The 56,810-nt window shown below is 61.7% G+C and carries 51 protein-coding genes and 2 pseudogenes (1 of these 53 running past the window's edge); 14 read left to right on the top strand and 39 right to left on the bottom strand.

Features of this window, described 5'->3' with window-relative positions; genetic code table 11:
* A protein-coding gene (locus tag CWE01_RS29565) for a DUF998 domain-containing protein (protein ID WP_100944115.1) crosses the window boundary here: on the bottom strand, window positions 1-321 show its 5' portion. Its footprint begins 324 nt before the window's first position; the window shows 321 of its 645 coding nt (coding positions 1-321); the start codon lies at window positions 319-321; its stop codon lies beyond the left edge, outside the window.
* A 169-nt stretch (window positions 322-490) separates the two neighbouring features.
* On the opposite strand from CWE01_RS29565, the gene CWE01_RS29560 reads away from it, so the two are divergent.
* Together CWE01_RS29560 and CWE01_RS29555 are read left to right on the top strand one after the other, a co-directional pair.
* Complete coding sequence (locus tag CWE01_RS29560; protein ID WP_100944114.1) at window positions 491-1,225, top strand: NAD(P)-dependent oxidoreductase; 735 nt, start codon at window positions 491-493, stop codon at window positions 1,223-1,225.
* A gap of 170 nt (window positions 1,226-1,395) precedes the next feature.
* Entirely contained in the window at window positions 1,396-1,953 is a 558-nt protein-coding gene (locus tag CWE01_RS29555; protein WP_100944113.1) for a hypothetical protein, read from the top strand.
* A 135-nt stretch (window positions 1,954-2,088) separates the two neighbouring features.
* On the opposite strand, the pseudogene CWE01_RS34435 reads toward CWE01_RS29555, so the two are convergent.
* From CWE01_RS34435 to CWE01_RS29540, 3 genes and pseudogenes are all read right to left on the bottom strand, one after another.
* Window positions 2,089-2,520 (bottom strand): annotated as a pseudogene (locus CWE01_RS34435) (methyl-accepting chemotaxis protein); the annotation flags it as partial.
* Between the two features lie 114 nt (window positions 2,521-2,634).
* Window positions 2,635-3,408 (bottom strand): annotated as a pseudogene (locus tag CWE01_RS34430) (PAS domain-containing protein); the annotation flags it as partial.
* Between the two features lie 176 nt (window positions 3,409-3,584).
* Entirely contained in the window at window positions 3,585-4,451 is an 867-nt protein-coding gene (locus tag CWE01_RS29540) for a LysR family transcriptional regulator (RefSeq protein ID WP_100944110.1), read from the bottom strand.
* A gap of 128 nt (window positions 4,452-4,579) precedes the next feature.
* Here CWE01_RS29540 and gstA point away from each other — a divergent pair, with 128 nt between their 5' ends.
* Entirely contained in the window at window positions 4,580-5,185 is a 606-nt protein-coding gene (gene gstA / locus CWE01_RS29535) for a glutathione transferase GstA (protein ID WP_100944109.1), read from the top strand.
* A gap of 4 nt (window positions 5,186-5,189) precedes the next feature.
* Here the strand turns inward: gstA and hutH are convergent, their stop codons facing one another.
* The 9 genes from hutH to CWE01_RS29490 all read right to left on the bottom strand — a co-directional run bounded on the left by hutH (window position 5,190) and on the right by CWE01_RS29490 (window position 15,834).
* Window positions 5,190-6,674 carry a histidine ammonia-lyase gene (hutH, locus tag CWE01_RS29530; RefSeq protein WP_100944108.1) on the bottom strand — a complete coding sequence of 495 codons (1,485 nt, stop codon included), beginning with the start codon at window positions 6,672-6,674 and terminating at the stop codon, window positions 5,190-5,192.
* The gene (locus tag CWE01_RS29525; RefSeq protein WP_100944107.1) at window positions 6,671-7,675 is read right to left on the bottom strand and encodes an ornithine cyclodeaminase family protein; all 1,005 of its coding nucleotides are present in this window, start codon (window positions 7,673-7,675) and stop codon (window positions 6,671-6,673) included. Before CWE01_RS29525 ends, hutH begins: the two co-directional genes overlap by 4 nt.
* Before the next feature lie 22 nt (window positions 7,676-7,697).
* Entirely contained in the window at window positions 7,698-8,630 is a 933-nt protein-coding gene (locus tag CWE01_RS29520; protein ID WP_100944106.1) for an aliphatic sulfonate ABC transporter substrate-binding protein, read from the bottom strand.
* Window positions 8,630-9,643, bottom strand: coding sequence for an ABC transporter substrate-binding protein (locus tag CWE01_RS29515; RefSeq protein ID WP_100944105.1), 1,014 nt, complete (start codon window positions 9,641-9,643; stop codon window positions 8,630-8,632). The genes CWE01_RS29520 and CWE01_RS29515 overlap by 1 nt, the downstream gene beginning before the upstream one ends.
* 82 nt (window positions 9,644-9,725) lie before the next feature.
* Window positions 9,726-12,401 (bottom strand): TonB-dependent siderophore receptor, encoded by a 2,676-nt coding sequence (locus CWE01_RS29510; protein ID WP_100944104.1) that lies wholly within the window; start codon window positions 12,399-12,401, stop codon window positions 9,726-9,728.
* A gap of 103 nt (window positions 12,402-12,504) precedes the next feature.
* Window positions 12,505-13,461, bottom strand: coding sequence for a FecR family protein (locus CWE01_RS29505; protein ID WP_100944103.1), 957 nt, complete (start codon window positions 13,459-13,461; stop codon window positions 12,505-12,507).
* A gap of 1 nt (window position 13,462) precedes the next feature.
* Window positions 13,463-13,972 (bottom strand): sigma-70 family RNA polymerase sigma factor, encoded by a 510-nt coding sequence (locus CWE01_RS29500; protein ID WP_100944102.1) that lies wholly within the window; start codon window positions 13,970-13,972, stop codon window positions 13,463-13,465.
* A gap of 119 nt (window positions 13,973-14,091) precedes the next feature.
* Window positions 14,092-14,883 (bottom strand): phosphate/phosphite/phosphonate ABC transporter substrate-binding protein, encoded by a 792-nt coding sequence (locus CWE01_RS29495; protein ID WP_100944101.1) that lies wholly within the window; start codon window positions 14,881-14,883, stop codon window positions 14,092-14,094.
* Window positions 14,884-14,892: 9 nt separating this feature from the next.
* The gene (locus CWE01_RS29490) at window positions 14,893-15,834 is read right to left on the bottom strand and encodes a fatty acid desaturase (RefSeq protein ID WP_100944100.1); all 942 of its coding nucleotides are present in this window, start codon (window positions 15,832-15,834) and stop codon (window positions 14,893-14,895) included.
* Window positions 15,835-16,151: 317 nt separating this feature from the next.
* Between CWE01_RS29490 and CWE01_RS29485 the strand changes: the two genes are divergently transcribed.
* Both CWE01_RS29485 and CWE01_RS29480 read left to right on the top strand, forming a co-directional pair.
* Window positions 16,152-16,589 (top strand): GNAT family N-acetyltransferase, encoded by a 438-nt coding sequence (locus CWE01_RS29485; protein WP_100944099.1) that lies wholly within the window; start codon window positions 16,152-16,154, stop codon window positions 16,587-16,589.
* 59 nt (window positions 16,590-16,648) lie between these two features.
* Window positions 16,649-17,485: a class I SAM-dependent methyltransferase gene (locus CWE01_RS29480; RefSeq protein WP_100944098.1), complete on the top strand. Its 837-nt coding sequence runs from the start codon at window positions 16,649-16,651 to the stop codon at window positions 17,483-17,485.
* Between the two features lie 22 nt (window positions 17,486-17,507).
* On the opposite strand, the gene def is transcribed toward CWE01_RS29480, so the two are convergent.
* From def to CWE01_RS29465, 3 genes are all read right to left on the bottom strand, one after another.
* Complete coding sequence (gene def / locus CWE01_RS29475; protein ID WP_100944097.1) at window positions 17,508-18,047, bottom strand: peptide deformylase; 540 nt, start codon at window positions 18,045-18,047, stop codon at window positions 17,508-17,510.
* Between the two features lie 2 nt (window positions 18,048-18,049).
* On the bottom strand, window positions 18,050-18,994 hold the full coding sequence (locus CWE01_RS29470; protein WP_100944096.1) for a YihY/virulence factor BrkB family protein: 945 nt from the start codon (window positions 18,992-18,994) through the stop codon (window positions 18,050-18,052).
* Window positions 18,995-19,181: 187 nt separating this feature from the next.
* On the bottom strand, window positions 19,182-19,373 hold the full coding sequence (locus CWE01_RS29465; protein ID WP_100944095.1) for a CsbD family protein: 192 nt from the start codon (window positions 19,371-19,373) through the stop codon (window positions 19,182-19,184).
* Window positions 19,374-19,583: 210 nt separating this feature from the next.
* Between CWE01_RS29465 and CWE01_RS29460 the strand changes: the two genes are divergently transcribed.
* Window positions 19,584-19,964, top strand: a complete 381-nt coding sequence (locus CWE01_RS29460) for a hypothetical protein (RefSeq protein WP_100944094.1) — start codon at window positions 19,584-19,586, stop codon at window positions 19,962-19,964.
* Between the two features lie 58 nt (window positions 19,965-20,022).
* Here the strand turns inward: CWE01_RS29460 and fadD1 are convergent, their stop codons facing one another.
* Window positions 20,023-21,720 (bottom strand): long-chain-fatty-acid--CoA ligase FadD1, encoded by a 1,698-nt coding sequence (gene fadD1, locus CWE01_RS29455; protein WP_100944093.1) that lies wholly within the window; start codon window positions 21,718-21,720, stop codon window positions 20,023-20,025.
* 391 nt (window positions 21,721-22,111) lie between these two features.
* Window positions 22,112-23,800: a long-chain-fatty-acid--CoA ligase FadD2 gene (gene fadD2 / locus CWE01_RS29450; protein WP_100944092.1), complete on the bottom strand. Its 1,689-nt coding sequence runs from the start codon at window positions 23,798-23,800 to the stop codon at window positions 22,112-22,114.
* Between the two features lie 242 nt (window positions 23,801-24,042).
* Between fadD2 and CWE01_RS29445 the strand changes: the two genes are divergently transcribed.
* Complete coding sequence (locus tag CWE01_RS29445) at window positions 24,043-24,987, top strand: alpha/beta hydrolase (protein WP_100944091.1); 945 nt, start codon at window positions 24,043-24,045, stop codon at window positions 24,985-24,987.
* Between the two features lie 72 nt (window positions 24,988-25,059).
* Window positions 25,060-25,530, top strand: coding sequence for a MaoC family dehydratase (locus CWE01_RS29440; protein ID WP_017126221.1), 471 nt, complete (start codon window positions 25,060-25,062; stop codon window positions 25,528-25,530).
* A gap of 49 nt (window positions 25,531-25,579) precedes the next feature.
* Here CWE01_RS29440 and CWE01_RS29435 read toward each other — a convergent pair whose 3' ends face one another.
* Window positions 25,580-26,044, bottom strand: coding sequence for a PA2169 family four-helix-bundle protein (locus CWE01_RS29435; protein ID WP_100944090.1), 465 nt, complete (start codon window positions 26,042-26,044; stop codon window positions 25,580-25,582).
* A 208-nt stretch (window positions 26,045-26,252) separates the two neighbouring features.
* Between CWE01_RS29435 and CWE01_RS29430 the strand changes: the two genes are divergently transcribed.
* Together CWE01_RS29430 and CWE01_RS29425 are read left to right on the top strand one after the other, a co-directional pair.
* On the top strand, window positions 26,253-26,489 hold the full coding sequence (locus tag CWE01_RS29430) for a DUF3820 family protein (RefSeq protein WP_027619874.1): 237 nt from the start codon (window positions 26,253-26,255) through the stop codon (window positions 26,487-26,489).
* Window positions 26,490-26,514: 25 nt separating this feature from the next.
* Window positions 26,515-27,699: an aminotransferase class V-fold PLP-dependent enzyme gene (locus tag CWE01_RS29425; RefSeq protein WP_100944089.1), complete on the top strand. Its 1,185-nt coding sequence runs from the start codon at window positions 26,515-26,517 to the stop codon at window positions 27,697-27,699.
* Between the two features lie 80 nt (window positions 27,700-27,779).
* Here the strand turns inward: CWE01_RS29425 and CWE01_RS29420 are convergent, their stop codons facing one another.
* The 3 genes from CWE01_RS29420 to zwf are packed head-to-tail and all read right to left on the bottom strand — an operon-like array spanning window position 27,780 to window position 30,632.
* Window positions 27,780-28,445, bottom strand: a complete 666-nt coding sequence (locus tag CWE01_RS29420; protein WP_100944088.1) for a bifunctional 4-hydroxy-2-oxoglutarate aldolase/2-dehydro-3-deoxy-phosphogluconate aldolase — start codon at window positions 28,443-28,445, stop codon at window positions 27,780-27,782.
* A 17-nt stretch (window positions 28,446-28,462) separates the two neighbouring features.
* A complete protein-coding gene (gene pgl / locus CWE01_RS29415; protein ID WP_100944087.1) occupies window positions 28,463-29,176 on the bottom strand; it encodes a 6-phosphogluconolactonase in 714 nt (237 codons plus the stop codon).
* On the bottom strand, window positions 29,163-30,632 hold the full coding sequence (zwf, locus tag CWE01_RS29410) for a glucose-6-phosphate dehydrogenase (protein WP_100944086.1): 1,470 nt from the start codon (window positions 30,630-30,632) through the stop codon (window positions 29,163-29,165). Before zwf ends, pgl begins: the two co-directional genes overlap by 14 nt.
* Before the next feature lie 226 nt (window positions 30,633-30,858).
* Here zwf and CWE01_RS29405 point away from each other — a divergent pair, with 226 nt between their 5' ends.
* Window positions 30,859-31,719: a MurR/RpiR family transcriptional regulator gene (locus CWE01_RS29405; RefSeq protein ID WP_177096979.1), complete on the top strand. Its 861-nt coding sequence runs from the start codon at window positions 30,859-30,861 to the stop codon at window positions 31,717-31,719.
* A gap of 1 nt (window position 31,720) precedes the next feature.
* Here the strand turns inward: CWE01_RS29405 and CWE01_RS29400 are convergent, their stop codons facing one another.
* From CWE01_RS29400 to CWE01_RS29370, 7 genes are all read right to left on the bottom strand, one after another.
* Window positions 31,721-32,572, bottom strand: a complete 852-nt coding sequence (locus CWE01_RS29400) for a D-hexose-6-phosphate mutarotase (protein ID WP_100944085.1) — start codon at window positions 32,570-32,572, stop codon at window positions 31,721-31,723.
* A 161-nt stretch (window positions 32,573-32,733) separates the two neighbouring features.
* Window positions 32,734-34,080, bottom strand: coding sequence for a carbohydrate porin (locus CWE01_RS29395; protein WP_100944084.1), 1,347 nt, complete (start codon window positions 34,078-34,080; stop codon window positions 32,734-32,736).
* Between the two features lie 161 nt (window positions 34,081-34,241).
* Window positions 34,242-35,402 (bottom strand): ABC transporter ATP-binding protein, encoded by a 1,161-nt coding sequence (locus tag CWE01_RS29390; RefSeq protein WP_100944083.1) that lies wholly within the window; start codon window positions 35,400-35,402, stop codon window positions 34,242-34,244.
* Between the two features lie 2 nt (window positions 35,403-35,404).
* On the bottom strand, window positions 35,405-36,250 hold the full coding sequence (locus tag CWE01_RS29385; RefSeq protein WP_100944082.1) for a carbohydrate ABC transporter permease: 846 nt from the start codon (window positions 36,248-36,250) through the stop codon (window positions 35,405-35,407).
* Window positions 36,243-37,151, bottom strand: a complete 909-nt coding sequence (locus tag CWE01_RS29380) for a carbohydrate ABC transporter permease (protein WP_100944081.1) — start codon at window positions 37,149-37,151, stop codon at window positions 36,243-36,245. The genes CWE01_RS29385 and CWE01_RS29380 overlap by 8 nt, the downstream gene beginning before the upstream one ends.
* Before the next feature lie 149 nt (window positions 37,152-37,300).
* Window positions 37,301-38,587 (bottom strand): ABC transporter substrate-binding protein, encoded by a 1,287-nt coding sequence (locus CWE01_RS29375; RefSeq protein WP_100944080.1) that lies wholly within the window; start codon window positions 38,585-38,587, stop codon window positions 37,301-37,303.
* Between the two features lie 150 nt (window positions 38,588-38,737).
* Complete coding sequence (locus CWE01_RS29370) at window positions 38,738-39,976, bottom strand: AGE family epimerase/isomerase (protein ID WP_100944079.1); 1,239 nt, start codon at window positions 39,974-39,976, stop codon at window positions 38,738-38,740.
* Between the two features lie 302 nt (window positions 39,977-40,278).
* Here CWE01_RS29370 and CWE01_RS29360 point away from each other — a divergent pair, with 302 nt between their 5' ends.
* Window positions 40,279-40,923 (top strand): AP2/ERF family transcription factor, encoded by a 645-nt coding sequence (locus CWE01_RS29360; RefSeq protein WP_100944077.1) that lies wholly within the window; start codon window positions 40,279-40,281, stop codon window positions 40,921-40,923.
* Here CWE01_RS29360 and CWE01_RS29355 read toward each other — a convergent pair.
* The 4 genes from CWE01_RS29355 to edd form a co-directional block, all read right to left on the bottom strand.
* Window positions 40,892-42,352 (bottom strand): HAMP domain-containing sensor histidine kinase, encoded by a 1,461-nt coding sequence (locus CWE01_RS29355; protein ID WP_100944076.1) that lies wholly within the window; start codon window positions 42,350-42,352, stop codon window positions 40,892-40,894. The genes CWE01_RS29360 and CWE01_RS29355 overlap by 32 nt on opposite strands.
* Window positions 42,342-43,073 carry a response regulator gene (locus CWE01_RS29350; protein WP_100944075.1) on the bottom strand — a complete coding sequence of 244 codons (732 nt, stop codon included), beginning with the start codon at window positions 43,071-43,073 and terminating at the stop codon, window positions 42,342-42,344. Before CWE01_RS29350 ends, CWE01_RS29355 begins: the two co-directional genes overlap by 11 nt.
* 132 nt (window positions 43,074-43,205) lie before the next feature.
* Entirely contained in the window at window positions 43,206-44,165 is a 960-nt protein-coding gene (locus tag CWE01_RS29345; protein WP_100944074.1) for a glucokinase, read from the bottom strand.
* Window positions 44,162-45,988: a phosphogluconate dehydratase gene (edd, locus tag CWE01_RS29340; protein ID WP_100944073.1), complete on the bottom strand. Its 1,827-nt coding sequence runs from the start codon at window positions 45,986-45,988 to the stop codon at window positions 44,162-44,164. Before edd ends, CWE01_RS29345 begins: the two co-directional genes overlap by 4 nt.
* Window positions 45,989-46,200: 212 nt before the next feature.
* Here edd and gap point away from each other — a divergent pair, with 212 nt between their 5' ends.
* Window positions 46,201-47,202, top strand: coding sequence for a type I glyceraldehyde-3-phosphate dehydrogenase (gene gap, locus CWE01_RS29335; RefSeq protein ID WP_100944072.1), 1,002 nt, complete (start codon window positions 46,201-46,203; stop codon window positions 47,200-47,202).
* A gap of 42 nt (window positions 47,203-47,244) precedes the next feature.
* A complete protein-coding gene (locus CWE01_RS29330; RefSeq protein ID WP_100944170.1) occupies window positions 47,245-47,709 on the top strand; it encodes a methylglyoxal synthase in 465 nt (154 codons plus the stop codon).
* A 562-nt stretch (window positions 47,710-48,271) separates the two neighbouring features.
* On the opposite strand, the gene CWE01_RS29325 is transcribed toward CWE01_RS29330, so the two are convergent.
* The 6 genes from CWE01_RS29325 to tssI all read right to left on the bottom strand — a co-directional run.
* A complete protein-coding gene (locus CWE01_RS29325; RefSeq protein ID WP_100944071.1) occupies window positions 48,272-48,706 on the bottom strand; it encodes a hypothetical protein in 435 nt (144 codons plus the stop codon).
* A 547-nt stretch (window positions 48,707-49,253) separates the two neighbouring features.
* A complete protein-coding gene (icmH, locus tag CWE01_RS29320) occupies window positions 49,254-50,123 on the bottom strand; it encodes a type IVB secretion system protein IcmH/DotU (protein ID WP_100944070.1) in 870 nt (289 codons plus the stop codon).
* Complete coding sequence (locus CWE01_RS29315) at window positions 50,120-50,443, bottom strand: hypothetical protein (protein WP_100944069.1); 324 nt, start codon at window positions 50,441-50,443, stop codon at window positions 50,120-50,122. Before CWE01_RS29315 ends, icmH begins: the two co-directional genes overlap by 4 nt.
* 477 nt (window positions 50,444-50,920) lie before the next feature.
* Complete coding sequence (locus tag CWE01_RS29310; RefSeq protein WP_157815306.1) at window positions 50,921-54,226, bottom strand: toxin VasX; 3,306 nt, start codon at window positions 54,224-54,226, stop codon at window positions 50,921-50,923.
* A gap of 71 nt (window positions 54,227-54,297) precedes the next feature.
* Window positions 54,298-55,170 (bottom strand): DUF4123 domain-containing protein, encoded by an 873-nt coding sequence (locus CWE01_RS29305; protein ID WP_100944067.1) that lies wholly within the window; start codon window positions 55,168-55,170, stop codon window positions 54,298-54,300.
* On the bottom strand, window positions 55,167-56,810 hold a 1,644-nt coding region (gene tssI, locus CWE01_RS29300; RefSeq protein ID WP_100944066.1), incomplete at its 5' end, for a type VI secretion system tip protein TssI/VgrG. The genes tssI and CWE01_RS29305, both read right to left, overlap by 4 nt.

Below are 56,810 nucleotides of genomic sequence, written 5' to 3'. Positions count from 1 at the left end.
GTCGCAGGAAAAGTAACCGGTGAACAAACTGGCAATGCCGTGTAGCGCAATCAGCACGCCACTGATCTGCGCCAGGCCGCGCCCTTCGAAACAGGCAAAGACCGTCACGCCAAAGGCGAAGAACAACAGCCCCAACGGCAGGTTGTTGATCAACGGCGATAGTTCGTGGGTCGGTGCGCCCAGCGCCCCCAATTCACTCATGGCCTGATTGAGATGGCTGTAGCCCGGATACAGGGCACCGGCCAGGGCCAGCCCAACGAGCAACCAGAAGGGCGTCAACAACCCGGCCACACAGCCGAATTTACGCAATGCCTTGTGCATCTGGCGGGGACCTCTGAGGGTTGGATGAAAGCAACAGGCCACTATCCTAAAACGCCACGGGAACCGCGAGCCAGAGATTTATCGAGCGGACAGACTGACGGCCATGGTCTACCTTGAATGGTCACACAACATTCATATTGATCTCATAAAAACTACACGGAAGTTGTATATGAACCCACTCAAGGTATTGCTGACCGGGGCCTGCGGTCGGATCGGCAAGACGTTTTTCCAGGCGACGCAACACCATTACCACTTCGTTCTCGCCGACCGCCATCAACCGGATTTTGCCATCGGCGAACACCGTTTCGTCCGCCTGGACATGGCCGACAAGGAAGAGCTCGCGGCCCTGGTCGATGGTATCGACGTGGTGGTGCACCTGGCGGGTATCCCTTTTGCCGACTCGTCCTTCGAGGAACTGCTGCCGAACAATATCCTGGCCACCACCTACCTGCTGGAAGCCGCCGCGAACGCCCAGTGCAAACGTGTGGTGTTCGCCAGCAGCGCCCAGACCATCGAGGGCTATCCCGTAGACCGGCAGATCACCCCGGGCATGCCGGTGATGCCGGCCAATCTGTACGGGGTGAGCAAATGTTATGGCGAAGCGCTGTGTGCGTTCTATTCGGCACGGCACCGCTTATCGACCATTGTCCTGCGCATCGGTGCCTTCGAGTTTCCCGACGATCATGACCTGCACAACGCCCGCGACCTGAGTGCCTGGCTCAGCCCGCGCGATGCCGTGCAGTTGTTGCAACGGGCGATCGAGGTCGAAGGTGTGCAACACCTGGTGGCCCACGGTATTTCCAACAACCGCTTCAAGCGCCTGGACCTGAGCGAGACCATCCGGGTATTGGGTTATCAACCGGTGGACGACGCGTTCCGCGAGTTCGACCTGCCGATCCGCTGAAGCCGGAAACGGACTGCCGGAAGCGGCAATCGAAGCGGCAACGCACCTCCGCCTGCCGCCGCGTTTTGGCCTGACATGTATCCGCCAAGCCTTGATAAACCTGTGTTTGTACCAACAGGCATACAAATTGCTGACAGTGGACACTGCCCTCTCACTCAGGTGTTTATCCCATGTTGGTCAATGCCCGTCATAACCCAGTGATTCAGCCCAGCCATCGCAAGGACCTGGACCCGACCACCGCCGCCGCCAACGCGCTGTCCAGCGGTTTTATCCAGAATGCCCAGGCGGCCAGTGCGGCCAGCAGTGCCCCCGGTACCCAGAACGCCGCGGACCAGGTCGCCGACAACGTCAATGCGGCCTTCGCCAAGACCCGTGTGCATCTGCAGGCCGCCGTAGCGACGGTCGCGGCCCCCGCAACCCTGACCACGACGGCGCCGACGACCCGCACCGCGCCCCCCGCCGCCGCGAGCAACGACAGCGACGCGATGAAGGCATTCAAGGATTACATGAGCAAGCCGGCGGCCCAACGCATCCGCGATCAGCTACTCAAGGAGGAGGGCCTGACCGAGGCCGACCTGAAAAGCATGTCGCCGGAAAAACAGAAAGGCATCGAAGACAAGATTGCCGAGCGCATGAAGATGGAGTTCAACGCGAAGACCGCGGACAACAAGGCCAACCCTGCCGACCAGCAGGCGGCCGGGGCCTTCCTGGCCACCGCCACCCAGTAAGCCGACCGGCACGGCTCCCCGATTCAGTGGGAGCCAGCTTGCCGGCGATGGCAGCCCAAGCACTGCGTGGCGTCAGGTTTGCCGCGTTATCGTTGACGTCCATCGCCGGCAAGCCAGCTCCCACACCTGACCGAATCAGGACAACTGCAAGGTCGCGTTGATCTGGCTGATGGCATCCACCACATGCCGCGAGCCCTGCTGGATTTCCAGGATCGCCTCCCCCGCCTCGTTCGCCAGTTCGACCCCGCGCCCGGTGCGGCTGAGGCTGGACTGCATGCTCGTCACCGCGCTGTGGGACAGGTCATGGTTCTTGTCCACCACCGCGACGATCTCCAGGGTTGCCTGGCTGGTGCGCGCCGCCAGGTTGCGGACCTCATCGGCAACCACCGCGAAACCACGCCCGTGCTCGCCGGCCCGCGCCGCCTCGATGGCCGCATTCAGCGCCAACAGGTTGGTCTGGTCGGCAATCCCGCGAATGGTCTGGACAATACTGCCGATCACATCGGACTGACGATTGACCGCGTCGATGCTTTGCGCCGCATCGTTCAGGTCGCGGGAAATCTCCTCGATGATCTCCACGGTCTGCTGCACCACCTGCGAACCTTTCTGGGCGCTGGCGTCATTCTGTACCGAGGTGGAGTGGGCCGACTCGGCAGCCGATTGCAGGCTGGTGACCTGGGCGGTGATATCGCTGGCGAACTTCACCACCTTGTACAGCCGCCCCTTGGAATCGAAGATCGGGTTGTAGGAGGCTTCGAGAAAAACCGTATGGCCGTGCTTGTCGACCCGCTCGAAGCGGCGGGAGTGATACTCACCGCGATTGAGCGACGCCCAGAATTCCCGGTAGGCCGGTGAATCGCGTTCGGCGGCGTGGCAGAACATGCCATGATGATGACCGACCACCTCAGCGAGGCTGTAATGCAGGGTCTTGAGGAAGTTCTCGTTGGCCTTGATCACCTTGCCGTCCGGGGTGAACTCGATCATCGCCATGGACCGGCTCAAGGCATTCACGATGCTCTGGTTCTCATGTTCCAGGTGCATGCGGTCGGTCACATCCGCCGCCACCTTGATCACGCTGCGCACCTGGCGTTCGGCATTCAGTACCGGCATGTAGCTGGCCTCCAGCCAGACCTCCCGGCCCTGGCTGTCCAGGCGCAGGAACGTGCCGCTCAGCGCTTCACCCCGGGCCAGGTCACGCCAGAACCTGGCGTACTCCTCGGTTTTGGCAAAGGACTCTTCGCAAAACAACCGATGATGCTTGCCTCGGATCTCATCGACGGCATACCCCATGGCCGCGCAGAAGTTGGCATTGGCATCAAGGATATGGCCGTCGGGAGTGAACTCGATCATGGCCATCGAACGGCTGATGGCCGCGAGCTTCGCATGGGCCTCGGATAACTCGCCGGAAAAACGTTGAATCTCCAACTGGTCGGATTTGCGACGCGAATCAAACATGGCTTAAATCCCTTCAGCGCTGTCAATGGATATGCCGGGTGACCACGTCACCTTGAACGGTTGGATTTAGTCCTGCATATAAATCCATCTGAGAGCATAGACAGCCAGGGGTTGGATGCAAGCCAGTGGCCAGTAACCAACTGTTGAAAGCTTATTCGATACCGATACCCCGAAGATCAGCGCAACATTTCGAACAAGGCCCGCACCGCCGCCGAGCGAGCCCCCGCGGCCGACGGCAGCAAGCCGAAGCGCCGTTCGATCGGCACCTCCAGGCGCAGCACCCGCAGGCCCTTGCGTTCGGTGGGCAGGGCCAGTTCGGGGACCAGGGTCACGCCGAGGTTTTCCCGCACCAGGGTGTAGGCGCTGCTCCACTCGCGGACCTCGACGCGAATGTCCTGCAGCGACAGGCCGATTTCGGCGGCAATGCTCCGGGCGTTGACCGCACAACCGCCGGTCGCCAATACAAAGGGTTCGGCGACCAGCTCGGCCAGGCTCACACAGCCGTCAGCGCCCCTGGCGGCCAGCCGATGGCCCATGGGAACCACCGCGACCCAGGTATCGTGCCCCAGCTCCAGGGCGCCACTTTCGATATCGGGGTTGAGCACCACGCCGACATCCACGGTGTCATTGGCGAGCATGGCCTGCACTTCATGGTCACTGACCTCCAGCGCCACCACTTCGATACCGGGATGGCGCTGGCGGAACTGACGCAGCAGCGGTGGCAGCAAGGAGCCCAGGATCATCGGAAAACTCGCCAGGCGAATACTGCCGCCGACCAGTCCTTTATCGCTGTCGACCATCTGGCGGATATTTTCCAGGGCCGCGAGCATCACCCGCGCCTGTGCCAGGACCTGCTGGCCAATGGCGGTGGGCAATGACTCGCGGGCATGGCGGGTGAACAGCTGGACGCCGAGGATCTGCTCCATCGCCGCCAGGGCCTGGCTGGCCGCCGATTGTGTCATGCCAACCTGTTCGGCGGCGCGGGTCAGGGTGCCGGTATCGAGTACCGCCACCAGTAAGCGCCAATGCAGCAGATTCATCATGACAGTAGCTGACCTTATGGCTGGTTTCTCAAGAATTAATTTTACCCGGATCAGGTCACCATACGACACTGCCCCTCGCCAAGGCCATCCAGGCTGAACACGGTTCTTATCCGGGGAGTCTCATTGTCATGAAGCTGTACTACGTCCCAAACACCTGCTCGCTGTCACCGCATATCGTCCTGCGTGAGCTGGGCCTGCCCTTCGAACTGGTGCGGGTCGACAACCAGAGCAAAGTCACCGAGCACGGTGAGGACTTTCTCAAGATCAATCCCAAGGGGTATGTGGCCGCCCTTCAGCTGGACAATGGCCAGGTGCTCACCGAAGGCGTGGCCATCGTGCAGTTTCTCGCCGACCTCAAGCCCGAGGCCGGGCTGGCGCCGCTCAATGGCAGTTGGGAACGCTCGCGTTTGCAGGAGGTGCTGAACTTCATCTCCGGCGAAGTGCATGGCGGGATGGGCCCGCTGTTCAACAGTGCGATACCGGATGAGGTAAAGGCGATTTTCCGGGAGAAGCTGTACAAGCGTTTCGCCCTGCTGAGCACAACCCTGGAGCCGCACGACTACCTGCTGGGCGAACACTTCAGCGTGGCCGACGCCTACCTGTTCACCGTGCTGCGCTGGACGGCCTTCCTTGGCCTGGACCTGGGGCCGTGGCCGGCACTGCAACGGTTCATGGCACGGATCGATCAGCGTCCGGCAGTGATCGCCGCATTGGCGGCGGAACTGGCGGCCTGAGTCCTCAGGTGATCCCCCGCGTTTCGATCAACGCCAGCAACGCCTCGACATCCCATGCCGTGGGGCGGTCGCGGTCGAGCCGGGCCACCTGGCTGCGCACTGCCCGGTAGATCGCCTCACTGCCCTCGCCCAGACGCAACGTGCCGCGCAGGTCCACCGCCTGCGCCGCGACAATCAACTCGATGGCCGCCAGCGTGGTCAGGTGCCGCGTCAGCTCACGGGTTTTCTCGATCACCGCCAACGCCTGCCCGGCGTAATCCTCCACCCGATCCGCCACCGCAATGCTCACCGCCGGCAACGGATTGGCCAGATGGCCGATCTTCGCCACCAGCGCCGACGCCGTCCTCTGCAACGCGGCCAAACCGACATGCCCCGGTTGCTCGATCAGAAAACGCGGTAGTTCACTGGAGCCTGGCGACAACAGCTTGGCCATGCGCTCCGCCGAACACGCCGCCAACCGACTGAAGGCCAAGCCCAGCCCCTCCCCCGCCAAAGCCAGGTGGGTGCTGTCGAAATTCGCATTGGCCAACACGCTCTGCGCCTCGACGATCAAGGCCGGGTTGTCCGCGCCGCTCTCCAGCTCCAGCACCACGGTATCGCGCAGCTGTTGCCACGCTTGAAGCGCCGCGCCCTGGACCACGGTTGCACAGCGGAAACTCAAGGGATCCTGCAAGCGCCTCGCCGCCCCTTCCTCATTCAACTCGCCAGCAGCCAGCAAAGCCAGCAAGGCCGCCGAGGCTTCAGCCTGCCCCGCCGCCGGACGCAAACGCGACGCCCAGGGCTGGAACGGACTGAGGTTGGCGCGATAGCCCTCGCAGGACAGCGCCAAGGCCGCCAGCAAAGTTTCCAGCGCGCGCTCCGCCTCGGCCACCAGCAAGGCACCCAACCCGACGCTGACGGCATTTGCCGAGACCAGCGCCAGACCGTCCTTGCCGATCAACCGGGTCGGCTCAAGCCCATTGCGCGACAAGGCCTCAGCCGCCGGCAAACGCTCGCCGCGCCAAGTCACCCAGCCCTCGCCCAGCAAGGCAAGACTCAGATGGGCCAGCGGAGCCAGGTCACTTTCGCCGAGAGAGCCAGTCAATGGCACCTCCGGGTAGATCCCGGACTCAAGCAAAGCCAGCAACGCATCCGCCGTGGCCGGGGAAATCCCCGAACGGCCCTGGGCCAATCCCGCCAGACGCGAGCACAGAATCGCCCGCACCTCCTCGACACTCGCCAGGCGTCCGACACCCACCGCACGCCCCAAGGGGATACGCTGTTGCACCTGCCCATCGTCCAGCGGCAAACGCACATCCACCGCAGCGCCGAGGCCGGTGGTCACGCCATAGATCGCCTCGCCGGCTTCGGCCCGAGACAGCAACAAGGCATGCCCGTCGACGATCCGCTGCCGCGCCGCCGTGCTGAAAACCAGCGGCGCGCCATCGCGTACGACACGCAGCCAGTCATCCAGCGCCAGACCTTCTCCGTCGAGTTCGACCGCCGTCATGCGAACCTCAGTCTCTGGCCGATCCCCAGACGCGCCGCCTTCTGCAGCAACGCGTGGCCCAGGGCGATATCGCTCAGACTCAGGCCCCGGTGCCAGAACAGGATGGTTTCCTCGGGGCTCTGCCGGGCGCTCTTCAAGCCGGCGACAATCTGCCCCAATTCGGCGTGCAAGGTCTGCTCACTGAGCTTGCCCGCCTCCACATGGGCCCGTAGCGAACCGAACAGGCCGCCCTTGCACTGGCCCCAATCGTCCACCACCAGCTTGCTCATGATGTCGGTCAGCGACAGTTCCACCGCACTCATGGTGCCGTAGGGCACGACAAAGGCCCCGGGTTTGATCCACTCGGTACGTAGCAGCGGTTGCGGCTGGTCCAGGCGCGAGGCCTCGACCACGATATCGGCACCGCGCACCGTGCTTTCCCAATCATGGGTCACGGTGACCGGCTTGCCCAGGTCACGGCGCAGCTTTTCGGCAAAGGCCTCGCGGCTTTCCTCGCGCCGCGAATGCACACGGATCTCGTCGAAGTCGAACAGGTGATCGAGCAGGCGCACATTCCAGTAGGCCGTCCCCCGCGCACCGATATGCCCGAGCACCTTGCTGCCGGGATTGGCCAGGTACTTGGCGCCGATGGCGGTGACCGCGCCGGTGCGCATATCGGTGATTGCCGAGGCATCGAGAATCGCCTTCGGTACGCCAGTGGCCGGGTCGAGCAGGTTGAGAATCGCCAGCTCCGAGGGCAATCCCTTGCGGTAGTTGTCGACGAAATCACCGACCACCTTGACCCCGGCATAACCGATGTCGCCGCCCAGCACGCCGCGCAGCACATTGAAGTGGCCGTTGATGCCGCCCCCCGGAATCAGATGGGTACGCGGCTCGATCACCGCTTCGCCGCGCCCCTGGATGGCCAGGCTGGCTTCGATGGCGGCAAGGATTTCGTCGTTGCCCAGGTCCAGGGCGGCGATGTCCAGGCCGTTGAGAAAATCGATGTAGACAGGTTGCATGGAGTGGGTTTCCTCTGCGGGTTCAAGGGGCCTTGAAGACGATCTGATCGACCTGGACCGCCTTGGGAATCAGGCCATTGGCGTAGAAGCGGTCGGCAGTCCGTTGCTGGTCGGCCAGGGTGGCCGGGTCGACGGCCTTGAGCGGCGTATGGGGGCGATGTTCGAAGTAACTCGCGATAACCGGGCGTTGCAAACCCAGGACCCGGGTCATGCTGTCGATGGACGCCTGCGGCTCGTCGAACGACAGTTGCTGGGCCCGGCCGAAGGCCTTGAGCAGCGGCTCGATAACCTGCGGATGCTGACGGGCAAAGGCGCCACTGGCGATATAGAAACTGCCACCGGAATTGAGCCCCTGGCCATCGCTGAGCAAGCGTGCCCGACCATCGATCACCGCGGCCGAGTAGTAAGGGTCCCAGATCACCCAGGCGTCGAGCTTGCCCTGCTCGAACGCGGCGCGGGCATCGGCCGGCGACAGGTAGACCAGGTTCACGTCACTGAGGCTCAAGCCGGCCTTGACCAGGCTCTTGAGGAACAGGTTGTGGGCACTGGACCCCTTGAGCAGTGCGACCCGCTTGCCCTTGAGATCGGCCAGTTGCTGCACCGGGCTGTCCTTGGGCACGATGATCGCCTCGGTCTTGCCGTCGCTGGGCTCGACGCCGATATACAGCAGGTCGATGCCGGCGACCTGGGCGAAAATCGGCGGGATATCACCACTGTTGCCGATATCGACACTGCCGCCGTTGAGCGCCTCGATCAGTTGCGGACCACCGGGAAACTCGATCCATTGCACCTGGGTGCCAGGCAACGCCTGCTCCAGCAGATGGTGCTCGCGGGCCAGGACCATGCTCACCGAACTCTTCTGGTAGCCGATCCGCACGGTGGCGGGATCGGCGGCCAGCACCGGGCCGGCACTGGCCAGGCCCAAGCCCAGCAGCAGGCACAAGCGCTTGAACATCACAGGCTGCCACTCACACGTTGGGCCACCGCCGCAGGCACCCAGGCGTTCCAGACCTGAGGTTGCTCACGCAGGAAGGCTTCGGCGACCTGGCGTGGCGGCAGGCGTTTCTCGCCCATCTCGGCCAGGGTACGGTTCAGCAGGTCGATGGGCAGGTCGACTTTGGTAAAGAACTCCACCAGATCCGGGTACTGCGCCTTGAACGGTGCGGACACGCCGATCGCCAGGTGCGCCGGCATCGAGCGGGTACCACGGGGGTGCGGGTTGTTGGCATCGGCCAGGGTCTTCCAGGCTTCGGCGTCGAACGGCGGCTCTTCCAGCTTGACCAGGTTGAAGCGGCCCAGCAGCGGGGTCGGCGACCAGTAGTAGAAGAGCACCGGCTTGCCGCGTTTGACCGAGGACGAAACCTCCGCGTCCAGCGCCGCGCCGGAGCCGGTACGGAAGTTGACGAAGCTGTCGCTCAGACCATAGGCCTTGATTTTCTGGCTGTTGACGATCTCCGAGGTCCAGCCGGTGGGGCTGTTGAGGAAACGTCCACGGGATGGGTCTTCCGGGTCGCGGAACACGTCCTTGTAGCGTGGCAGGTCGGCCACCGACTTGAGGTCCGGTGCCAGTGCCTTGATGCCCCGCGCCGGGTCGCCCTTGATCACGTATTCCGGTACCCACCAGCCTTCGGTGGCGCCCTTGACCGTGTCGCCCAGGCCGAACACCTTGCCTTCGCTTTCGGCCTTGACCCAGGCCGGGCTGCGTCCGGCCCATTCTTCGCCGATGACCTGGATATCGTTTTTCGCCAGGGCGGCTTCCAGGCTCACGGTGCTGCCGGGCAAGGTGTCGGTGGAGTAGCCGTAGCCTTTTTCGACGATCAGCCGCAGGACTTCGGTGATCAGGCTGCCGCTCTCCCAGGTGATGTCACCGAAGTGGATCGGCGCGTTCTTTTCAGCGGCGGGTGCCGGCTGGGCCAGCAGGCTCAGGGCCAGTAGCGAGCTGCCGAACAGGGTCTTGATGGATTTCATGTTCACCTCGTGGTGGTTTGGTTTTCATGGTCAATCGTTGTGGTGCTCCCGGGAGGTATTTCCCCCCCGGGATGGATAGCCGTCAGAAGTCGTAGCTCAGCCGTGTGTAGTAGAAGGCCCCCTCCGGTGCCGCCGGCGACAGGAAGCTGTATTGCTGGCCCGCGGTCTGGCGCAGTTGCGGGTTGAAGGTGTCCGGCTTGCTGTCGAACAGGTTGTTGGCACCCACCGACAGTCGCAGCTGCTTGGTGAAGGCGTAGTTCACGTCCAGGTCGGTGGTCCATTGCGCCGAGAAGGTCTGGTCGTACTGCGCCGCCGCATCGGTGGTCGCGTACTTGCGGTACTGGCCATAACGGGTCTCGTTCAGCGCCACGGTCCAGGCGCCATAACGATGCACCGCGCCGAACACCAGCTTGTCTTCCGGGTAGCCGTGCTCGAGGAAGCCCCGCGCTTCACGGGTCAACACGTCAAACCCGTAGGGGTTCGAGTTGATCCGCTCGATCACGGTCTTGGCCTTGGTGTAGCCCGCCGACAGGGCCAGGTTGCCGAACTGCTGCAGGTCGAGGTTGTACTTGCCGACGATGTCGATACCCCGGGTGCGGGTGTCGGCGGCGTTGGTCATGAACTGCGCCCAGGTGTACTGGCCGTAGCCGGCGGCCTGGAGGATCTGCTCGGCCTGGGGCCCGGAAATACCACCGCTGTAGAGCAGGCGATCGCGAATGCTGATCTGGTAGGCATCGATGGTCACCGAGGCCTGGTCGGTTGGACGCAACACCAGGCCGAGGGAGAAGTTGGTGGATTTTTCCGGTTTCAACGGCTGGGCACCCAGTGCCCGCGCCGCCGGGTTGTCGGCGGGCAGCATGCGGGTCAGCACCGGATTGCCGTTGGCATCGACGTTGGTGGTGGTGGTCCAGGAGGTGCCGATCTGGCCCAGGGTCGGGGCGCGATAGGCGTTGTTCACCGTGGCCCGCAGACCGACCCGTGGGGTGAAGTCATAGCGCGCCGAGACCTTGCCGGTGGTGGCCGAACCGAAGTCCGAATAGTGCTCGGTGCGCCCGGCCAGGCCGAACTGGAATTTGTCGGTGAGCTGGTTTTCCAGGCCGAAATACACCCCGCCGACATTGCGGCTGTAGGTTCCGGCATCGTCCGGCGTCAGGCCCGAAGCCTGCACCGCACCGACCTGGACATCGTTGATACCACCAAACGAGTAAGAGTCGGCATCACCCGCCTCCAGGCGATAACGCTCGTTGCGGTAGGCAACACCGGCGGAAACCGTCAGCGGATGTTTGGACCAATCCACGTCCAGGTCCTTGGCGTAATCCAGGGTCAGGTTGGTCTGTTCGTTGATCAGCGTGGCGACATTGAAGCGGGTCGGGCTGGCCGCGCCGAAGCTCGGGTTGACCGTGTCGAACGCGGTTTCGTCATGGGTATCGCGACCGTAGGTGGCGCTCAGGTCGAAGCGCCCCAGGCTCGCATCCTCGTAGCGCGAGCCGACGGTCAGCGCACCGTCCTCATAGCGATAGCGGTACTTGGGAATGGTGCCGTTGGGGTAGATCGCCGCCACGTTGTTCGGGTTGCCCGCCAGCAGCGGCGGCGTGTTGTTGACCGAGGTGTCCTGGCCGAAGGTGGCAAAGCTGTAGAGCCGCCATTGCTCGCTCAGGCCGATCTCGGCGTTGGCCGCCAGGTTGTACTTGTCGCGTCCGGCGCCGCCCCAGCGCGGGTCCTGGGTCTGGCCGTTGGCCTGGTAGCTGTCGCCGATATCATCGGGTTTGTTGTTCAGGGTGTTGAAGCTCAGGGTCAGGAAACCATCCCCCGGCAGGCCTACGCCATACCAGCCGTCGGTAGCCTTGGAGAAACCGTCGCCCTGGGCGAATTTTCCCAGCTGGGTATTGATCTCACCGCCGCTGTCGCGCTCCTTGAGCACGATATTGATCACCCCGGCGATGGCGTCGGAGCCGTATTGCGCCGAGGCGCCGTCGCGCAGCACTTCGACATGGTCGATGGCGCTGATCGGAATCATGTCCAGGTCCACCGGCTGCGCGCCCACGAAAGGCACGCCGCCGGAGATGTTCACCACCGCCGAGGCATGCCGGCGCTTGCCGTTGATCAGCACCAGGGTCTGGTCCGGGGCCAACCCGCGCAAGGACGCGCCCTTGGGATCCTGGCCACGGGTCGCACTCTGGTTCTGCGGAAAGTTGAAGGACGGCAGCAGTTGGAACAAGGCCTGGTTGAGGCTGGTGGCACCGGTCTGCTTGAGTTCCTCGGCATTGATTACATCCACCGGCGCGGTGCTGGTCAGGGCCGTGGCATCGCTGCGCCGCGTGCCGATGGCGACCACGCGGTCGAGGGTCGGCGCGGCGGCATCGCTGTTGCGTGCAGCGGCCTTGGCGGTGCTGGCGGCCTGGCTCGAAGCGGCGCCCTCCTTGATGATGAACGCGCCTTCGGGGCTGACCTGCAATTGCAGGCCGGTCCCGCGCAGGGCTTCGTTCACCGCCTGCTGGGCCGACAGGGAACCGTCCACCTGGGCCGACGAGTAGTTGCTCAGTTGCGGCGTGAAGGAAATCACCTGGCCGCTTTGCCGGCTGATATTGAGCAGCACCTCGTCCAGCGGACCGGGGGCGAGGTGATATTCCTGCCGGGCTTCCTCGGCACCGTAGGCACAGGTGAGAAACAGCCCGGCCAAGGGTGCGATGGCGAAACTGCGCAGTGAACGGCGTGCTGCTGTGTTGGTGTTGTACGGACGCAAAGTGATTCCCCCCATGGAATCGAACAGCGCTGCTCCCTCGGCAGCGCTTACGGGAGTGATGTGCAATGGCCAAGGAAAAACTTGCAGACCCTTTGGTTATGGCCTTAGAACCAACCGCCTAGGCCGGGCTCAAGGTCACCCACAGTTCGGTGTGCCGGGCGATGCGAATCGGCAAGGTGCGGGCCAGGGTGTCGAGGACCTGCTGCGGGTTGTCCAGCCGGAACAGGCCGCTGACGCGCAGTTGCGCGATGGCCGGGTCCAGGCGCAGTACCCCCGGACGATAGGGACGCAAGGCCTCGATCACCTCGGCCAGGGCGGCATCGCGCACTTCCAGCAGTCCGTCGACCCAAGCCGTGGCATCCATGCGACTGGGCAGGATCGGGCCGAATTGATAGCGGTCGTAGGACACCTCGTGGCCGCTCGGCAATTGCAGGTATTCACCGGCGGGTCCGTGGATTTCCAGCGCGCCGCTGAGCGCGACGACATGGCCGCTGCCGGCCCTTTCGCGCACCTGCAAGCGATTGCCATAGGCGTGCACTCGCGCCTGGGCGGTCTGCACGACAAACGGCCGGGCCGCATCATTGGCGACCTGAGCCAGCAGTTCGCCGTCCAACAGACGGAGTTGCCGCTGCCGGGGGCTGAAATCGATATCGGCGGCACTTTGCGCATTGAGCTGCAAGCGGCTGCCATCCGGCAGTTCCAGGCTGCGGCGCTCGGCGGTGCCGGTGCGCAAGTCGGCGCTCAGTTCAGCCAGCGGCAGGCCGCCGCCATGGGCCAGAAGACCGACACCGAGGATCACCCCGGCGCCGACCAGGGCGCCCTGCAAGACTTTGCGGCGGTTGGGCGACGCGCTCAGGGTGCGTTGCAGCAGTTGCGCATCGACGCCCTGGGCAATGGGAATGCGGAACACCCCGAGGCGGGTTTCCAGTTGACTGCAGAGCTGTTCGCGACGCGGGTCCTGGCTGCGCCAATGCCGGTAGGCGCGCTGGTCGGCCTCGCTGGCGTGACCGGAATGCAGCAGGACGATCCAGCGGGTGACTTCCTCGATCAGCGGATCTTTCGGCTCGCGGTTCATGTCAGTCGCCCCTCGCGCGCAGGCAGCGGCTGATGGCCCGGGCCATATAGTCGCTGACCGAGCGTTGGGAAATGCCCAGTTCGGCGGCGATCTCGGGATAGGTCAGGCCGTTGACCTGGGACAGCAGGAAGGTGGCCTTGACCTTGTCCGGCAGGCCGTCGAGCAGGCAGTCGATGTTTTCCAGGGCTTCGAGCATCTGGGCCAGGTCTTCGGGCGACGGCACGTCAGCGTCGGGGGCCTGTTGCAGGGCATCGAGGTAGGCGCGTTCCAGGTCGCGGCGGCGCCAGAGCTGGTACATCAGGCGCTGGGCAATGGTGGTCAGCAGCGCGCGCGGCTGGCGGATCGGCACGGCGTCGGGGGCCATCAGCAACTGGACGAAGGTGTCGGCGGCGATGTCTTCGGCGCTGGCGCTGGAATCCAGGTGGCGGCGCAAACGGGCGCACAGCCATGGGTAATGACTACGGAACAATCCGCCCACGTAATCGCTGTGAGGTGTGTCGGCGCCGGACATAGTGGCTCCAGTTCAAGAGGGATGCGCTGTATGTCCGGTGGTCCGGTGGCAGGGATCCTACCAACACGGCTTATTCTTTAATAATATTTAAAAACTATTTTTATATACCCCTTAGTTATTTAATGAATTAACGCCAATCCCAGCGCCTGGGCCTGATCCCGATAATCCAGCAAGACCTGATAATCCGCCTCGCTCGCCGGCAATATCTCGCTCAAACCCAGGGTGGCCGCAACATCGGGAAGCTCGTGCAAGGCCTGGTTCATCGCCGCGCGAATGCGCTCGATCTCATCGACGCTCGACCCGGCATGGGTGATGTAAGGCAGGCACGGGCTCAAGGCACTGCGCGCCACCACTCTCAACCCGGCCACCTCATGGGGCGCAAAGCGCGCCAGGTAGGCAAAGGTCACGCTGTCCACCGCCGCCAGGTCGGCGAGATCCTCGCGCAACCAGCGCAGGCTTTCGCGGTGAGCACCACTCTGCCCGACACTGGAGAAGAACCGACCGTCCCGCTGCAGGGGCGCCAGTGCATGTCGCAGCAGGTTCATCCCGCTATTGGAGCCTTCGTCGTTGATCACGCCCCGGCTGTCGTAGAAGTCTTCCAGCGTACGCCGGCCTTCGCTTTCACGGCTCAGCAACAGGCTGCAATGATCACCGCCCGAGGCATGCTCCAGCTCATAACGCGGACGCCCGACCACCTTGACCTGACCGCGCAACAGGCTCATCAGCGGATAACCGCAGGTCTGGGTGAACAGCAGTTGTGGGGATAGCCAGAGCTGCATCAAGTCCAGATCCTGGGCAGAACCACGGTGCACGCCGAGCTTTTCCACAATCCGCTCGATCCAGCGTTCGTTGGCCTCCCGCACTTCCCGCGGCGCCACATACATCAACAATTCTGCATAACGGTGAGTCATGAACGTTCCTCAGGCAAACGGATGCTGTGGGCTATCGACAACTTGCAGCGCATGCCGCCGCGCCAGTTCGCCATAGCCTTTTACCAGGTAGCCACCGCTACGCGCCAACCAGGCGTCACGCCGCGCACGATAGACCCGTGGCAGGAAATACCAGGGCAGTTTCGGCAGGTCATGGTGCACCAGGTGCAGGTTCAGATTGAGGAACAGCCAGCGCCAGGGCCAGCCCGCTTCGTTGAGCACCGTGCGTTGCTCCGGCAAGGCACTCGGGCGGTGTTCATAGAAAGACCGCAGCGCCCCCAGCGACAGCGCCGGAACGCTGATCAGCAGCAGGTAATGCCAGACCGGGATCACGCTGTAACGGGCGATGAACGCCAGCGTCAACAGGGTCAGCGTGCCGTGGGTCAGCCACATCAGCCAAGCCTGGCGGTCGCCACGGCGCAGGCGCTGGACTTCCTCCCTGAGCAGACCGAACAAGGACAGCGGCGCCCCCAACAGCAGGCGCCCCGGGACCGTCTTGTTCAAACGGTGCAGACCACGGGCCAAGGCTGAACGGTTCGGCCAGTCCTGCTGGCTGAAATAGCGGCTTTCCGGGTCGACACCGGGCAAGGTCAGGTCCTCGTCGCGGTGATGCAACAGGTGGCTGTCACGATAGAGGGTGTAGGGATACCAGACGGCGAGCGGCGCATAACCCATCAGCTTGTTCAGCCAGACGAAACGGGTCGGATGACCATGCAGCAATTCGTGCTGCACCGACATCCACAAGGTGACGATGGGAATCAGCAACAAGGTGCTCGGCCACAGGCCCAGCCAGGGGCTGGCCAGCAGCACGGCGAACCAGCTTGAATAGACACCGATCAGCAATAGCCAGGTCGGCCATTCGGTACGACCGGTGAAGGTTTGCTGCAACTGCAGGATTTCTTCGCGTTGGGCAACATCGAGGTAATTGGGCATCGTTCGGCTTCACACAGGTTCAGCCGATGGATAAACCCCGGCTTTATCCCTTGATGTGAATTACCGACGACAAATCTTGCAGATCGATTGGTTATATCCTTAGAACCCTCAGTGACCGAACACATCCACCTTCTTGGCCTTCTTCGCCGCACGCTTTTCGTCGGCACTCTTGGCGGGTTTCTTCTTCGCGGCTTTCTTTGAATCCATGCCCTTGCTCATGATGCGCACTCCAGATGGATGTAGACTCAGGTATACACCCATCCGAGCACTTCAGCTCTCTTATAATCCCGCGCCAGCCTCCTCCAGCGATGAATTCGATGCCCGATCCCGACTACGCACAGCTGCCGGAAACGCTGCGGCCATTGCTGAACAAGTTCTACCGCGCGCACAACTCGCCGATGCGTTCGGCCAGCGACGGGCAACTGTGGGTAGCCCGGCAAGGAGAGATCATCGGCGGTCTCTCGCTGACACCGGTTGCCCAGGGACATTGGCTTACCGGGCTGTTCGTCGCCCCGCCACAGCGCGGCCAGGGCATCGCCGCGCAGTTGGTGCAAGAGGCCCTCGGCGGCTGCAACGGCCCGGTCTGGCTGTTTTGCCATCCCGACCTGCGCGGGTTCTATGAACGCCAGGGCTTCCACAGTGACCCGGCCCTGCCGCAGCCACTGGCGGAGCGCCTGGCGCGCTACTCGCGCAGCAAGCCGATGATCGCCCTGGGTATAGAACCGTTGGTGAGGTCGACTGTGCAAAATGTGTGATCGGTGGCGCATTTGCCCGTGCTAGCCTCGAGCACACACTCGTTTTGACCAGGATGATCATGAAACGCACGCTCGTGGCTTTATCCTTGACCGCCCTTCTCGCGCCACTCGCCAGCCAGGCCGCCACCACCAGTACCGCCATCACCGACGCGCAATACGCCAAGGTCCTGGACGGCCCGTGGCGAGCGCCGGAAAACAGCGTCCGCGACGGCTACCGCCATCCCCGACAGACTTTGCAGTTCTTCGGTTTGCAGGCCAACCAGACGGTGATCGAGATCACCCCCGGCGGTGGCTGGTACAGCGAAGTGCTCGCGCCGCTGCTCAAGGACCACGGACATTACATCGCGGCCGTGCAGGCGCCCGCGACCAGTGAGTTCGCCAAGCGCTCGGCCGACAACCTGAAGCAGAAATTCGCCAAGGACCCGAGCCACTACGCCAAGGCCGGCGTGGTCGAGTTCGATCCCCAGGCACCGGTGTTCGGCAAGCCTGGCTCGGCAGACCGCGTGCTGACCTTCCGCAATGTGCACAACTGGGTCATGGCCGACGACGCCCCGGCGATGTTCAGCGCCTTCTTCAAGGTACTGAAACCGGGCGGCGTGCTCGGCGTGGTGGATCACCGCGCCAAGGACGGCGCGGACCTGGCCAGTATCAAGCAAAGCGGCTACCTGCCCACCGCCTACGTGGTGAAACTGGCCACCGATGCCGGCTTCGCGCTGGAAGGACAAAGCGAAATCAACGCCAACCCCAAGGACACCAAGGACTATCCCGGTGGGGTCTGGACCTTGCCACCCTCGCTGAAGCTGGGTGAGCAGGACCGGGCCAAGTATGTGGCCATCGGCGAATCGGACCGCCTGACCTTGCGCTTCATCAAACCCGGCAAGGTGGCGGCCCAGTAAAAGACGCTGGAGGCGCGGACGATCAGTCGTCCGCCGTCGGGTCCAGGTCGGGGAACAGCACTTCGGTGAAACCGAATTTACTGAAGTCGCTGATCCGCGACGGGTACAGGCGGCCGATCAGGTGGTCGCACTCGTGTTGCACCACCCGGGCGTGGAAACCCTCGGCGACCCGCACCAGCGGTTCGCCGTTGGGTGTGAAGCCTTCGTAGCGGATACGCGAGTAGCGGTCCACCGCCCCCCGCAGCCCCGGCACCGAAAGGCAACCTTCAAAGCCTTCTTCCAGCTCCGGCCCCAGGGGCGTGATCAGCGGGTTGATCAGGATGGTCTGCGGCACCGCCTCGGCATCCGGATAACGCTCGCTGTGCTCGAAACCGAAGATCACCAGTTGCAGGTCGACGCCGATCTGCGGCGCGGCCAGGCCGACGCCACCGACGTGCTCCATGGTCTGGAACATATCGTCGATCAGCTCCCACAACGCCTTGCTGTTGAACAGTTCCGCCGGCACCGGCGGGGCGATGCGTAGCAGGCGCTCATCGCCCATTTTCAGGATTTCACGAATCATGATCAGGTTTCGTCAATAGTCGGCTTGAGGGAGTGGTCCCGCCCCAATCCGGAGATAGGCATGGTGTCGTCATGCTCGTGGAAGTCCTTTTCGCCAGGATTCTTGCCTTCGGACGACATGTGTTCGATCACCGCATTCATTTCAGCCCCGAGCAACAGGACCGCCGCGGAAATATAGAAGTACAGCAGCAGGACGATGATCGCCCCGATACTGCCATACATTGCGTTGTAGTCGGCGAAGGTTTTCACGTAATAGCCGAAGCCCAGGGACGCGACGATCCAGACCACCACCGCGAGTACCGAGCCGGGAGTGATAAAGCGGAATTTCTGCTTCACGTCCGGCATCACGTAGTACATCAGGGCCACGGCGAACATCAGCAGCACGACGACCACCGGCCAGCGCAGCCAGGTCCAGAGCGTGACGACGTACTCCTGCATGCCGATCTGCCCCGCCACCCAGCTCATCACCTGCGGCCCGAGCACCATCAGCGCGGCGGCGGCCAGCAGCATCACGGCGATGCCGACGGTGTAGAAGATCGACAGCGGGAAGCGCTTCCAGATCGGCCGGCCCTCGACCACGTCGTAGGCAGCGTTCATCGCGCTCATCATCAGCCGCACGCCGGCCGAGGCGGTCCACAGGGCAATGACGATACCCACCGAGAGCAGGCCGCCCTTGGATTGCTGCAACTGGTCGATCACCGGGTTGACCTGGTCCAGCGCCTGGGGCGGCAATACCAGTTCCGACTGCATGCGCAGCCAGGTGAAGAAGTCCGGCAGGTGCAGGAAACCGATCAGGGCGATCAGGAACAACAGGAAGGGAAACAACGAAAACAGCATCTGGTAGGCCAGTGCCGAGGCATAGGTCGACATTTCGTCGGCGACGAACTCAGTGACCGTGCGCATCATCACGCGATGCAGGGGCAGGTCGCGCAACTCAGGGAAAATCATAGCGTCTCCTTTCGCCGCAAATAAAGGTAGCGAGTCAAGGCGACTCAAAAGGGGGCTCCAGCACAGCTCTTTCTAACCCAAAGCAAGGCGGTTGGCGACCCTCAAAACATTTCTCGATCTTAAGCAGTGTAGTCGCCACGCGAAAACGGCCATCCTGGGATGGCCGCTGGGTCCGTACCCCGAAGGGTCAGGCTCGATCGACACCTTTCTTGATGGCGTCCTTGGTTTTGCCGACAGCCTTCTGGGCATCGCCCTTGAGCTCCTGGACCTTGCCTTCGGCGCGCATCTGGTTGTTGCCGGTGGCCTTGCCGACGGCTTGCTTGACGTTACCCACCGCTTCGTTCGCCGTGCCTTTGATTTTATCGCTGGTGCTGCTCATGATATTTCTCCAAGTAAGAAATGCGGGTGTCATGTCTCGACATAAGGTTGACCCGGGGCCTGCGCGCGGAGTTTCATTTTTTTTCAGGCGATGTTTACACGCGCTTTTTATCGAAGAATTCAGGTTTGGCTTTATGTTTGCCCGCCAACCCCCGAGAATGCGCACCAGATTCAGGCTCTGGCGCTGAAGATCGATAACGGTAGGAAAGTCATGAAACTCGATAAAAAGCAGGCCATCGCCCGCCGCAACCAGGAACTGGGCGGCGCGGTGCTGGGCCTCAACAACTGTCACTTCACCGAATTGAACCGCAACAAGAACATCTGGTGGTTCGATATCCCGGTGGCCCGCCTGGCGATCGGCCAGTACGAATGGGTGCATCTGTTGCTGCATACCCCGAGCACCGACCAGTTGTTGCACCTGAAGGTGACGACGGCGTTCCTGCGCGAGAAGATGGAAGGCCTGGTGGTGCGCAACGCCGGCAAACGCCGCCCTACCCTGAGCCTGGAGCTGAGTGCCGACAAGGACTCCTTCCTCAAGGACGTACGCCCGGCCGGTACCGGTGTGGACTTCGCGCCGTTCCAGCAGTCCTGAATAGCAGATGCCATAAATGACAAAGCCCCGCATGGCGGGGCTTTGTCGTTTCAGCGGGTCAGGCGATTTTCTTCAGGCCCAGCTTCGCAAGCTCGCTATCGCGCAGCTCGCGACGCAGGATCTTGCCGACGTTGGTGGTCGGCAACGCATCGCGGAACTCGACGAACTTGGGTACTTTGTAGCCGGTGACATTGGCGCGCATGTGCTCCATCACCTGGTCCTTGGTCAGGGTCACACCCGGCTTGGCGACGATGAAGATCTTGATGACTTCCCCGGACTTCTCGTCCGGTACACCGATGGCCGCGCATTGCAGCACGCCCGGCAAGGTCGCCAGCACGTCTTCCAATTCGTTCGGATAGACGTTGAAGCCCGACACCAGGATCATGTCCTTCTTGCGGTCGACAATCCGCATGTAGCCGTCCGGCTGGATGACCGCGATGTCGCCGGTCTTCAACCAGCCTTCGCTGTCGAGGATCTCGTCGGTGGCGTCCTGGCGCTGCCAGTAGCCCTTCATCACCTGCGGGCCCTTGATGCACAGCTCGCCGATTTCGCCCAGGGCCTGTTCTTCCCCGGCATCGTTGACCACCTTGCACAGGGTCGAAGGCACCGGAATGCCGATAGTACCGATCTGGATGCTCTGGCTCGGGTTCACCGTCGCCACCGGACTGGTTTCGGTCATGCCGTAACCTTCGCAGATGGCGCAGCCGGTCACCGCTTTCCAGCGCTCGGCCGCCGCCAGCTGCAGGGCCATGCCGCCGGACAGGGTGACCTTGAGCGCGGAGAAGTCCAGCTTGCGGAAACCCTCGTTGTTGCACAGTGCGACGAACAGCGTGTTCAGGCCGACAAAGGCGCTGAACTTCCACTTCGACAGTTCCTTGACCATCGCCGACAGGTCGCGCGGGTTGCTGATCAGGATGTTGTGATTACCGATCAGCATCATCGCCATGCAATGAAAGGTGAAGGCATAGATGTGGTACAGCGGCAGCGGGGTGATGACGATCTCGCTACCTTCATTGAGGTTCGAGCCCATCAGCGCCTTGCACTGCAGCATGTTCGCCACCAGGTTGCGGTGGGTCAGCATCGCCCCCTTGGCCACGCCGGTGGTGCCGCCGGTGTATTGCAATACGGCCACATCGCTGCTGACCGGATTGGCTTCCTTGATCGGCTGGCCATGGCCCTTGCTCAGGACGTCGTTGAACTTGACGGCCTTGGGCAGGTGATAAGCCGGGACCATCTTCTTCACGTACTTGATGACACTGTTGATCAGCAGGCGCTTGAGCGGCGGCAACAGGTCGGCGACCTCGGTAACGATGACGTGCTTGACGCCGGTCTTGGGCACCACGGTTTCGGCCAGGTGCGCCATGTTCGCCAGGCACACCAGGGCCTTGGCGCCGGAGTCGTTGAACTGGTGTTCCATTTCCCGCGCGGTGTACAGCGGGTTGGTGTTGACCACGATCAGCCCGGCACGAATGGCGCCGAAGACCGCGACTGGATATTGCAGCACGTTGGGCAACTGCACGGCGATGCGATCGCCCGGTTGCAGGTCGGTGTGCTGTTGCAGGTAAGCGGCAAAAGCACCCGACAGTTCGTACAGCTCACCGTAGGTGAGTGTCTTGCCGAGGTTGCTGAAGGCCGGCTTGCTGGCGAATCGTTGGCAAGACTGTTTCAATACCGTCTGAACATTCGGGTACTCGTCGGGATTGATATCGGCAGCAATCCCAGCCGGGTACTTATCCTTCCAAAAGTCTTCGATCATGGAAGCCTACTCCTCAGCAACGCGAATTCAGCACCGCATTTGATGCGATTATTATTTGTCTGTGTTTTTTATTGGGTGAATCCGGCTTTAACCTACGCCGAGAAGTCACAAAGCGCGCCGAGAGTAGCAGCTTTGCCGAGGGTCGCCTAGAGCCAAACGTGGCCCTTACGGTCATAAAGATGACTCAAGAAACACAAGCGGTCACTTTTAGAGTAAAGGTTCTATTTGTTGGATTTTCGCTCTGGATCGAGGGTTTCAAGGCCAAAAAGCTTCGCGGGCAAGCCCTGCTCCTACAGTCCGTCGTCGTTCACCGATTTTGTGTACGACACAACGCTGTAGGAGCAGGGCTTGCCCGCGAAGAGGCCCTCAATGACACCGCATCACTTGCGGCTCAAGCGATATCCCGCAACTCCCGCCGCAGGATCTTGCCCACCGCCGTCATCGGCAACGAATCACGCAGCACGATGTGCTTGGGTACCTTGTAGCCGGTAAAGTTTTCCTTGCAGTAGGCCTTCAGCTCTTCGAGGCTGACCCCCGTATCCCGCGCCACCACAAACAACTTCACCGCCTCGCCGGAACGCTCGTCCGGCACGCCGATCACCGCGCAGTTGGCGACCTTCGGATGGGCCATCACCACATCTTCGATTTCATTGGGGTACACGTTGAAACCGGAGACGATGATCATGTCCTTCTTGCGGTCGACGATGCGCACGAAGCCGTCCGGGTCGATCACCGCAATGTCGCCGGTCTTGAACCAGCCCTCGGCATCGAGCACCTGTTCAGTAGCCTCGACCTGCTGCCAGTAGCCCTTCATCACTTGCGGCCCCTTGATGCACAACTCGCCACGCTCGCCCAGCGGCTGCTCGACACCGTTGTCGTCAATGACCTTCAAGGCCGTACCGGGCACCGGCAAGCCCACCGTGCCCAGCTTGCCCTTGTCGCCATAGGGGTTGGTGCAGGCGATCGGCGAAGTCTCGGTCAGCCCGTAGCCTTCGGTGATGCGGCAACCGGTGAGCTTGTGCCAGCGCTCGGCGGTGGCCTTGACCAGCGCGGTGCCCCCGGAGTTGGTGAGTTTCAGGCTGGAAAAATCCAGGGTCTTGAACTCCGGATGCTCCATCAACGCCACGAACAGGGTGTTGAGCCCCAGCAGCGCGGAAAACCGCCAGTTCTTCAGCTCCTTGATAAAGGCACCGATGTCCCGCGGATTGCTGATCAGCACGTTGTGGTTGCCGGTGACCATCATGCACATGCAGTTCGCGGTGAAGGCATAGATGTGGTACAGCGGCAGCGGCGCGATCATCACCTCCTGGCCTTCCTTGAGCAGCGGCTGGCCATCGTCGCCAGGCTGGGACAGGCAACCCCGGGCCTGTTGCATGTTCGCCACCAGGTTGCCATGGGTCAGCATCGCGCCCTTGGCCAGGCCCGTGGTGCCGCCGGTGTATTGCAACACCGCGATATCGTCCAGGCCAACGCTCAATGGCCGGATCGCGTTGCCCTGGCCCAGGCGCAAGGCGCTCTTGAACGAGGCCGCCTGGGGCAGGTCGTAGGCCGGCACCAGCTTCTTCACCTTGTCCACCACCAGGTTGGTCAGCCAACCCTTGGCGGCGGGCATCAGGTCGCCCATCTTCGCTTCGATCAGGTACTCGATCTGGGTATCGGGCAGCACTTCCTGGACCCGCTGGCCGAACAGGTTCAGATACACCAGCGCGCGGGCGCCGGAGTCCTTGAACTGATGGCGCATCTCGCGAACGGTGTACAGCGGATTGGTGTTGACCACGATCAGCCCCGCGCGCAACGCGCCGAACACCGCAATCGGATAATGCAGGACGTTGGGCAATTGCACCGCAATGCGGTCGCCCGGTTGCAACTCGGTGTGGTTTTGCAGGTAACCGGCGAAGGCCGCGCTGTAGCGCTCGAGCTCGGCGTAGGTCAGGGTCACGCCCATGTTGCTGAAGGCCGGACGATCGGCGAACTTCTTGCAGGAGCGCTCGAACACCTCGATCACCGACTTGTAGGCACCCAGATCGATGTCCAGGGGTACGCCGGTGGGGCGCTTGTCATTCCAGAAATCAGGTTGCATTGTTTTTGTCCTCTTACCTGAGCCTCTGCGGGGCCGCCTGCGCCCAAGGCGAAAAAAGCGGTGCTTAGCGGACGTTAGCAGCTAACGGGCATCAGGCAAATATGCTGGACACAGTCATTAACATCATGAATCTTGCTGCCAATGCGCAGGAGGGTCTGCTTCCTGTGCAAGGATGCGCTATACAATGGAGCGACAACGCGCCCCGGCCGATGTCCGTCTCGTCCCCGTGCAAAGGAACCGCCATGATCCATGACACCTTCTGGTTGACCGTCAGTGACCACAGCCGCCTGTACGTCAATCGCTGGTTGCCGGACGGCCCACCGAAGGCCGTGATCCTGCTGTCCCACGGCATGGCCGAACACAGCGGCCGTTATGCCCGCCTGGCCGAAGCCCTGTGCGCCGCCGGCCATGGTTTGTACGCCTTCGACCAGCGCGGCCACGGCAAGACCGCCGAACACGGCGTGCTCGGCCACTACGCCGACCAGGACGGCTGGTGCGCGATGGTCAGTGACCTGGCCAGCCTCAACCAGCGCATCGGCGAACAGCACCCCGGAGTGCCGATCATCCTGCTCGGCCACAGCATGGGCAGCTACATCGCCCAGGCCTACCTGCTGCACCACAGCGCCAGTTTGCAGGGCGCGGTCCTCAGCGGCTCGAACTTCCAGCCGGTGGCGCTGTACCGCGCGGCCGGCGCGATTGCCCGCTTCGAACGCTGGCGCCAGGGCCCCACCGGGCGCAGCGCGCTGATCGACTGGCTGTCATTCGGTTCGTTCAACAAGGCCTTCAAACCCAATCGCACGGCTTTCGACTGGCTGAGCCGTGACCCGGATGAAGTGGACAAATACGTCAACGACCCGCTGTGCGGCTTCCGTTGCACCAACCAATTGTGGATTGATCTGCTCGGTGGCCTGCAGCAGATCAGCAAGGCGAAAAACCTCGCGCAGATCGACCCGGGCCTGCCGCTGCTGGTGATCGGTGGCGAATGTGATCCGGTCAGTGAGGGCAAGCGTCTCAAGGATCTGGCCGACGCTTTGCGCGCCGCCGGTAGCCAGAACCTGCAATTGAACGTCTATCCACAGGCACGGCATGAAGTGTTCAACGAGACCAACCGCGAGGAAGTCACCCGCGACCTGATCCAGTGGCTGGAACAGGCCCTGGCCCATCGTCGCCCGTCGCGCTCGGAATGATCGCCGGCTAAATCATTTTCTTTGAAATCAATCCGTTGATTTCAAATAACACCCTTACAGGACCACCTTGCGATGACCCAGGTTACCAACACGCCTTACGAAGCCCTTGAAGTCGGCCAGACCGCCAGCTACAGCAAGACCGTTGAAGAGCGCGATATCCAGTTGTTCGCCGCCATGTCAGGCGATCACAACCCGGTGCACCTGGACGCCGAGTTCGCCGCCGCGAGCATGTTCAAGGAGCGTATTGCCCACGGCATGTTCAGCGGTGCGCTGATCAGCGCCGCGGTGGCCTGCGAACTGCCCGGGCCGGGCACCATCTACCTGGGCCAGCAGATGAGCTTCCAGAAGCCGGTGAAGATCGGCGACACCCTGACCGTCCGCCTGGAGATCCTCGAGAAGCTGCCGAAATTCCGCGTGCGCATTGCCACCCGCGTGTTCAACCAGCGCGATGAACTGGTGGTCGACGGCGAAGCCGAGATCCTCGCACCGCGCAAGCAACAGACGGTCACCCTGACCAGCCCACCGCCGATCACCATTGGCTGATGCAAAAAAAACGCCGGATCAACCGGCGTTTTTCATGGCAGCGTGAAACTTAGCTGGCGCGGGCGATGTTACGCAGCGCTTTCACCTGGTCGTGATTGCGCAGCACACCCTGATACTGACGGTTCACCAGGTCAGTGAGGCCCACCAGATTGTGCTTGGCCAGCTTCTCCAGCGCTTCGCGATAGGCTTTCTTGGCGTGGTCTTCGCCGCGCTCGGCTTCGTTGAGTACCGCCTCTTCACCCTTGCCGGTGAACAGCGACTTCACGTCCACCCAACGACGGTGCAGGTCACCGGCGACACTGGTGGAGGTCTCCGGATCGCCGCCCAATTTGCGCACCTCGGCCTGCAGTTCGGTCGCGGATGCGGCGCACTCGCTGGCACGGTGCACGAACAACGCCTTCAGCTCGGGATTCTTGATGTCTTCAGCGCAGGTCTGAAAACCTTTCTGACCGTCTTTACTGACTTCGATCAGATCATTGAGAATCGATACGGCTTCTTTGTTGATGCTGGTCATGGCTCAATTCCTTCTGGTGGTGAAAGGTACCAAAGACTGTTGCAGTCACCGTGCCAAGCCTTGACCGATTATTTTATACATATATTTCAAATACTTAGAAATAAGCCAACTATCTGTATGGCGGTTATTTGCATGAACTGTCAATTGGCCTGCATGCAGAATGCCTGTATTTTTCAAGACGCTTGAACAGCGCAAGACAAGGTCGCCCATGAATCCCGAGAAACTCGAACTGCTGGTCACCCGCGAAATGCCGTTCGGCAAATACAAGGGGCGGATCATCGCCGACCTGCCCGGCCCGTACCTGAACTGGTTCGCCCGCGAGGGGTTCCCACACGGCGAGCTCGGTGGCCTGCTCGCCTTGATGCAGGAGATCGACCACAACGGCTTGTCCGACCTGCTCGACCCGCTTCGCGCCAAGCACGGCAAACCCAAACCCCGCCATTGACCCCGTTGTCGAGAGAGGCACCGCCATGTCTTGGAATGAAGAACACGCCCGCGACGAACACTTCTGGCGCAGCGTGGCCGCGCGCTATGACGTGGAGCCCGGCCCGATCAACCTGGAAAACGGCTACTTCGGCCGCATGACTCGCAGTGTCGTGGAGGCGTACGAACGCCATATCGAGTTCATCAACCGCAGCAACTCGGTGCACGTGCGCCAGCGCTTCGAAACCCTCGAAAGCCTGGAGATTCGCGCGCAACTGGCCGACCTGCTGGGTACCCACCACGAGGCCGTGGCCCTGACCCGCTGCGCCAGCGACGGCCTGCATTCGCTGATCCGCAACTACAATGCCCTGCAGCCCGGCGACCAGTTGCTGGTCAGCGACCAGGAATACCCCAGCGTCCTCGGTGCCATGCGCTGGCTGGCACGCAACCGTGGCATTGAACTGATCGAAATCAGCCATCCCTTCCCGGCAAGCTTCGCCAGCCTGGTGAACACCTATCAGGAAGCCTTCGAGCGTTATCCCCGGCTGAAGCTGATGGCCCTGACCTATGTCACCCATCGCAGCGGGTTGGTGATGCCGGTCCAAGCCATCGCTGCCGCCGCCCGCAAACATGGGGTGGATGTGATCCTCGACGGCGCCCATGCCCTGGGCCAGATCGATTTCAACCTTGAAGCGCTGGGTATCCTGTTCGCCGGTTTCAACCTGCAGAAATGGATGGGCGCGCCCCTGAGCCTGGGCTTTATCTATATCGATCCGACGCGCCTCGAGGAGATCGACCCCGACATGGGCGAGGACCGCTACCCGATCAGCGATATCCGTTCGCGCGCCCCCTATGGCACGCCGAATATTCCAGCCTGGATGACCTTGCCCCTGGTCTTCGAGGAACATCGGGCACTGGGCGGCTCGGCAGCCAAGGGCGCACGACTCAATTACCTGCGGGATATCTGGGTGGGCGCGGCACGCGGGATGCCGGGTATCGAGGTGCTGACACCGGATGATCCGCGGTTGTATTGCGGCATCACCTCGCTGCGCTTTCGGCATGAGCCGGACCAGCAGCGGATGGTCGACCGACTCCTGGCGGAGTACAACCTGTTTACCGTGGTTCGCGAAGGCACGGCCCATGGCAATTGCATCCGGGTCACGCCGGGACTGGCCAACTCGGCCGAGGACCTGAAGCAGCTGGCGCGGGCCTTGGGCGAATTGAGCGGCTGATCGCCAGGCAAAAAAAACGGTGCGCCGACCAAGCGCACCGTAAAGCCGTAGAACACACAACGAAATTCAGTAACGATAAATCAGTCCAGCAGGGCCAGCGCCTCGGCGGTGCATTCCTGGATCCGCGCCCAGTCGCCGTTCTTGATCCACTCGGGATCGAGCATCCAGCTGCCACCCACGCACATCACGTTTTTCAATGCCATGTAGCTCTTGATATTGGCCGGGCCGACGCCGCCAGTCGGGCAGAATTTCACTTCGCCGAACGGACCGCCCAGGGCCTTGATCGCCGCCACGCCACCACTGACTTCCGCCGGGAACAGCTTGAAGCGGCGATAGCCCAGGCCATACCCCTCCATGATCCCCGAGGCATTGCTGATGCCGGGCAACAACGGAATCGGGCTGTCGACGCTGGCTTCCAGCAGGTCACGGGTAATGCCCGGGGTGACGATGAATTGCGAACCCGCCGCCTCCGCCGCCGCCAGCATCTGCCGATCGAGCACGGTGCCGGCACCGGTCACCAGTTCCGGACGTTCTTCACGCAGGATCTGGATCGCCTTGAGGCCGAACTGCGAGCGCAGGGTCACTTCCAGCGCGGTCAGGCCACCAGCGGCCAGGGCATCGGCCAGCGGCAGGACATCCTGCTCACGGGCAATGGTGATCACCGGAAGAATCCGTGCACGGGTGCAAAGCTCATCGATCAGGGCGACCTTGTCTGCCATGGAGACGGTCGGGACATTTTTTGTCATAGCAGCGGATCCTTGACTCATGGGCACCAGTAAATATTCAGGGTAGGTTGCAAGAAAGCGCGAATCGGCATGGCGGCGAGGTCATCGCCGGCCAATGCGGCATTCAGGGTGGCCAGCTTCGACTGGCCGGAAATCGCCAGCACGGTGAAGGCTGCCGAGGCCAGCAGCGCCCGGCTCATGGTCAGGCGCTGGTGCGGCACGGTCGGCGCCAGCATCGGCCAGACGCGCCGGCTGCCATCCAGTTGCAGGGCCGCCGCCAGGTTCGGGCTGTCGGGGAACAGCGAGGCGGTATGCCCGTCATCCCCCATGCCCAGGACCAGCACGTCGATATCCGGCAATTCGGCGAGCAGTTGATCGGCCTGTTCGGCCGCCGCTTCCAGGTTCGCCGCGGCGCTGTACAAGCCGATAAACCGCGCCTTGGCCGCCGGGCCCTGGAGCAGGTAGCGCTTGAGCAGGCCAGCGTTGCTGTCGGCGTGCTCCACCGGCACCCAGCGCTCATCAGCGAGGCTGACCACCACACGGGACCAGTCCAGCTCCTGCTTCACCAGGCTCTGGAAGAACGCCACCGGGCTGCGCCCGCCGGACACCACCAGGGTGGCCGCGCCGCGTGCGGCAATGGCCGCCCGCAGTTGCTCGGCCACGGCTTGCGCCTGGCCCTCGGCCAACAGCGCCGGGCTGCGGAATTCGTGCGCCTGCACGCCTTGCGGCAGTTTCAATTCAGATATCGCCATACCACGACCTCCCATCCCGCGTGATCAGTGCAATGGAGCTCATCGGCCCCCAGGACCCGGCCGCGTACGGCTTGGGCGCATCGCCGGATTTCTTCCAGCCGGCGATCAACTGGTCACACCACTTCCACGCGGCTTCGATTTCATCTTTACGGACAAACAGGTTCTGGTTGCCGTGCATCACTTCCAGCAGCAGACGCTCGTAGGCGTCCGGAATCCGCGCACTGCGATAGGTGTCGGAGAAATTCAGTTGCAGCGGCCCGCTACGCAGTTGCATGCCCTTGTCCAGGCCCTGCTCCTTGGTCATCACCCGCAGGGAAATACCTTCGTCCGGTTGCAGGCGGATGATCAGCTTGTTGCTGATCTGCAGGCGCTGCTCCGGGGCGAAGATGTAGTGCGACGGTTCCTTGAAGTGGATGACGATCTGCGACAGCTTCTGCGGCATGCGCTTGCCGGTGCGCAGGTAGAACGGCACGCCGGCCCAGCGCCAGTTGCGGATATCGGCACGCAGGGCGACGAAGGTCTCGGTATCGCTCTGGGTATTGGAGTTTTCTTCCTCCAGGTAACCCGGCACCGAATGCCCTTCGCTGTGCCCGGCGATGTACTGGCCGCGCACCACCTGGGTGGTCAGGCCTTCCGGGCTGATCGGCGCCAGGGCCTTGAGCACCTTGACCTTCTCGTCACGGATGCTGTCGGCCGAGAGGTCGGCCGGCGGGTCCATGGCGATCAGGCAGAGCAGTTGCAGCAGGTGGTTCTGGATCATGTCCCGCAGTTGGCCGGCCTTGTCGAAGTAACCCCAGCGGCCTTCGATACCGACCTTCTCGGCCACGGTGATTTCCACGTGGGAGATGTAGTTCTGGTTCCACTGGGTTTCGAACAGGCTGTTGGCGAAACGCAGGGCGATCAGGTTCTGCACCGTCTCCTTGCCCAGGTAGTGGTCGATGCGATAGGTGCGGTTTTCCGGGAAGAAGCGCGCCACGGCGTCGTTGACCTTGCGCGACGACTCGAGGTCCGAACCGATGGGTTTTTCCAGCACCACCCGGGTGTTTTCGGCCAGGCCGACCTTGGCCAGGTTCTCGCAGATCGCGCCATAGACCGAGGCCGGCGTGGCGAAATAAGCGATCAGGCACTGGCTGGTACCGGCTTGCTCGGCCAGGGCGACATAGTCGTCGGGCTTGAGGAAGTCCACGTGCAGGTAACTCAGGCGGGCGAGGAAGCGCTCGAGCACCGCCTCGTCGATTTCCTTGGCCTCGACAAAGACCCGCAGTTCTTCTTCGATGGTCGCCAGGTGCTCGGCATTGCTGCCGGGCTCGCGGGCCAACGCCAGGATGCGCGTGTCCTCATGCAGCAGGCCCGCGCCATCGAGGTGATACAAGGCAGGAAACAGCTTGCGAAGCGCCAGGTCGCCCAGGGCGCCAAACAAGGCAAAGGTGCACGGTTCAACCGTTATCGAAGGCATGATGTTTGTTCTTTTATCAAGTTAAACGATAAATACCTTTTTTCGAGGCATCACTCAAGGAAAAATGTAGTAATAACCACAACATTTTATCAATATGATGATTCCGAGTGGTGGTCATCACACGCCATCAGTAGGATAGGCCACCGCCGGGAGCTGCCCAAGGGCATTGTTCCGGGCCCTGCAGAACCCAAGTTGCCTCGAATCAAGGAATCACCAAATGGACCGCGTGCGAAATTTACTGGAGCAGATCCAGAGCCGCCTCGAAGACCTGAACAAGGCCGAGCGCAAAGTCGCCGAAGTCATCCTGCTCAACCCGCAGCAGGCGACCCGTTTCAGCATCGCCGCCCTCGCCCAGGCGGCGTCGGTCAGCGAACCGACGGTCAACCGCTTCTGCCGCTCGTTCGGTGTCAGCGGTTATCCCGAACTCAAGCTGCAACTGGCCCAGAGCCTGGCCAGCGGCGCGGCCTATGTGAGCCGTGCGGTGGAAGCCGACGATAATCCCGAGGCCTACACGCAGAAGATCTTCGGCAGCGCCATCGCGTCCCTGGACAGTGCCTGCCAGGCCCTGGACCCGAACCTGATCAGCCGCGCCGTCGACCTGTTGATCCAGGCCCGGCAGATCCACTTCTTCGGCCTCGGCGCTTCGGCACCGGTGGCCCTGGATGCCCAGCACAAGTTCTTTCGCTTCAACCTGGCGGTCACCGCCCATGCCGATGTGCTGATGCAGCGGATGATCGCTTCGGTGGCCCACACCGGTGAGCTGTTCGTGATCATTTCCTATACCGGGCGTACCCGGGAACTGGTGGAAGTGGCGCGTATTGCCCGGGAGAACGGCGCTTCAGTGCTGGGGTTGACGGCGGCGGGTTCGCCCCTGGCCAAGGCCAGTACCCTGAGCCTGAATATCCCGCTGCCCGAAGACACCGACATCTACATGCCGATGACCTCGCGGATCATCCAGTTGACGGTGCTCGACGTGCTGGCGACCGGCATGACCCTGCGCCGTGGCGTGGATTTCCAGCCACACCTGCGCAAGATCAAGGAAAGCCTCAACGCCAGCCGTTATCCGGTGGGCGACGAGTTCAACTGAATCAGGCCGCCCGCGCCTGCAGGCTCAGATGCGCCCGCTCCCCGGGCGCCAGACACAGGCTGTCGGTGCCACCACTGGCGGCCTCGACACAGACAAAACCCATCACTTCATTCCAGCTCACCCCCAGCAACGGCCGGTGCCCCGGATGCCAGACCACGGTGTCGGCGCTGTCGCCGGTGTCGATGCACAATTCCCGCTGCCAGGCGTGATCCTTGAGGTGCAGTTCACCGTCATGCTGGAACACCCGCTGGCAACCGCCATCAACCCGCAACTCGCCTTCCTGCCGGCATGCCTGGCGATTCAACTGGTCATAACCCCGCGCACCGTCGAGCCCAGACAGCGCTACCTCACCAACGTCACCGATACGCCAATAGGCGTGCAGCGCATGGCTCAACTGACACGGTTCGCTGTCCTGATGCTCGGTGCTCAGGCGCAGGTCCATGTTTTCACCCAGGCGCGCATGCAGGTCAACCTGCCAGTCGCAGAGCTGCAAACGCCAGTGCAGGCTGACACCCTCGTCATCGCTGCTGCTCTCCAGCAGTTTCCAGTCGATCAACCTTGCCCAACCATGGGATGGCCAGGCGTTTTCGCTCGGATGCCGGCCATACCAGGGCCAGCACACCGGCACCCCGCCGCGAATCGCCCCGACCTGCGGCCATTTGGCCGCGCACCACAACCAGGGCTTCTGCCCCTGTGGCTGGAAGTGCAACAACTGCGCGCCCTGGCGGCTGAACACCGCCTGGCACAAGGGATGGTCGATCACCAGGACTTCGCGCTGTTGAAAGCGCTCCCACTGGAACACCGGTTGCTCGCGCCGGGATTTGAAAAAGCGTTGTAGCGGTTGCTCATGCATGTGCCGCGAATCCTGAAAATCGTTTTGCCGTATCCATGTGACCGTGGGAGCGGCGCCTGCCCTGGCAAACCGCCCTCACCCGCGCCCCCAAAAAAAAGCGGACGGTCTGGTGGACCATCCGCAAGATGCGCACATAGAGAGAGAGCTTATCAGTCGAAGCCTTAGAAGACCGACTGAATTTTCAGACCTGCGACCACAGCGTTGTCGACCTGATTCACGCCACCCGGGTGGGTAACGTATTGCAGGTTGGGACGCACGGTCAGCCAGTTGGTGACGTGGAAGCCGTAGTTGATTTCAGTGTTGTACTCGGTGTCGCGCAGTGGCGAGTACAGCGGGTTGTTGTAGTCGGTGACGTTATTGGCCACGTTTTCCGCCTCGGCATTTTCCCTCACGTCCTGGTTGACATGGATACGGGCGAAACCGATCCCGACGTCATCCTTCGGACGCGCATCGAACGGCCCTTTGTACACGAACATCAGCGACTGGTAGTTGTCGACGAGGTTGGTGGCCTTGTCGTGGAAGGTCGCGTTGGCCGCGATGTTCAGACCGCGGGAAGCGTCGCCGTTGTGGCTGGTGAGTTGCTGCTGCGCCACGAACCAGTAACCGTGCTTGCTGTTGTGGACACGATAAGGCAGGCCGCTCGTTGCAGCGTCCCCACCATTGTTGTCCCGGAGCACGTCATTAGCCGGAGCCGCGCTTTTGTAGTAACCGACACGGTATTCGCCCGGCAGGTCGTTGACCTTCGGCGACCAGACCAGTTCGACCGGCAGGACAGTACCCTTGGTGCCGCTGCCGCTGAGTTTGAAGCCGTTACCGTGTTCCAGCTGCGACGGGTTCTGGTTGTACGCACCGATTTGCGCATACAGCTCAGGCGTGATGTTGTACTTCACGCGAATAGCGGCCTGGGCGACGGGCCAGTTGTACCAGGTGTTGACATAGTTACCCACCTGGGAGCCACAGAACGACAGGTTCTGGAAGTCACAAGGGAAGGTGTTGAAGTCTTCGCCTTCGCCGAAGTAACCGAGTTTGATGTCCAGCTTGTTGTCGAACATCTGGTGCTGGATCCACAGCTGGGTCAGACGGACCATGTGGCCGCGACCGTCGACTTCCTGGGAGGAGCTCAAGGTGCCGGCACGTGGGTCGCCGATGCGATCATTGGAGATGTTCTCACCGTTACGGTTGGTGAGCTGGATCTTGGCCTGGGTGTTATCCCAGCCCCACAGCTTTTGCAGATCCAGTGCCACGCCCAGACCAAACTGGTCGGCGTAACGCGAGGTGTGGTCGTTGTTGTAGCCACCATGCAGGTTGCTACCGACTTCACCGACATAATCCATCTTGATGTCGATGCCTTCCTCGATCAGCTTGGTGCGCTCTCCACCCCAGTCACCGGTCATCCATTTGGAATTGGCGCTGAATGCATCGTCCGCCATTGCATGACCAGCCAGGACCAGTGTTGCCGCCGCCGACAATTGGCAGAACAGGCGGGCATTGGTGTTTTTCTTTTTCATCCCTACATCCTCGTCTTATTGTTATTAACGGTTTTTATCAAACGTGGTTTACATCGTCTGTAATGCGTCGGATCTCTTTGGCAGACGCTTTTCCTGATACATCCCAGCCTCAGGTTCGAGGGCCGCTTCGCGACCCGCAGGAGCAAGCCCCCTCGTCACAATCAGCGGCCCTTGAATTGCGCCACATTGTCGGTATGCACCTGGGCTTGCGGTTTACCCACCACGCCCAGGCGTTCGCCGGTCTGGGCGTCGAACAACAACACCTTGGCCGGATCGAATTGCAGGGTCAGGGTTTCGCCCACCTGCGGCGCCACATCCGGTGCCAGTCGGCAGCAGACCTTGGTCCCGTTGAGGTTGACGAACACCAGGGTGTCCGGGCCGGTCGGTTCGGTGACCTGTACTTCGGCACGGATGGTCGGCAAGCCATTGGGCTCGCCCTGCATCAGGCTGATCTGCTCCGGGCGCATGCCGAGGATGATTTCGCGGTCTTCAAGACCGGCGTCGGTCACCCCCAGCGGCAGTTCGCAACGGGCCTGGCCGCTGTCGAGCAGGGCCAGCAGGCGACCGTCCTTGCGTTGCAGGCGCAGGGGGATGAAGTTCATCGGCGGCGAACCGATGAAGCTGGCGACAAACAGGTTCGCCGGGTCGTTGTAGATCTGCTTCGGCGTGCCGAACTGCTGGATGATGCCGTCCTTCATCACCGCCACTTTGTCGCCCAGGGTCATGGCTTCGATCTGGTCGTGGGTCACGTAGACCGTGGTGGTTTTCAGGCGCTGGTGCATCAGTTTCATTTCGGTGCGCATCTCGACCCGCAGCTTGGCGTCGAGGTTGGACAGCGGTTCGTCGAACAGGTAGATCTTCGGCCGCCGCGCCAGGGCACGGCCCATGGCCACGCGCTGTTGCTGGCCACCGGACAACTGGCCGGGCTTGCGGTTGAGCAGGTGTTCGATCTGCAGCAGCTTGGCCACCCGCGCGACTTCTTCGTCGATGGCCGATTGGGCCATCTTGCGGATTTTCAGACCGAACTCGATGTTCTCGCGCACGCTCATGGTCGGGTACAGCGCATAGGACTGGAACACCATGGCGATGTCACGATCCTTCGGGCTCATGCCGCTGACGTCCTGGTCATCGATCATGATCGCGCCGCCGGTGATGTTCTCCAGGCCCGCGATGCAGTTCATCAGCGTCGACTTGCCACAGCCCGAAGGCCCTACCAGGATCAGGAACTCACCGTCCGAAATCGACAGTTCGATGTTCTTCAGGGTGTCCGGCAGACCGGCGCCGTAAGTCTTGTTTACATTGCGAAGTTCGAGCGTTGCCATGATTACCCCTTGACTGCGCCGGCCGTCAGCCCGCGCACGAAATACTTGCCTGCGACCACATAGACCAGCAGGGTCGGCAGCCCGGCGATCATCGCCGCTGCCATATCAACGTTGTATTCCTTGACCCCGGTACTGGTGTTGACCAGGTTGTTCAACGCCACCGTGATGGGCTGCGAATCACCGCTGGAGAACACCACACCGAAGAGGAAGTCGTTCCAGATCTGGGTGAACTGCCAGATCAGGCAGACCATGATGATCGGGGTCGACATCGGCAGAATGATCAGCCGGAAGATGGTGAAGAAACCCGCGCCATCCAGGCGTGCTGCCTTCACCAGCGCATCGGGAATGCTCACGTAGTAGTTGCGGAAGAACAGCGTGGTGAACGCCAGGCCGTAAACGATGTGCACGAACACCAGGCCCGTGGTGGTACTGGCCAGGCCCATCTTGCCGAGGGTGAACGAGGCTGGCAGCAGCACGGTCTGGAACGGCAGGAAGCAGCCGAACAGCAACAGGCCGAAGAACAACTGCGAACCGCGGAAGCGCCACATCGACAGCACATAGCCGTTCAACGCACCGATGGCGGTGGAGATCAGCACCGCCGGAACGGTGATCTTGATCGAGTTCCAGAAGTAGCCGTTGACCGTGGCCCAGGCCTTGACCCAGCCGATATCGGTGATCACCGTCGGCCAGCTCAGCAGGTTGCCGGTGCTGATGTCTTCCGGTGATTTGAAACTGGTCAACAGCATGACCACCAGCGGTACCAGATAGAGCAGCACGGCGATGATCAACACCGCGTAGATGGCGATGCGGCTCAGGCTGATCGCCGGTTTGTGGGCGAGACTAGTCATTACGCTTGGTCCTCAGCTCGGAGTACAGGTAAGGCACGATGATCGCGAGAATCGCACCGAGCATCAGAATCGCACTGGCCGAGCCCATGCCCATCTGGCCGCGACTGAAGGTGAAGGAATACATGAACATGGCGGGCAGGTCGGACGAGTAGCCCGGGCCACCGGCAGTCATCGCCGCCACCAGGTCGAAACTCTTGATCGCGATATGCGCCAGGATCATCACCGCGCTGAAGAACACCGGACGCAGGCTTGGCAGCACCACTTTCCAGTAGATCCTCGGCAGGCTCGCGCCATCGATCTGGGCGGCACGGATGATCGATTGATCGACACCGCGCAGGCCGGCCAGGAACATCGCCATGATGAACCCCGAGGCTTGCCAGACCGCTGCGATCACCAGGCAATAAACCACACGATCGGGGTCGATCAGCCAGTCCAGGCGGAAGCCTTCCCAACCCCAGTCACGCAACAGTTTGTCCAGGCCCATGCCCGGGTTGAGCAGCCATTTCCAGGCGGTACCGGTGACGATCATCGAGAGCGCCATCGGGTACAGGTAAATGGTGCGGATGAAACCTTCGCGACGGATGCGCTGGTCGAGGAAGACCGCCAGCAGCACGCCGATCACCAGGGTGATGCCGATGAACAAACCGCCGAACAGCGCCAGGTTCTTGCTCGCCACCCACCAGCGGTCGTTGTCGAACAACCGTGCGTATTGCGCCAGGCCGACCCATTTGTAGGTCGGCAGGAAAGTCGAGTTGGTGAACGACAGTACAAACGTCCACAGGATGTAGCCATAGAAGCCCACCAGGACGATGAACATGCTGGGCGCCAGCACCAGTTTGGGTAGCCAGCGCTGCAATGCATCGAACGGCGAGGCTTTGCTGAACACAGCAACAGAACTCATGGGGAAATCCACTACAGGGGAAAAGGGACTACATGCAGATCCTCTGTAGGAGCCGGCTTGCTGGCGATTGCTCATCCAACGACGATGTTGACTGTCAGATCGAAATCGCCAGCAAGCAGGCTCCTACACTGGAGCCTGCGGTGCTGAAACTACTTGGCGGACTTGACCGCCGCGCCGAGTTTCTTGGCGGCATCGGCTGGATCGGCTTTCGGGTCGTTGATGTAGTTGGTCACGACATCAAAGAACGCCCCCTGCACGGCCAGCGTGGTCGCCATGTTGTGCGCCATGCTCGGTTGCAGGCCGCCGGTCTTGGCATCTGCCAGGAAGTCCTTCGCAGCCGTCTGGGCACAGGAGTCGAAACCGTACTTGCCCATGTCGCTCAGCATGTCGTTACGAACCGGGATCGAGCCCTTGTTGATGCTGAAGACTTTCTGGAAGTTCTCACCGAGGACGACCTTGGCGATGTCCTGCTGGCCTGCCGCGGTGCCTTTGTCTTTCTGCTTGAACACCGCCAGGGAGTCGATGTTGTAGGTGAAGGCTTTTTCAGTGCCCGGGAAGGCTACGCATTCATAGTCCTTGCCAGCGACTTTCTTGGCCGCTGTCCACTCGCTCTTGGCCCAGTCACCCATGATCTGCATGCCGGCCTTGCCGTTGATGACCTTGGCCGCTTCCAGGTTCCAGTCCTGGCCCTTGCCGTCGACGTCCATATAGGTCGCGACTTTCTTCAGCTCGGTCAGCGCCTTGACCATTTCAGGACCGGTCAGCGTGGCGTTATCCAGGTCGACCAGGGCTTTCTTGTAGCCATCAACGCCCATGACCGACAACACCACCGCTTCAAACACGGTGCTGTCCTGCCAAGGCTGACCGCCGTGGGCGAGCGCAATGAAGCCTGCGGCCTTGAGCTTGTCACCGGCAGCGTAGAATTCCTGGAGGGTGGTCGGTGCTTTTTCGATACCGGCTTTCTTGAAGACTTCAGGGTTGATCCACAGCCAGTTGACGCGGTGAATGTTCACCGGCACGGCCACGTAATCACCGTTGTACTTCACGGTATCGGAGACTTTCTTGTCGAGCAGGCTGTCCCACTTCTCTTCTTTGGCAGTGGTCTTCAGGACGTCAGTATCGAGCAGCCCGGTAGACGCCCACTCCTGGATGTCCGGCCCCTTGATCTGCGCCATGGCCGGTGGGTTGCCGGCTACGGCACGGCTTTTCAGCACGGTCATGGCGGTGGCACCGCCGCCGCCGGCGACTGCGCCGTCTTTCCAGGTAAAACCGTCTTTTTCTACTTGAGCCTTGAGGACATCGACCGCGGCTTTTTCACCACCGGAAGTCCACCAATGGACAACTTCCACGGACCCTTTCGAGTCGGCGGCAAGAGCACTTAGGGGAAACAACGAGGCGAGAGAAACGACGGCGGCGAGGCGGGAAATCGAATTCATCTGTAGTACCTTTCTTGTTGTTATGCATGCAAGTCTGGTGCTTGCGCTGCATGGGATTCTAGTCAAGGCAAGGCCCCTCGCAGGTAACGAAGGGACGTGCAAATGTCACCGCATGGTTACATGATTTTCGTTGCCGTTATCAGCCGAAGATTACCGGGCCAGAGCGCTCGCGAGGCTCGGGGCGAGTGGCAGGCCCGGAAGCAGCACCGCTTGAAAGGCGTGATAGAGGTCGGGTTTGCCGCCCCAGATCCTGGCATCGGGGCGATTGTGCTCATCCAGTTCGTGATGCCAGCTGCCCAGCGCCTGATCGATGAAGTGCAACTCGATGAAATCCCAGAAGCGCCGATACCAGGTTTCGTACTGCGCCTCACCCGTGCGCCGGAGCAGGGCCGCGGCCGTTGCGCTGGCTTCGGCATGGGTCCAGTGCAGGCGCTGGCGAACCACCGGGCGGTTGTTCCAGTCCAGCGTGTAGACGATGCCCGGCGTGCCATCAGCGTGCCAGCCGTGACGGCAGGCGCTGTCGAACAAACCGCGGGCGTCGCTCAACAACCAATCGGGGGTGAGCAGGCCGGCCTGGCGGCGCGCGGCCTCCAGGTGCAGGACCAGTCGTGCCCATTCGAAGCCGTGGCCGGGCGTGGTGCCATAGGGGCGAAAGCCGTCCGCCGGGTTGTCGTGGTTGTACTCGCGAAGGGGTTGCCACTGGCGATCGAAGTGCTCGATGACCATGAAATCGTTGGCGGCGGCGTGATCGTGGATCACCCGTTCGACGATGCGCAGCGCGCGATCCAGCCAGCGACTGTCACCGGTGACATCCGCCAGGGCGAGGAAGGCCTCGGTGCCGTGCATATTGCTGTTGGCGCCGCGATAGGCTTCTTCCTGCTGCCAATCGCGGACGAAGGACTCGCGCAGGGTGCCCTCCTCCTCGCTCCAGAAATGTGTCTCGAGCACCCGGATCGCTTCGGCCAGCAGGCGCGGGGCATCGGCGCTGCCGGCAACCACCGCGGAACTCGCGGCCAGGGCGACAAAGGCGTGCAGGTAGGCGGCCTTGCCGCTGTTGCCATCGCGGTGATCGGGGACCGCGTACCAACCGCCGTGAACGGCATCGCGCAATGGTCCCCAGAGGGCGGCGACACCATGGTCGACCAGTCCCAGGCAGCCGGGAATTCCCTGGATATGGGCCATGGCGAAACTATGGGTCATGCGCGCGGTGTTCATGGTTTCGGCCATGGCGTCGTCCGCCAGTTGCCCGCGCTCGTCGAGATTGCCGAAACCTTCGGCCAGACGCGAGGCCTTGGCAAACGCCAGCAGCCGCCGGCCTTCGGCCAGCAACCAGGCACGATGAGCCGGGGCATTGAGCCAACTGCTGAACGGCAGTTCAAGGGTGTCCATCGGAGTACCTTTCTTGTTGTTAGGAGCGAAACGCTTATGCGGCGATTCTAGCCAGCCGTCCTTCGCTGCCAGGTCACGAAGCCCCGCGCAAATGTCACCAAGCAGTGACAAACATCAGAGAAGGGCCCTTCGATCCCAGAGTCTGCAAGGTAGGAAAATTGCTGAATAAGTCGTTTCCCTTTCCAATGTAGGAGTGATCCCTAACGTCTTTTCCCACATTGAAGCACTCCTTTACTTCGGCGAATCTGCTGCACTTCTTCATTTCAGGTGCGCCGGTCCAGCGCCCCAAGGAGGTGTGATCCATGGTAGCCCCCCACCTGCGCAACCCCCGCCAATGCTGCATTTTCCCGGTCTACAACGGCCAAGGCCTGTGTGCCTGGAAGGTCGAGGTCGTGCGTGGCGGTGCCCAACTGGGCGGTGTCTTCAGCTTCGCCGAGTGCGGTGGCGAGGAGCCAGCCCGGTGCATGGCCGAGTCCTACCGCAACGCCCTGGTGCTGAAAATGCAGCCTTCGCAAAGCTATGAAGAACGCCAGCGCCTGATGCCCCACAACACCAGCGGGCATCCCGGGGTGATCCGGGTCGAGACCAACAACACCGGCTATTGGCGGGCCAGCACGCGGATTCATGGTTACTGCCTGAGCCGCAGTTTCAGTGTGCGCCGCCACGGCGAAGAACAGGCCAAGCGCCTGGCGTTGCGTGAGCGTGAACGGCAGTTGGCCTTGTGCAACGAGCCCTATGAGCAGGCGATGGAAGCCTTGCAGCGCTACTTCAGCCAGAGCAACAGCCGCGTGCGCGAGCACCGTATCCGCGCGGCCATGGCGCGACCACGGGAGGTTCGGGCCTCAGCCGATATCCTCCCGCCAGACCCGCTCGAACCGGCGCTGAACATCAGTGCGGAACAGGCGTTCCTGTCGATCAGTCGGCATTTCGCGGCAAGTACAAAGTAACCCGCAGCCCGCCGTCCCGCAGGTTCTGCAAGCTCACTTCGCCGCCATGGCTGTGGGCGATATTGCGCGCGATGCCCAGCCCCAGGCCGTAGCCCTGCTGCTGGCCGGACAAGCGAAAGTGCGGTTCGAACACCTGCTCCAGGCGCTGCTCGGGCACCCCCGGCCCCTCGTCGTCGACGTGCAGCACAAAGGCCTCGTCGTCGTCTTCGATGTACAGGTGGGCCTTGTCACCGTACTTGAGGGCGTTGTCGATCAGGTTGCCCATGCACCGTCGCAGCGCCAGCGGCTTGCCGGGAAAGGCCGCGTGGGCGCGACCGTCCAGCGAGACGCGGCCGTTGCCGTTGGGCGGCAGGTAGGGTTCGATCAGGCAATCGAGGGCGTGGTTGAGGTCCACCGGCTCGATGTTCTCGTGGATATCGGTGTCCTTCACGCATTGCAGCGCGCCCTTGACCAGCATCTCCAGCTCGTCGAGGTCGCGACCGAACTTGTACTGCAGCTTCTCGTCCTCCAGCAGCTCGACCCGCAGGCGCAGGCGGGTGATGGGGGTGCGCAGATCGTGGGAGATGGCGCTGAACAACTGGCTGCGTTCGGTCAGGTAACGGCTGATGCGCTCACGCATGGCGTTGAACGCCCGGCCCACCTCCACCACTTCGCTGCCACCGCCCTCGGCCACCGGCCGCACCTGCGCATCCCCCAGGGACATGTCCCGCGCGGCCCGCGCCAGGCGCTTGAGGGGACGGCTCTGCCAGTGCACCAGCAGGCCGATGAACAACAGCAGAAAGCCGCTGGTGAGGACGATAAACCACACCTGCTGGGACGGCAGGCCTTCCTCTTCCAGGCTGGTGTAAGGCTCAGGCAGCAGGGAGGCGATGTACAGCCATTCGCCGGGGGACATCTGGATCTGCGTCACCAGCACCGGCGGATTGACCGGTTCCAGGGTCAACGCGTAGTGGGCCCAGGAACGCGGCAACTCGTCGAGCTTGAGGCCGCCGTTGAAGATCCGCAGGTCGTCGGGGCTGACAAATTGCACCGAGATATCCACCTCGTTGCCCAGTGCCTGGCGCAGCACCTCATGCACGGCGTCGAGCACCGCAGTCTTGCGCGGCGTGGCCGGCAGCAGGCGCATATCCAGGGGTTTGTCATTGAGAGTCACGACAAAACGCGTGCCGCCCATGCTGCGCAATTGATCGAGCACCAGCGGGCGATAGGCCAGCGGCAGCGAGCGCAGGTAACTGACACTGGCGGTCATCGAGTGCGCCAGGCTGCGGGCACTGGTGACCAGGCCTTCGAGCTGCGTCGCGCGCAACTGCGAGAGCCAGATCACGCTGGACAGCGTCTGGGCGATCAACACCGCCAGCAGGGTCAGCAACAGCATGCGCCCCAGCAGCGAGCGCGGAACCGGCAGGCGCCGGCGCAGCTCAGAGAGCATTGGCCGCGGTGACGTTGGCCGCCAGCTGATAGCCGCTGCCGCGCACGGTGCGAATCAGTCGCGGCGGTTTGTCGGTGTCGCGCAGGCGTTGGCGCAGGCGGCTGACCGCCATGTCGACGATCCGGTCCAGGGGCATCAGGTCACGCCCACGGGTGGCATTGCCGATGGTGTCGCGGTCGAGGATTTCCTGGGGATGATCGAGAAACAGTTTGAGCAAGGCGAAGTCGGCACCGGAGAGAATCACTTCTTCGCCGTCGGTGTGGAACAGCCGGTGACTGACCGTGTCCAGGCGCCAGTCGTCGAAGGCCAGCACCTCGCTGCCGTTGCGCTCCTGACCGAACTGGGCACGGCGCAACAGGGCCTTGATCCGCGCTTGCAGTTCCCGTGGGCTGAAGGGCTTGCCCAGGTAGTCGTCGGCGCCCAGTTCCAGGCCGATGACCCGGTCGGTCTCGTCGGAGCTGGCGGTGAGCATGATAATCGGCACCTGGGCCTGGCGCGGATGCTGACGGACCCAGCGGCAAAGGCTGAAGCCATCTTCGTCGGGGAGCATGACGTCGAGGATCACCAGATCACTGTGGGCATCGTTGAGGGCCTGGCGAAAGCCGGCGCCATCGCCGACGGTGCGCACCTGGAAACCGGCGCGGCTGAGGTAGGTGTCCAGCAATTCACGGATTTCCTGATCGTCGTCGACCAGGAGAATGGACTTACTGAATACGCTCACGGAAATCGTCCTTGTTGTTGTGGGGAGGACTGAAATGCGGATTATGCCTTAATCGATTAAGCCGTGAAGCACGTGTTGTCTAGACTGGCGCTTTCGCGGGCAAGCCCGCGAAGAACGCGCCACGTAGCGGGATCAGTGCGCGAAAGCCTGCTGCAACGCCACCCCCGCGCCAATCAAACCGGAATACGGGGCCGTCACCAGCCACACCGGGATCCCCTTGAAGTAATCGCTCATGCAGCCTTTGTCAGCAAAGCTCCGGGCAAAGCCGCTGTTGATGAAAAAGTCGGCAAACCGTGGAATCACCCCACCGACGATATACACCCCACCGCGTCCGCCCGTGGTCAGGACGTTGTTGCCGGCCACCCGACCCAGCCAGCAACTGAACTGCTCCAGCACTTCCCGGGCAATCGGATCGCCGGCCAGACCGGCAGCGGTGATCGACTCCGGGGTTTCCAGCACCGGCACATGCCCGTCCACCGCGCAGATCGCCCGGTACACCCGTGGCAAGCCGCCTCCGCTCAACGCCGTCTCGGCGCTGACATGGCCGATTTCACTGTGGATATGCTGCCAGAGCTGGGTCTCGCGCGGGCTGCTCAGGGGCAGGTCGACATGTCCACCTTCCCCCGGCAAGGCCATGAAATGCTGCTCGCCCAGGTGCAACAAGGTGCCCACACCCAGCCCGGTGCCAGGACCGATCACCACCGCCGGACGCAACGGCTCCGGCGTGCCTTCGCAAACCACGCGGTAGTCCCCTGGCTCCAGCCGGGTCATGCCCAGGGCCATGGCGGAAAAGTCGTTGACCAGCAACAACTCATCGACCTGCAAGGTTTCGCAGAACGCCCGGCGGCTCAGCCGCCAGTGGTTATTGGTGAAACGAAATTCGTCGCCGCCCACCGGACCAGCCACCGACAGGCACACCGCGCCGACCGATCCCAACGCCAGGCCCAGGCCGTCGAGGTAGACCTTGATGGCCTCCTCGGGACTGCTGTGATCGACGGTCGCCAGGACCTTCACTTCATCCAGGGCATTGTCCTTCCACAACGCAAACCGCGCATTGGTCCCACCAATGTCCCCTACCAACGCCAACTTCATTCAAGGTGCTCCAGGGCCGAAGTGAACGCGCTGGCGCCCTGCTCTGCCGAGCTGAAGGCCATGCGCATGAAGCCGAAGAGTTCACGGCCGCAGCCGATATTATTACCCAACAAACCGACCGCAGGCGTGCGCGCGGCGAATTCGGCGTCGTCCACCAGCACCCGCAAGGTGCCCTTGACCCCGTCCACGCGAATCACGTCGCCATCGCGGACCCGCGCCAGAGCCCCACCCACATGGGCTTCGGGGCAGACATGGATGGCCGCCGGGATCTTGCCCGAGGCCCCGGACATCCGTCCGTCGGTGACCAGCGCGACCTTGAAGCCCCGGTCCTGCAACACACCGAGGAACGGCGTCATCTTGTGCAGTTCCGGCATGCCGTTGGAACGCGGCCCCTGGAAGCGCATCACCGCGACGAAATCCTTCTCCAGCAAGCCGGCCTTGAACGCATCGGCCAGGTCCTGCTGGTCCTCGAACACCACCGCCGGCGCTTCGACGATCTGGTGCTCCAGGGCCACGGCGGAAACTTTCATCACACCACGTCCAAGGTTGCCTTCCATCACTCGCAGGCCACCTTCAGGGGAGAAGGCCCGGGCCACGGGGCGCAGGATGGTTTCATCGAGGCTTTCGATCGGGCCGTCGCGCCATACCAGTTCGCCATCCTGCAGGAACGGCTCCTGGGTGTAGCGGCTCAGGCCGCGGCCCGCGACGGTATTCACGTCTTCGTGCAACAGGCCGGCTTCCAGCAGTTCGCGGATCAGGAGGGCCATGCCGCCCGCCGCCTGGAAGTGGTTGATATCGGCCTTGCCGTTCGGATAGACGTGGGACAGGGTCGGCACCACCTCGGAGAGGTCGGCCATGTCCTGCCAGGTCAGCTGGATACCGGCCGCCTGGGCAATCGCCGGCATGTGCAAGGTGTGGTTGGTGGAGCCGCCGGTGGCGTGCAGGGCGACGATGGAGTTGACCAGCGAACGCTCGTCTACAATTTCACCCAGGGGCATGAAGCTGCCGCTCTGTTTGGTCAAGCGGGTGATCTGGTGCGCCGCTTCGCGAGTCAGGGCATCGCGCAGCGGGGTATTCGGGTTGACGAAGGACGAGCCCGGCAAGTGCAGGCCCATGACTTCCATCAGCAACTGGTTGGTGTTGGCGGTGCCGTAGAAGGTGCAGGTGCCGGGGCTGTGGTAGGACTTCATCTCCGACTCCAGCAGCTCCTCGCGGCTGGCCTTGCCTTCGGCATAACGCTGGCGCACGTCGGCTTTTTCCTTGTTGGAAATCCCCGAGACCATCGGCCCGCCGGGCACGAAGATGGTCGGCAGGTGACCGAAGCGCAAGGCGCCCATCAACAGACCGGGCACGATCTTGTCGCAGATGCCGAGCATCATCGCCGCGTCGAACATGTTGTGGGACAGGGCCACGGCGGTGGACAGCGCGATCACTTCGCGGCTGGCGATGCCCAGTTCCATGCCCGGCTCGCCCTGGGTCACGCCATCGCACATGGCCGGCACGCCACCGGCGAACTGGCCGACCGAACCGATCTCGCGCAGGGCCTGCTTGATCTGTTGCGGATAGGTTTCGTAAGGCTGGTGCGCGGAGAGCATGTCGTTATAGGAAGAAACGATCGCCACGTTGGCGGCGTTCATCATGCGCAGGTTCTGCTTGTCGTCGGTGCCACAGCCGGCCACGCCGTGGGCGAAGTTCGCGCATTGCAGCTTGCCGCGCATCGGGCCGTCACTGGCGGCACCGCGAATCAGTGCCAGATACGCCTGGCGAGTGGCTTGGCTACGGGTGACAAGCCGTTCGGTGACCTCAAGAACGCGGGGATGCATGTGTAGAACTCCAGGCTAACGGATGTGGCGACCTGTGGTTCCAAGCTGACCGAAAGCCTCGTGCGACGGGGCTTTTCAATCATCTGGACCTGTTGGTTCAGGTCACTCGTTGTAGATAAAACAAAATATTGCCACTAAAAAGGCTTGTTTTCTATTTTTATGCGAATAATCTTGTAATTCCAACAACAAAACTATGACAGGCGCTTCCCTAAATGACTCTACGAATCGCAATCAACGGTTTTGGCCGCATCGGCCGCAACGTCCTGCGTGCACTCTATACCCAAGGTTACCGTCAGGACCTGCAGGTCGTCGCCATCAACGACCTGGGCGACAGCGCCATCAATGCTCATCTGCTCAAGTACGACACGGTTCACGGCACCTTCGATGCCAGCGTAGAACATGACAATGAAAGCCTGACCGTCAACGGTGACCGTATCTCGGTCAGCGCGATCCGCAATCCGGCCGAACTGCCCTGGGCCGCCGAGAAGATCGACGTGGTTTTTGAATGCACCGGTCTGTTCACCGACCGTGCCAAGGCCGCCGCGCACCTGACCGCCGGCGCCCGCAAAGTGATTATTTCCGCACCGGCCAAAGGCGCCGATGCCACCGTGGTGTACGGGGTCAACCATGACATCCTGCGCCAATCGCACCAGATCATTTCCAACGCGTCGTGCACCACCAACTGCCTGGCCCCGGTGGCCCAGGTGCTGCACCGCGAGCTGGGTATCGAAAGTGGCCTGATGACCACTATCCACGCCTACACCAACGACCAGAACCTGACCGACGTCTACCACACCGACCCGTACCGCGCGCGTTCGGCGACCCAGAACATGATCCCGAGCAAGACCGGCGCCGCCGAAGCGGTAGGCCTGGTGCTGCCGGAACTGGCGGGCAAGCTGACCGGCATGTCCGTGCGTGTACCGGTGATCAACGTGTCCCTGGTGGACCTGACCGTGCAACTCAAGCGCGAGGCCACGGCTGAAGAAGTCAACGCCCTGCTCAAGGAAGCCAGCCAGCATTCGAAGATCCTGGGTTACAACACCCTGCCGCTGGTTTCCAGCGACTTCAACCACAACCCGTTGTCGTCGATCTTCGACGCCAACCACACCAAGGCCAGTGGCAAGCTGGTCAAGGTCCTGGCCTGGTACGACAACGAGTGGGGTTTCTCCAACCGCATGCTGGATAACTGCCTGGCGCTGTGCAACGCCGAATAAGCGCGTCATGTGGAACGAGGAACAGGTGTGGAGCAGGAACCGATGATAGGGATCAGCTTTACCCAGGCCACCATGGCGGCGCGCAAGCGTATCGCCCTGGTGGCCCACGACCATTGCAAGGTGTTCTTGCTGGACTGGGCCGAGCGCCAGAAAGATCGTCTGGCTCAGCATGAACTGGTTGCCACAGGCACCACCGGGTTGTTGCTGAACAAGCGCCTGGGGTTGGCGGTGGAAAGCATGATCAGCGGCCCGTTGGGCGGCGACCAGCAACTCGGCGCACGCATCGCCGAGCAGCGGGTGGACATGCTGGTGTTCTTCTGGGATCCGTTCGAGCCGCAGCCCCACGACCCGGATATCAAGGCGTTGCTGCGGGTCGCGGCGGTCTGGAATATTCCCGTGGCCTGTAATGAGTGCACCGCCGATTACCTGCTCAGCAGCCCGATGATGGAACAGGCGCATGAGTATCGGGTGCCGGATTATGAGGCGTATCTGGCGGCACGGCGTTAGCCCCGGCCGGCAGACTGAACACAATCCGCCGTGGAGCTTAGCTTGTCGGCACACCCCGTCGCAGCGAAGGCGCCCGTGAGATCGCCAAAAGCTTCGCGGGCAAGCCCTGCTCCTACAGTGCATCGTCGTGCCGCAATTTTGTACATGACACAAAACTGTAGGAGCAGGGCTTGCCCGCGAAGGGGCCCTTGAGTCTTGCGCTGCCCAAACGAACACCATTGCTACGATGCGGCGTCCCGGCAAGCCACCGGGTTAGGTTCTCGGCGAGATTTCGCGATGAAACACCGATTTTGTGGGAGCTGGCTTGCCAGCGATAGCGGTGGTGAATGCGACATAGCCATCGCTGGCAAGCCAGCTCCCACAAAGGCAGGGCACGACGATACTTCGGTGGTGGAACCCCGACCTAATGTGGGAGCGGTGCTTGCCCGCGAAGAGGCCCGTGAGAACGCCAAAAGCCTCGCGGCGGTGCGGCGATCCGACAAGCTCCGCTCCCACAGGGACTGTGTTCAACCGCCCCATCGGGTGGACAACATTGCACCTTTGCGGACTTTTCCGTTTTCGCCTATCGACCGCCCAGCGAAGGTGACCCGTGATCAGTTGCACGCGAACCTTCCAGCAGCGCATCCACCACCGCACGCGCCACTTCCACCGAATGCAGCATGCCCCAGAACAGCGCCCGTTCGACGGGGTTGATATGCAGGCTGATTTCATCGCCATTGAGCTCCGCCGTTTCGAGCAGATTCGAAACATAGGTCAGCGCATCCTGGGCATTGACGCCCGGTTGGATGGCAAACAGCGTGGGCTTGTGCGGGGCTTCGGGGATGACGGGTTTGGAGCAGGTGAACGCGAGGGTATCGAGCAAACGGGGCATATTTGCCGGTGCCGGCTCAGACTCATTTGAAGGCTCATCAGAGACTTTACGGAGGTACATATCTCTGTCCGCCATGCTGGAAGCGTTGCGAATGCTCGGTGGATCGGGAGTGATTTTCTTGGTCATGGTGAAACTCCTTTGCTAGGTAAGGAGCTCGTCATCCACGCTGCAAAACGAAAGGTGGCGAGCCGTACACAGGTTTGCAGACCGGAGCAAAGGAACCGGCAGGCCAAAGCCTCCTGCGCACAGCCCGCCATGAAGCGAGCACAAAAACCGCTTTCGCGGCGCTGTGCGCCTTTGCTATTCCGGGCTGCAAAACCCGTATCGCTGAATTGGCAGCGACAGCCAGACTCTAGCGTTCACCTTTTGCGCACGCAATATTCTCCCACGCCTGAAACACGTAGGAAACATGAGATCTTTTTGCGGGCTATTTCTTCTGTTTCGAGAAAGGTTTGAGGACTGGTAGTCGCAGCGCTTCGCTTAGCACCTTCCGGTGTCACCGCGAGAAAGGGGTCGGGAGCCAACCACTCTTGCCGGTTGCCGCTACCACAAGGCCGGCGAGCCTTGCACATCCACAGTATTGAGCCGATGTCGCCGTGATGCTCAATACCCCTGCTCTGTAAGGAGCCCTCGCGCAACATTGTCAGCGGCACATCCAAAAAGGGCAACGGCCCTATGGTTTCGGAATTTTGAAAATCTCCAGCACCTCTGCACGTCGCACCGCCAGGTCCCAGGCAAAGCCGGTATACATCAACGCCAGGGCAATCAGGGTGAACGCCAGTACTTTCCACCCGGACACGAGATGGACAGGCGGACTGGGGTCAGGCCGGGTAGCTAGCCAATGTGGCGAAAGCTCCAGTGGGACGGGGCCGCGTGCGTGTCGGATCAAACCATGAAGTTCCTTGTGAATGGCTTTCAGCTTTTCTTCCCCCCGAGCTTGCAAGGCGTATTGCCCTTTGAAGTCCAGGCTGAGGCAGAGGTACATCAGTTCGATAAGTTCGACGTTGAGCATCGGTAGTTTTTTGGATTGCTCCACGATCCGAAAAAACTCCTCTCCTCCGCAGGTCTGATTGTGGAATTGGCCCAATAGAGATCTGTCAGACCAAGCCTTTGCCCAAGGCAAGGACATGATCGATTCGTCGATCAAGCAGCAAAGCAGGTAATGGGCCGTTCTGATATCAGCGTCCTTGATGCCCTTGCATTGGGCTTTGCGGGTAAAGGTCTGGAACTGATCGGCCAGGTCTTGAAACAGCAGATCGAGGTCATGCTGTTTGTCGTCGTATTTGATCTCCATGGCAAAACTCAGCAAGCCAGAGGCCGCTCCGACCAAGGGGTTGATACCCTTCTCGAATATTTCCTGCTGTGGCTGCGGTTTCAAGCCAGGAGCGTCGGGACAGCAGGCGGCCAGCTTTTTGGAGAGAGCAGGAGGCTTGGAGAGAGCAGGAGGCTTGTAGTCGCTCAACCTGCCAAACCCAGTGCTGTTGTCGTCGCCGCTGATCGGAGCGCCGGGGTTGTTATCGCGTTCTGAGGTGGGTGCGTTCATGGCGAACCTTGCTCGTGAAGGTGCGAACGCATATCGGCAATTTCTACCTTCTCGCTCCAGCGGCCTTCTTCGTAGTCTGTGTTGGCGGGAGCGTGTTTTTTTATAATCGACAAGACTTCGTCCAGCTTGCCCTTGGGTAGATAGATATCAAAGCCGAGGTAGTTCTCTTGAAAAGTCATGCCAGGTATATGGCGTCGCTTTATGGTAATGAAATTCTTTTTTCTATCGGTAAATATCCAATTGGGGCGATCCCAAGTAAACCGGTGAAAGCGAATTTCGTTCTTCCAAGTTATCAGTGATTTGGAGGCCATGATGGCCATACCTCCAGGACCTGCAAGCATCCAGATAAAAACAGGGTCCACGGAAATTAGACCCAGTACGATGATCAGAAGTACGATGGCAAATCCTTTGAAAAAATTTCTCAAATGTTTGGGGTAATGCAGGTAGAACTCTGTTTCTGCACCTTGATCGGTGATTCGGTAGTGGTAGATTTTTTTTTGCAGAAATACAACCCTCCAAAAAAAACAACCATAAGCATGAGACTGCAGATCCGAAAAATGTAAAAAAACTCATGCGTCCATTTTCATTCGTATCAAAATAACCATACAGAAGCATACTGAGCGGTATTAGCATAATAGAGCCGAGTATAGCGTTTATCGTGGGCGTTATTTGCGGCATCGCCTTGATTGTCCAGACCATAAGCTCACGACCTTCAAGTGGGGGACGTGATGAAACTTCAGACTCCTCGGGAGTCATATCTTGTTTGTCGTCTTTAATTGCTTTTCTCATAAAAGTTCTCAACTTGGAATGGGTAATACAATGGCGTCTTCGCGCCCGCCCAGTGTTTGTACTTGTAATGTACTGGTGTCCAGACCGCTCATTCGGGTGTCTTTTTGATCTTTAACACCTTGCTCGTCCAGCTCCAGCTGATAGCGGTAACCTCGGTCACCTTCACCTGATGAAAGTATTTCTTCCGGATACCAAACTTGTAGCTCCAGGTATTGCGCTTTCTCGTCAAGCGGAACCCAGGTGTGCCAAACGATGTCTTCGCCCTCGGGAGGCATCATGGGAAAACCGAAGACGGCGTGCTCGTTTCTATTCCATCGATTTTTCGGTGTATCTCCCATGATGGAAACACTTTCTACCCGCCCATGGTCGACAAAGTGTTCTTGTAGTTCGCCGTCCAGCTTGGTCGTTGGCATCACAAGGAAAGGGTGGTGGCTGGCCGTGAGATTGACCCGAAGTACCGCATTACGCAAAGGGGCAGGTACTTGCAGCTGTACCCAAGCCCCGTCCTGAATGCGAACATTCATATAGTCCCCATGGGGAAAACTATGGCGCCCAAGTGTGTAGCTCGGTTTAACGAACAGAGTGGGACTAAGCTGAATTTCAAGGAAGGCACGGACCTCTTCCGCACGGCCCTCGGGGGTAGCGGGCAAGCGGTCTTTTGGATGGCGTGACCACGTGCCTTTACGAAGCCATTGACCAACTGCGTCCGTTTTTAGATAGTTAATAAGAGTGCTGGATATCAGATAAACAGCTCCCGCAATAAGTGCTGCTCCGGCAATCCCTGAACTCATTGCAAACGACAGCAGTATTGGACTACCCGTCAACGCCAAGAATCCGGCTGAAAACTGTATAGTTCCAATGACAAACATTGCTGATACGGAAAGCATTTTAGTGATTAGTAATTTTTTGCTTGATGTTGAATGACTGAAATCATCCCAGAGATCCCACAACTCGGCACTGGTCGCAATCAACGCAAACCCGCCCAATCCCACCAGTCGCCCCCCGAAGCCTCTGATTAATTTCCCCCAGCCTCTAGTGTCCCCAGTGGTGCTGCTCCAATAAGCAGCAGACTTTTCGGTTATTGCTGTTGGTACGTCTTTAATGAGCGTGCTCAACCCCTTCATCCCCGCCCACTTCGTCTCCACCCACAACGCCATCATCGCGTTGCCGGTATAGGCCGTGGCCGAGCCGATCTTTGCCCAGTCCTTGGCGGTCAGCTCTCCGTCCTGGCTCAAGGTGCGGTAGGTCACCAGCGTATTGATCAGATTCGCCATCACCACGCCCCAGGTAATGGCGCCGGCGTTGACCCCCTGTTTCTCGCTCCAGGCGCGAACAGTGGCGTGCCAACCCGCCACTGTCAGTCCGCCCCTTTCCACCGTCCCCCGAATACCGTTACGCACGATCTCCACATAACGGTTGTTCTGGTAATCGATCAGGGCCGGCATGGCGAGAGCCAGTTGCTTGAGTTCCTGCTCCATTTCGAGCAGCAGTCGACTCAGGGCTTTGCGGTCATATTTCTCACGGTGGTAGAACCAGGCATTCTGGGTTTGGCGGTAGTCGGCTCGGGCGGTGAGCAGCTTTTGCTTCCAATCCTGAAGGCGAGTGCCCAGTTCCTGATCGACCTTCAAACGATCAGGATGATCAAGCAGCACGTGGCCGATCAGCAGATTGCGCAGCAGCGCCGCCAGGTCGGGTTTCTGTCCATAGGCCAGGCGACTGTCCACGGGCAGCAGGGCCAGCAAGGTATTTTCGAAAACCGCCTTGCCCGTGCCCCGGGCCAGCCGGACGAGGCAGTCGAGGGTTTGCCGGGCCGGTTCGCTCAGGGCCTTGACCCAGGGCTTTTCGGCAATACGCTCATGGCCGAGAAAACTGTTGAGTTCAGCGCTACGGCCAACCAGGGAGGTGACATCCCCGGCCCCTTGCACCAGGGCATTGGCCTGGGCATCGAAGGCCGACTTGAGGGCTGCATTGAAACCAAAGCGCGCCAGGCCGAACAGGGTTTTGGCCGAGGCCTCCTCCTGGGCCAGCCAACGCGATAGGCTCAGGTCCTGGGCGAGGATTTCCAACAGGCCGCTGATCACCCCTTGCAGGTACAGCAGGCTGTCATCGTGGCCGGTATCAATCCCGAGCTGGCGTGGGTCGGTGCCGATCCGTTCAGCCCAGCGCTGCAGATCGTGGAGGCTGTCGCGCAGCTGGCGCAGCAAGGCCTCCGACTCGGGCCGACGGGCATCGGCATAGGCACGGGCGGCGTCGGAGTCAGCTTGTCGACGCCATTTGCCGCGAGCCTGCCAACTGGCGCGCAAGGCCGGATCGGGCAGACCGCCGTAACGCTGCTTGATCCGCTGCGCCAGGGCTCGGGAGGGCAAGTCGAGAATATCGAGGCTCAGGCCGTCCTGGGCCGCGCGGTTGGCGTCCTCTTCCAGGTCCAGCTGTTCGTACCAGGCTTCGAGGTCGCGGACATACTCGCGGGTCCTGGCTTCATCGTCCTTCACCGCCGCCGGCAATTGCGCGGGGTCCACGCCCGCACCGCACAGCTGTTCGACCACGGCGGCAATATTCAGGGCATGTTCGTGTTCGTTTTGCCAATGCTGCAGCGCGGCTTGCTCGGTGCTCAGTTGCATGCCCAGGTCTTCGAGCACGGCCAGGGGATCGTCGAGGGCCACGAACACGGCGCTGGCGACGTCGTCGATGCACCCGCGCCAGACCACGTCGCAGGCCAGCGGCACGCAATGGGCATTTGAGCCGTCGCCGGACTCGGGTGGATAGGCGGAGTCGGCGAAGCGCTGGTCGTACCGGATCGGCCAGCTGTCGATATCGGCCACGGCGTCGGCCAGGTCGGCGATGGGCATGACACCCAGCCCCGTCATGCTGTTGGAGTAGGTCTTGAGGTCCAGGCGTCGCATCCAGCGGGCGCGGCTGTCAGGATCGGCGCTCAACTGTTCGCGCAGGCGCCCGGACCATGGCTGCGGGGTATAGGCCAGGTGCAGCAGGTGGTTGCGCGGATAAAGCAGGTGGCTGGAGGCTTGAGCTATCAGGCTGGGCCCATCGCCGCTCGAAGGGAGGTGGGTCAAGGTCGCGTCCTGGGCGCTGTAGCGATATTCGTGCAGGGTCTTCGCGCTTTCGTCGAAGACATAGAGGTAGCCGTCACGCAACTGGCGCAGGGTGTAGGCGCGGGTCCTGAGCGGTGGGTGTTCGTGCCACTGGCCCTCGGGGTGCAGCGGTGTGAGCTGATCGGGCTGAGGATCGTGGCGCGAGCGATCAAGGGCGTAGCGCATGGGCACGATGGCGAGGTTCGGGCCCTTGAACGGGCACATATGCATGCCGGTGGCCGGAACCTTGGGGAACAGGGTGTTGCGGCGCTGGCGCAGGGTGCCGTTTTTGTCAGTCATGGGAGGAGCCCCGCGATATGTTGTTGATGCTGGTCGAAGGCTTCCAGACGCAGCTCCGGGGCCAGATGCGCGTGTTCGGGTTTGAGCGTGAGCCAGCGTAGATACGGTCCTTCGGCTTGCTGCACGAAGTCGTTCCCCCAATCGGCGCAAGCTTCGGCCCAGGTGACCAGCGCTTGCTCAGTGTGCAGGCCCCAGGCCTGCCCACTGTCGAGGGTTTGCTTGAGCCAGTGGCCGATCTGCCGGGCGTCGCTGTTGGCGAAGGTATGTTCGTTGCGTGTCCGCAGCCACTGGTAGAGGCGCTCTTCGAATTTCCACAGGCGGGCTTTTTCCAGGGCCACCTCTTGTGGTTCCTCAAGCCGGGCGCATGAGTCCGTCCAGGCCGGGGTGGGACCGTTGCGACTAAAAGTTCGCCACGCCGGGTCAGGAGGTTCTTCCCAGCCGTGGCTCGGTGAAGACACCCACCAGTGCTCGATGGGCCCCAGGACTCTGGCCAACTGTTGCGGGGCGAAACTGTCCAGCCAATGCACGGTGATCCGCGGGTTGGCAAAGCGCAGCAGCCCTTGACTGCCTTGTCGGGTAGGTGGCGCGATAAAGTGTCGCAAGTGCGCGGCCACGTCCTCGAGCGAGGCGTTGCTGTAGAGCAGGGAAGAGTCCGTTCGGGCTTGAGGCGAGCCCGGCCACTGCGCGAGCATTTCGCGGCTCTGCGGCTTGACCAGGATAGGTCCGAGTTCTTGCAAGGCTTGCCAGCGAGTTCCCCGGTACAAGGGCAGTATTTCCTGTGCCCCGACCTGGCGATAAAGCGCCGCCAAGGCTTGGGGCCGCAAGGCACCGTCGATCAGCAATAAGTTGGCTGGAAGGGTGGCGTTCATGGCGAATCCTTCGGGGCCTGTTCGCAGATCTCACAGCGTTCCGGATCGGACTTGAGCAGTGTGCGCAAGGCCTGGAGCACCAATGGATCGGCGGGAGCGGGTTGATCGTGTGGAACCGTGCCGGGCAAGGAAGGCGCCGCCTGTGCCACGGAAAGCGGATGGCCTTCGAGCGTGATCTCCGTGCTACTGAAAATACCCGCCGGATTGAGAGTCAGCCACTGACCGCCGGCCCTGAGGGTCAGGCTGCTGCCGGCGTCGATCACCACGTTGTCCCCGGCACTCAGATGGATATCTCCCGTGGCGCGCAACAGGTGACTGGCGGCTTGTACGTGTTGATCACCGTTGACGGTCAGATGGTCGTCCTGCCGGAGTTCGGTCAGGCGGTTGCCATGGGTGATGCGCTGTTCTTCACCTTGCAGTTCATGGCGGGAATCGCCACCGACCCGCACGCTACGCTGGCGGTCCACCTGGAGCCGCTGGTCGTTCAGGGCATGCAGGGTGAAGTCGCGCTGAGCGCGCAGGGCGATCTGCTCGGCGCCGCTGCGGTCTTCGATGCGCAACTCGTTGTAACCTTGTCCGCCCGGCGTGCTGCGGGTCTTGAACACGCTCCGGGTCTGGTTCTCGGGCAGCGGATAGGGCACTTCATTGTTCTTGTGGTGCAGGCACGCCGACACATAGGGCCGGTCGGGATCACCCTCGAAAAACGACACCACCACTTCCATGCCGACCCGGGGAATGACCACGCTGCCATAACGGGCACCAGCCCAACTGGAGGCAACGCGCAGCCAGCAACTGCTGTGTTCGTCGTTGCGGTCCGCGCGGTCCCAGGGGAATTGCACCTTGACCCGGCCGTAGGCGTCGCAATGAATCTCCTGTCCGGCGGGGCCGGTCACCCAGGCCGATTGGCTGCCGCGAATAAAGGGCCTCTTGTGCCGATGTGGCGGTTGATACTCCACCTCATCGGGAATGGCGCTAAAGGTATTCCGGTAACCCTGCCATGGCACCTGATGGCCGGCATATTCCTCCAGCACCTGGGGCTGGTAGCCTTCGTGAGTGATTTCAGTGAGCAGCCAGTGGCTGTTCCAGTCCTGGCGCGGATGTTCACTGAGCAACAGGCAATGCCCACTGCGCAAGGCGGGTTGATCACTCTCACCCTGGGCCAGGCGATAGTCTCTACGGTGACGTTGCAGATCACGCTCGGCCAGCTTTTTCCCCTGCCGCTCGTCACGAAAATCGCCCGGATAGGCGTAATGCTCCAGCTCCGCCCCAGGGCTCGAACCGGGACGACAATCGGCCTGCAATTGCACATGGGGTTGTTCGAAGTCGTAGTGCCTGAGGGTCGTGCGCGTGGGCCGGGTTTGCACGCGCACGCCGAACGTCTTGACGACCGGGGCTTGTGCGACCAGACCGGAAGAGCGTTTGTAAGGCGTCGGCTCCAGCCGGGGAAAGATCGATGAATGGATGCCGAACACCAGCAGGTGCTGGTCGGGGCTGTGGCGAAAGTGAAAACTCAGGCCTTCTTCCTCGCACAGGCGCTGGATGAAGTTCAGGTCGGTTTCGTCGTACTGGGTGCAGTATTCGCGTTCGGGATGAGGCTTCGGACCCTGTTGAAAGTGGAAAGCGTCGGCGAGGATGCCGTG

The sequence above is a fragment of the Pseudomonas sp. QS1027 genome, from assembly GCF_002814235.1.
Classification (GTDB): Bacteria; Pseudomonadota; Gammaproteobacteria; order Pseudomonadales; family Pseudomonadaceae; genus Aquipseudomonas.
Note: the sequence above shows the minus strand (reverse complement) of the source record. Positions and strands in the feature narration are given on the sequence as shown.

Bases quoted from the DNA above. Each gene is read 5' to 3' on its own strand.
- CWE01_RS29560 (WP_100944114.1), top strand. From the start codon at position 491: ATGAACCCACTCAAGGTATTGCTGACCGGGGCCTGCGGTCGGATCGGC.
- CWE01_RS29555 (WP_100944113.1), top strand. From the start codon at position 1,396: ATGTTGGTCAATGCCCGTCATAACCCAGTGATTCAGCCCAGCCATCGC.
- CWE01_RS29540 (WP_100944110.1), bottom strand. From the start codon at position 4,451: ATGATGAATCTGCTGCATTGGCGCTTACTGGTGGCGGTACTCGATACC.
- gstA (WP_100944109.1), top strand. From the start codon at position 4,580: ATGAAGCTGTACTACGTCCCAAACACCTGCTCGCTGTCACCGCATATC.
- hutH (WP_100944108.1), bottom strand. From the start codon at position 6,674: ATGACGGCGGTCGAACTCGACGGAGAAGGTCTGGCGCTGGATGACTGG.
- CWE01_RS29525 (WP_100944107.1), bottom strand. From the start codon at position 7,675: ATGCAACCTGTCTACATCGATTTTCTCAACGGCCTGGACATCGCCGCC.
- CWE01_RS29520 (WP_100944106.1), bottom strand. From the start codon at position 8,630: ATGTTCAAGCGCTTGTGCCTGCTGCTGGGCTTGGGCCTGGCCAGTGCC.
- CWE01_RS29515 (WP_100944105.1), bottom strand. From the start codon at position 9,643: ATGAAATCCATCAAGACCCTGTTCGGCAGCTCGCTACTGGCCCTGAGC.
- CWE01_RS29510 (WP_100944104.1), bottom strand. From the start codon at position 12,401: ATGGGGGGAATCACTTTGCGTCCGTACAACACCAACACAGCAGCACGC.
- CWE01_RS29505 (WP_100944103.1), bottom strand. From the start codon at position 13,461: ATGAACCGCGAGCCGAAAGATCCGCTGATCGAGGAAGTCACCCGCTGG.
- CWE01_RS29500 (WP_100944102.1), bottom strand. From the start codon at position 13,972: ATGTCCGGCGCCGACACACCTCACAGCGATTACGTGGGCGGATTGTTC.
- CWE01_RS29495 (WP_100944101.1), bottom strand. From the start codon at position 14,883: ATGACTCACCGTTATGCAGAATTGTTGATGTATGTGGCGCCGCGGGAA.
- CWE01_RS29490 (WP_100944100.1), bottom strand. From the start codon at position 15,834: ATGCCCAATTACCTCGATGTTGCCCAACGCGAAGAAATCCTGCAGTTG.
- CWE01_RS29485 (WP_100944099.1), top strand. From the start codon at position 16,152: ATGCCCGATCCCGACTACGCACAGCTGCCGGAAACGCTGCGGCCATTG.
- CWE01_RS29480 (WP_100944098.1), top strand. From the start codon at position 16,649: ATGAAACGCACGCTCGTGGCTTTATCCTTGACCGCCCTTCTCGCGCCA.
- def (WP_100944097.1), bottom strand. From the start codon at position 18,047: ATGATTCGTGAAATCCTGAAAATGGGCGATGAGCGCCTGCTACGCATC.
- CWE01_RS29470 (WP_100944096.1), bottom strand. From the start codon at position 18,994: ATGATTTTCCCTGAGTTGCGCGACCTGCCCCTGCATCGCGTGATGATG.
- CWE01_RS29465 (WP_100944095.1), bottom strand. From the start codon at position 19,373: ATGAGCAGCACCAGCGATAAAATCAAAGGCACGGCGAACGAAGCGGTG.
- CWE01_RS29460 (WP_100944094.1), top strand. From the start codon at position 19,584: ATGAAACTCGATAAAAAGCAGGCCATCGCCCGCCGCAACCAGGAACTG.
- fadD1 (WP_100944093.1), bottom strand. From the start codon at position 21,720: ATGATCGAAGACTTTTGGAAGGATAAGTACCCGGCTGGGATTGCTGCC.
- fadD2 (WP_100944092.1), bottom strand. From the start codon at position 23,800: ATGCAACCTGATTTCTGGAATGACAAGCGCCCCACCGGCGTACCCCTG.
- CWE01_RS29445 (WP_100944091.1), top strand. From the start codon at position 24,043: ATGATCCATGACACCTTCTGGTTGACCGTCAGTGACCACAGCCGCCTG.
- CWE01_RS29440 (WP_017126221.1), top strand. From the start codon at position 25,060: ATGACCCAGGTTACCAACACGCCTTACGAAGCCCTTGAAGTCGGCCAG.
- CWE01_RS29435 (WP_100944090.1), bottom strand. From the start codon at position 26,044: ATGACCAGCATCAACAAAGAAGCCGTATCGATTCTCAATGATCTGATC.
- CWE01_RS29430 (WP_027619874.1), top strand. From the start codon at position 26,253: ATGAATCCCGAGAAACTCGAACTGCTGGTCACCCGCGAAATGCCGTTC.
- CWE01_RS29425 (WP_100944089.1), top strand. From the start codon at position 26,515: ATGTCTTGGAATGAAGAACACGCCCGCGACGAACACTTCTGGCGCAGC.
- CWE01_RS29420 (WP_100944088.1), bottom strand. From the start codon at position 28,445: ATGACAAAAAATGTCCCGACCGTCTCCATGGCAGACAAGGTCGCCCTG.
- pgl (WP_100944087.1), bottom strand. From the start codon at position 29,176: ATGGCGATATCTGAATTGAAACTGCCGCAAGGCGTGCAGGCGCACGAA.
- zwf (WP_100944086.1), bottom strand. From the start codon at position 30,632: ATGCCTTCGATAACGGTTGAACCGTGCACCTTTGCCTTGTTTGGCGCC.
- CWE01_RS29400 (WP_100944085.1), bottom strand. From the start codon at position 32,572: ATGCATGAGCAACCGCTACAACGCTTTTTCAAATCCCGGCGCGAGCAA.
- CWE01_RS29395 (WP_100944084.1), bottom strand. From the start codon at position 34,080: ATGAAAAAGAAAAACACCAATGCCCGCCTGTTCTGCCAATTGTCGGCG.
- CWE01_RS29390 (WP_100944083.1), bottom strand. From the start codon at position 35,402: ATGGCAACGCTCGAACTTCGCAATGTAAACAAGACTTACGGCGCCGGT.
- CWE01_RS29385 (WP_100944082.1), bottom strand. From the start codon at position 36,250: ATGACTAGTCTCGCCCACAAACCGGCGATCAGCCTGAGCCGCATCGCC.
- CWE01_RS29380 (WP_100944081.1), bottom strand. From the start codon at position 37,151: ATGAGTTCTGTTGCTGTGTTCAGCAAAGCCTCGCCGTTCGATGCATTG.
- CWE01_RS29375 (WP_100944080.1), bottom strand. From the start codon at position 38,587: ATGAATTCGATTTCCCGCCTCGCCGCCGTCGTTTCTCTCGCCTCGTTG.
- CWE01_RS29370 (WP_100944079.1), bottom strand. From the start codon at position 39,976: ATGGACACCCTTGAACTGCCGTTCAGCAGTTGGCTCAATGCCCCGGCT.
- CWE01_RS29360 (WP_100944077.1), top strand. From the start codon at position 40,279: ATGGTAGCCCCCCACCTGCGCAACCCCCGCCAATGCTGCATTTTCCCG.
- CWE01_RS29355 (WP_100944076.1), bottom strand. From the start codon at position 42,352: ATGCTCTCTGAGCTGCGCCGGCGCCTGCCGGTTCCGCGCTCGCTGCTG.
- CWE01_RS29345 (WP_100944074.1), bottom strand. From the start codon at position 44,165: ATGAAGTTGGCGTTGGTAGGGGACATTGGTGGGACCAATGCGCGGTTT.
- edd (WP_100944073.1), bottom strand. From the start codon at position 45,988: ATGCATCCCCGCGTTCTTGAGGTCACCGAACGGCTTGTCACCCGTAGC.
- gap (WP_100944072.1), top strand. From the start codon at position 46,201: ATGACTCTACGAATCGCAATCAACGGTTTTGGCCGCATCGGCCGCAAC.
- CWE01_RS29330 (WP_100944170.1), top strand. From the start codon at position 47,245: ATGATAGGGATCAGCTTTACCCAGGCCACCATGGCGGCGCGCAAGCGT.
- CWE01_RS29325 (WP_100944071.1), bottom strand. From the start codon at position 48,706: ATGACCAAGAAAATCACTCCCGATCCACCGAGCATTCGCAACGCTTCC.
- icmH (WP_100944070.1), bottom strand. From the start codon at position 50,123: ATGAACGCACCCACCTCAGAACGCGATAACAACCCCGGCGCTCCGATC.
- CWE01_RS29315 (WP_100944069.1), bottom strand. From the start codon at position 50,443: ATGGCCATCATGGCCTCCAAATCACTGATAACTTGGAAGAACGAAATT.
- CWE01_RS29310 (WP_157815306.1), bottom strand. From the start codon at position 54,226: ATGTGCCCGTTCAAGGGCCCGAACCTCGCCATCGTGCCCATGCGCTAC.
- CWE01_RS29305 (WP_100944067.1), bottom strand. From the start codon at position 55,170: ATGAACGCCACCCTTCCAGCCAACTTATTGCTGATCGACGGTGCCTTG.